Here is a 57,671-nt window from a genome sequence, read left to right on the forward strand (position 1 = left end):
CGGCACGCTCCGTGGTGTGAGAGGGGCTACAAGTTAGCCCCTACTTGATATTGAAAATAAAATATTGAGAATTATCTGTTAAATTTCTTGTTGGTACATATTGTGGATAGTATAATTGAAATATAAATAAAAAATATAATTTTTATGAGGAGATAAATTATATGAAAAAAATAAAATTACTTCTGATATTTTTGGTTGCATGTTTTTCTTTAGTAGGCTGTGCTTCTAATAATTCTCAAACAGAAGAAAATACGGGAGAAAAAGTTATATTTAAATCTACAATTTCTCCAAATGAGGAGTATGTCTCATCTAAAGATGAAATAGTAACTCAAACAATTAAGGTGAGTCAAAATGAAGAAGGGGAGATTTTTGTAGAAGCCAGTTCGAATTCAGCATTTTTTGAAAAGATGAGTTATTCGGTGGAATATTATAAAGAGATAGATGAAAAAGATGTGGAAGTAAAATGGCTTACTCTTATGGGAAGTGACAAGCCAAGTAAAGAAAATCAGCTCTGTGTTGCTGATATTATTATAAAAGATGGAGCAGAGGTGGTTAGCGAAAGAAAGGTGAATTTCGCTAAAAATGCAATTGAAACAATAGTTGAAGATGTTACAACTGAACAATAAGTAATAAAAATATAATAAAGGTATTTTTTAATAAATACATAGGCTAAAATTTAAAATTATTTGAAAGGAAGAAATCACAATGGCATCAAGTAAAGAATACTTAGATTTTATTTTAGAAAAATTATCTGATTTGGAAGAAATTACATATAGATCTATGATGGGTGAGTTTATCATTTATTATAGAGGAAAAATTGTAGGTGGAATTTACGACGATAGATTTCTTGTAAAGCCAGTGAAATCAGCAATTAATTATATGCCGTCAGCTAGATATGAATTGCCTTATGAAGGGGCAAAGGAGATGTTGTTGGTAGATGAGGTTGATGATAAGGAGTTTTTAACAGGATTATTAAATGCAATGTATGATGAATTGCCAGCTCCAAGGAAAAAGAAGAAAAAATAGGAATTTGTATTTTTAAGAACAACGAATAAATATAAATTTATGGAGGAATATGTATGTTTTGGTCTAAGAAAAAAGAGAAGAAAACACTTGATATAAAGTTAAAGGACGTATTTTCGATTATAAAATCAGATTATGAAGATGGAATTGCATTTTGCTTGATAGAGTTTATGCTAGATGACGAGATGTACACTATGGGATCTGTATTAACTCCTAATAGCGAGGAAATACAAGAAAATATATATTTTGTTTTTAATGATGATAGATATGATACTTATGATGAGTTTGCAGAAAATGTTGAAATCAATGGAGTTAAGCTATCTAATTCTGATGAGGTGGTTACAATTGTTAGAGCGGGAATTATTGATGGAGATGCGATGATAAATACTCCTTGGGGAGATACTAGATTGGCGAAGATGGCAATTGAAAAATAATATATTCGAATACATACAAAATAAATTAATTATGGAGTAAAAATGATTAAAAAAATATGGACTTGGAAAAAAATAATTTTAATTATAATACTTTTAATGATAATAATAGTATTGTTAAAATCTCTAAATTTAGCATTTGTTGCTAATGAGTTAGATGTGGCATTAATTTTTTTAGTAACATCTATATTTTTTGTATACTTTCTTTTAAAAACTGCGTACCCTCCAAAGTTTGAATGTATGAGGGTTGTTAAGAGATATTTATCATTTAAAGAATTGAAAAATTTTATAGAACAAGAAAAATTTGAAATATTTAGAGTGGAAAATATATCAGATCCATTTGAATTATATTATTCAGACAATTGGCTTTTTATAAATGATGTATATATTCCAAGGAAACTTATTTTGGATGGAGTTGCTATTAAAGAGTCATTTTACTCTTCATTTGGGAATATAATAATAATGACTAAAAATGGTGAAAGAATATTTTTAGCTAAGGTAAAAAGTGAAGAAATGAATAAAGCCATTCTTCAATTAAAAAAATCATTTGTTGAGATTAAAGAAGATATCAACAATATTAAAGTCTGTAGAAATAGATTATTTTATAAGCAGCTCAAGAAAGAGTTTAGAGAAAATATTAGTAGCAAGGAAGAATTTATTAGATATTTCTGTATCTAAAAAATATTATAAATAGGTGGTGATATGTATGATTTTGATAAATCAGTTAATAAGTGCAATCCTTCAAGTAGTTATATTGATAGCTATTCCGTTTATATTTTATCTTGTTAAAGAAAAGAGAGTAAAGGGATTTTTTAATTGGATTGGATTTAAGACTACTGAAAATAATGTGTTTAAATACATGGCGATAATATTTATCTCTTTTTTAGTTATAATAATATTGCCATATCTGTATCTTTACAATACAAATAGTTTGACATATACAGGGTTTACAGTTGATGCATACAAACAATATGGTTGGAGTATGCAGACAATATTAGTTATATTAATTTGGGCAGTTGTACAAACATCACTATCTGAGGAAATATTTTTTAGAGGATTTTTAGGTAATAGATTATTTGAAAAACTGGGAAATGGTGGAAATGTTATTCAAGCGATAATTTTTGGTGGTATACATATAGTTTCTGTTGTAGGAAAGGGAATTTTGCCAATGGTGATAATTTTTCTTCTTACAGGTGGAATTGGGTACGCACTTGGATGGCTTTCTAGAAATAAAGCAGATGGAAGTATAATCTATGGCTGGATGATTCACGCAGCTGTAAATATAATTTCTCCAATAGTTGTGTTTATGTTTTTGATTTGATAAGATTGAAAAAAGAATCACTCTTTATATTATAAGGAGTGATTCTTTAATATATTTTAATATTCTTTTTTACTATATATACTAACTGCAATTTTGTAAGAAGTTAATAATATAATAAAAGTTAATATTAAAATAACAAATAAACTAGTGTAATATTGTATGTCAGACACATTTCCACCACCGAAAAAGATATTTATCAAAATACTAATTCCTATAATAAAAACCAAGGATATTACCGTACTAATAATAGCTATTGCTTCAGTTTTTTCATAATCTAACACATAATATAAAGGATAGGAGATTGAACCAATTAATAGTGATATTATACCACCACCTAAAATTAATGTTATAGCATCTCTAAATCCGTAGTAGAAATATTTATTTCCATGAATTGCTATTGTTATAGCTAGAAAAATAGAAACCGTAATTACACCTATGCAAGACCATAAAATATGACTAAAATATTGACTTTTTACAATATCAGATTTTTTTACAGGCATACAAAGTTTATATTTATTCCACTTTGAAGAACATTCTTTTCGTAAACATAAGAATGTTAATATTGAAATAGTTGGTGTAGAAAATAATGAAAAAATATTTATTAGATTTGCATTTCCTGTAATGAAAGTTATTACACCTAAAAGTAATACAAGCATAAAAATAAGCTTAATATTTTCTATAACAGCATATAAGTTGTTTTTTAAAAGTCCTATCATATATGTTCACCTCTTACTAGCAAAAGCATTATTTCATCAATTGTTGGATTATCTATAATTATATTAGGATATTTTATCTTTTGTTTTCTTTTATTGTTTACTAATACATTAATCTGATAGTCTTTCTTTTGGTAAGAAATTATATCATCTTTATCAATTTCATTGAATTGTTTTTCTGAACATCTAAGTATTGCATAATCATAAATCAAGTTATCTTTTTTATCACTCAAGATGATTTTACCATCGTGTATAAAGGTAATATAGTCAGCTATTTTTTCTAAATCACTTGTTATATGGGAAGATAATAAAATAGAATGTTCTTCAGAACTAACAAAATCTAAAAATATATCTAGGATTTCATCTCTCATAATAGGATCTAGTCCACTTGTGGCTTCATCTAATATTAATAATTTGGGATGATGAGATAATGCAACGGCTATTGCTAACTTCATAGTCATACCTTTAGAATATTTTTCTATCTTTTGATTTTTATCTAATTTAAATTTATTTAAAAAACTTTTAAATAAATCATTATCCCATTTTGTATATATTCCACTCATTATATTGGATATTTGAGCTGCAGAGAGATAGCTAGGGAAATTATCTCCATCATATACAACACCAATTTCTTCTTTGAGTTTTGTATTAGTGTTATTCATTTCTTTTCCAAGTATTTTTATACTGCCAGAATCAATAGATAAAGTATTTAAAATACAGCCAATAGTTGTTGTTTTTCCAGCTCCATTTTCCCCAATAAATCCCATAATAGATCCAGAAGGTAGAGAAAAAGATATATTATCAAGGTAGAAGTTGGAATTTTTATATTTCTTAGATACATTATTTAAATTTAAAGCATAAGTCATATTATTTATCCTCCATATAAAATATTGAAAGTAATTCTATTAATTTTGAAAGAGGAATATTGTTTAGTCTACCTATTTCAGCAGCTATTTCTAAATGTTCTTCCGCTATACGTTGCTGTTCTTCTTTATAGAACTCATTATTTCTAGCAGAAACAAAGCTTCCTCGCCCAACTGTAGTTTCAATAAAACCATCTCTTTGTAAATCTTCGTAAGCTCTTTGTACAGTAATAACACTTATATGAATTGATTTAGCTAGAGATCTCATTGAAGGAAGAGCCTCTCCAGCCTTTAGTTCACCACTCATTATCATAGCTTTAATTTGAGAAGTAATTTGCTCATATATGGGTTTAGTAGAATTATTACTGATAATTATATCCATAAATAAAAAACCTCCTTCAAAGTGTACTTATTGTATAAGTACATTATAAACACGGTTTTTATTAATGTCAATAAAATTAAGTATTAGAATAGATTATTTTATTATTAATTGTTATATTTATATTAGATTTATATAATTTTTTAGATATTAAAATACTACAGGGGGTGTTACTTTGAAAAAAGCAATTATATACATACATGGAAAAGGAGGAAATCATCTTGAAGCCGAAAGCTATAAGAAAAATTGTCCAGGATTTGATATTATAGGTTTAGACTATGAAGTAGATTTTCCTTGGATTGTAATTGATAAAATAAAAAATATATACGAAGATGTAAAGAAAGAGTATGAAAAAATATATATTATTGCTAATAGTATAGGAGCATATTTTACAATGTTATCCTTGCAAGATTATAAAATAGAAAAGGCTCTGTTTATATCTCCTATTCTTGATATGGAAAGATTAATCTTAGATATGATGATGTGGGCAAATGTATCTGAACAAGAGCTACTAGAAAAAGGGGAAATAAGTACTGATTTTGGCGAAGTATTATCTTGGGAATATTTATGTTTTGCTAGAAAAAATAAAATAAATTGGGAAGTTCCAACAGAGATATTGTATGCAGAAAATGATAATTTAACATCTTTAGAAACAGTAAATAAATTTGTTAAAAATCATAATGCAAATCTGACAATAATGGAAAATGGAGAGCATTGGTTCCATACAGAAGAGCAAATTTCTTTCTTAGATAATTGGATGAAAAAATCAATTAATATAGATAATCCCACTCAATTAGCTGTACAATTAAATAGGTTCTTAAAAAATATTTAAAAAAATAGGGGGAATAGATATGAATAATTTTAATATTTTTGATATAACTGGCAAAAAAATACTTGTCACTGGTGGAAGTAGAGGTCTTGGATATGGTATGGCAGAAGGATTTCTAAAAGCTGGAGCAGAGGTAGTGATAACTGGAACATCAGAAAAAGTATTCGAATCTGTTGAAAAGCTTAAAAATAATACTGGTGGAGTAGTTCATGGTGTTGTACTTAACCTAGATAATGCAGCAAACATAGCATCTGTTTTTGATGAAGTCATGGAACTTTTAGATAATAGACTAGACGTACTTGTAAACTGTGCAGGAATGCAACATCGTTGCAAGGCTGAGGAGTTTCCAGTTGAAATATGGGATAAGATTATAAATGTAAATCTAAGTTCTTTATTCAAAATTTCTCAGCTTGCAGGAAGAGTGATGCTAGAGCAAGGAAATGGAAAGATAATAAATATAGCTTCGTTGACATCATTTATCGGAAGTGAATCTATACCTGCATACACAGCAACAAAAGGTGCTGTTATGCAGCTTACAAAGGCTCTTTCAAATGAATGGTCATCTCGTGGAGTACAGGTAAATGCAATAGCTCCAGGATATATGGAAACAGGCTTAACTGCAAACATGAAGAGCTATAATCCAAAACAATATGAAGAAGTAACTAATAGAATTCCTATGCATCGTTGGGGTAAACCTGAGGATCTACAGGGAGTGGCAATTTTCTTAGCAAGTAGTGCTTCTGATTATGTAAGTGGGGCGATAATTCCTGTTGTTGGAGGATTTTTAGGAAAATAGATAATAAAAAAGCTATCGCAGAAACTTACGATAGCTTTTTTATACTATTTCTAATTTATTATCCATAAATTTCTCATAGACTTTCTTACAAAACTGGACACTCAAGAGCTCAGTAGTATCTCTTCCAAAAGTTTCAAAATCCTCTAAAACATCTATTTCTAAAGCCTTAAAATTTTCCAATTCAGACTTTTCTATAGGTTGATGAAATGTATATACACCAATCTCATAATATAGATAATATAAAGAATCATCTAATTTATACCTAACCAGCTTATACATAACTTTTTCGCCAGTTGATCTATCTGTTTTAATTTCTTTTCTAAAAATATCACTATCATCTAATTGATTATATTCTAAATCTTTTTCAGAAACTTTTCGTTGAAAATTTCTAAATCTCAATTCCTTGTGAATTTTAACAGGCTCAAATTTTTCTAACATATCAGATTTCATTTTATAGTATTTTTTCTCGTTATCTACAGCGTTATCATAGCTATCATATTGATCTAAAAGATAGTTTTTATATTTTCTCTTTTGATTTCGCCAATTCTTTGCCCTTTTATTTATGGAATAAATAACCTCGCCGAGTATTTCTTCTGTTATTTTGTTTTGATTTACTAAATCAGAATATTTTTTAGGTGTTTTCATCTCAAAATCTCCAATATATATTTATTAATTTGAAAGATATTTATAAATCTAAAAGTATATGAATACATTATACTACAACAATTAAATGAAAAGTAAAAATGTAAATATATTTTAAAATATTCTATAAAATAAATAAAATAATTGCAAAAATAATTGTAAATTTAGTAATTAATAATTTTTTAAAAGAAATATGTTTAATTATGTTTAATAAGGGTATTTTCAAAAACTGTTGGGAAGGTTAAATTTTAATTAAAATTAAATTCAAAAGCTTAGCAGTTTAAAATTCAATAAATCATTTTAAGGGGGTAGATATTTTGAATTTAAACAAAGGTATAGCTGCAGTTGCAATAGCAGCGATTCTATTATCAATAAGTAACTTTTCTTCAGGAGCCGAATCTTTTAAATATAAGGCTAAAAAGAAATCTAATGGCACAGAGGTAGTAAAAATAGCATCTAAACGTCATCATTCTCACACCAAATTTATTGGTATGAATAGATACGAAACGAGCTCGAAAATTTTAGAAAGCAGTGGAAATAAGGATACATTAATTCTTGTTAATGCTTCAAAAGAAATGTCTGATGGTTTATCAGCTGCAGCACTTTCGGGGAAATTAAAGGCTGATATAGTTCCGATAAATCCAGATAATATTGATAATACTACTGAAAAAACCATAAAAAAAGCTAAAAATATAATTTTAATAGGTGGAGATAGCGCCATACCAAAAAATTTTGAAAAGAGACTTTCGGGAAAAAAAATTACAAGAATTGGTGGAAGAGATAGAGTAGAAACTTCAAACGAAATTGCTAAGTATATTGGAAATTATAAGAAAGCATACATAGTAAATGGCTATACTGGGCAAGCTGATGCAATGAGTATTGCTCCTGTTTCAGCTAGAGATGTAAGTCCTATAATTTTAACTAAACCCAACAGTGAAAATATTGATAGTGTAAAAAATGTAGATTACAGTATAATAGGTGGCAAAGATGCTGTTTCAAATAGTATCCAACAGAGCACAAATTCAAATCGTATAGGTGGTAAAAACAGATACGAAACCAATAGAATGGTTTTAGATAAGTTTTACAAAGACAGAAATTCTATATCATTCTGTAATGGTGAAACACTTGTAGATGCACTTTCAGGATCATATTTTGCAAAAGATGAAGGAATTCTTCTTGTCAACAGAACAGAAAATTTGAATCTTTTAGAGAATATAAATACAACTCAGCTAGGTGGACTTCCTATGGATATAAGATTTGTTGTAGCAAATTCTTCTGGTGTAAAAATAAGTGAAGTTAATACATCTAAAGATAATAAAACACCTACAAAGAAAGAAGACACTAAACCGAATAAAAAAGACGATAAAGACAAGAATATAGAAAAAAATGAACAGAGGGAAGAAGAGAAAAAAGAAAATCCTGACAAAAATAAAGGTCAAAATATAAGTAATACTTTAATGATTGGTGAAGACTTCAACTCTGAATTAAGAATGTTAAAGGGATTCCCAAAAGCTAATAAAGTTGTATTTAATAAAGGAATACCAAAAGATATAGATAAAATAAACCATGTTAAATTAGACGAAAATAAAAGTGGTGAAGTTGTTGCATATATAAAAGACAACACAGTATATATATCATCAAACAAAACAATATACGCAAATCCAGAAAGTGATTACTTTATGAATAATTTTGAAAATATAAAAGAAGTAGATATAAGTAATCTGGATACTTCAAAAGTTGTGAATATGAAATATGCTTTTAATGGATGTAGTAGTTTAAAAAAGATAAATACAGATAAATTAGATACATCAAATGTAGAAAATATGAGCAGTATATTTGCAAACTGTACTAGTTTAGAAAGTGTTGATTTGAGTAAGCTTAATACTAAAAATGTAACTGACATGAGTGATATGTTCTTTAAATGCTCAAATTTAAAAAGTATAGACTTAAGTAATTTTGATACATCAAATGTAGAAAATATGAGTTATATGTTTGGAGACTGTAATGGATTGACTGAAATAAATTTAAATGATTTAAATACTAGAAAAGTAACAAGTATGATGGCTATGTTTACAAACTGTAAAAATTTAAATGAGATAGATTTAATTGATTTGGATACAGACAGTGTAACAAATACAAGTTATATGTTCTCAGGGTGTTTAAATTTAACTAAATTAGATTTAAGTAATTTCAATACATCCAATGTAACTAATATGTCTTATATGTTTGCATCATGTGAAAGTTTAAGAGATATAAATCTAGAAAATTTAGAAACAAAAAATGTAAATGATATGAGTGGAATGTTCTATGTATGTAGAAATTTAAATGCTACTTTAAACATAGATGGAGAGGTATCTAGTTATACTAGTATGCTCGACCACTGTGCGATAGAGGATGGATCTAAGCTAGTTTTAAATTATACAAATAATTCAAAACCTACAGTAGAAAAAATGCTTGAAACAAAATCAGATTCAGCTAATGTTTTCTTAGGAAATTTAATAAAAAGCTCAGAAAATCAACAAACTGAAAAAACTACAGAGAATAATAAAGTAGTAGAATAAAGTTAAAATAAAGTAAACCCCTTAAGAATTTTATCCTAAGGGGTTTATTATTTTGCCCAGTTAGTGCGAATAGGCTATATATAGCATATTTTGGTGGATATATGATATATATTATTTTGTATATTTTAAGTTATTTGTGGCAACCACAACTACAGCAAGAGCCATTTGAGTCTGAATCTGCTGCACCTTTGCAAGAGGAGCAAGTTTTTGCAGATGGACAACCTATACATTTTACACCGCTTTTTTTAGCTTTTCTTATATAAAATGTTGCGCCTCCTATAATAGCTAGAAGTATTAAGATTACTATAATATTAGCCATAAATATCTCCTCCTTTCAAAATTTAAATTCTATATGCTTATAAATTAAGCTATTGATTTATTTCCTAAAGAGTATTCTTCATCGAATCTCTTATTTTCTTTTACAATAAGTCTTATTATAAATGCTGCTATTGCAAGTACTACAACAAGTCCTGGTAAGAATCCCTGTCCAACTGAACCAGTAGTTATAAGTGTTCCTATCTGGTAAACAAGGAATGCAACTGTATAACCTGCTCCGAACTGAAGTCCAACTCCACCAAGTAGCCATTTTTTATCTTTTATTTCTGAGTTCATTGCACCTATTGCGGCAAAGCAAGGTGGTGTATAAAGGTTGAACATTAGATATGCTAGAGCTGCAACTGAAGTAAGTCCCATAGTTGTTGCAACTGTATTAGCTCCACCTGTTAAAACAAGATCATCTACGTTTATGAAGTTAGTTAATCCGTAAACTACAGCTATTGTACCTACGACATTTTCTTTAGCTATAAATCCTGTTATAGCTGCAGCTGCTAACTGCCAAGCTCCAAATCCTAAAGGTATTAATAATACTGCAAATGGAGAAGCTATTGAAGCTAGTATTGAAGTATGTTCCATACCTTCTGGAACTAACTGTAACTGCCAGTTGAATGACTGCATTATCTGAACTGCGGCATTACAAACAAGTATTATTGTACCAGCTTTTATTATGTAAGCTTTTGCTCTTGAGAACATAGATATTACAGCTCTTTTTAAGCTAGGTATTTTATATTCTGGTAATTCCATTATAAAGAATGATTTTCTGTATTTATGTCCAGTTATTTTTAATATAAGTAGAGAACTAAGTACTATTAAAAGTATTCCTACAAAGTACATTAATGTACCTACCCAAGAAGCATCACTGAAGAATGCACCTGCAAATAAAGCTATTACAGGAAGTTTAGCACCACATGGCATAAATGGTGTAAGCATTGCAGTAGTTCTTCTTTCTCTTTCATTTTTTATTGTACGACAAGCCATAACACCAGGTATAGCACAACCAGTACCTATAACCATTGGTATTATAGATTTTCCTGAAAGACCAACTCTTTTAAATATTGGATCCATAACAACGCTGACACGAGCCATATATCCACAATCTTCAAGAAGTGCTATTAAGAAATACATAACCATTACTAGTGGAAGGAATCCAACAACAGCTCCAACACCACCTATGATACCATCTACAAGAAGAGCCTGTAGGAACGGAGATGCTCCAGATACCATTTCAGCTACATATCCCTGGAATGTTTCTATCCAACCAACAAGTATATCTGCTAGGAAAGGTCCAAGTTTTGACTGAGATATATCAAATACTAGCCACATAACAACGGCAAATATTGGTATACCAAGCCATTTGTTAGCTAAAACTGCGTCTATTTTATCCTGAGTATTTCTAGTTTTTGTTAATACTTTACGAGTTTCAACCTGACTAACTATTTTATTTACAAATTCAAATCTTTTTCTATCGGCTTTTTCAACTTCATTTTTATCATGAAGGTTTATTTCTCCCTGATGATAAGGAGCAACCTGTTTTTTTCCTTTTGCTTCGATAGCTTTTGCAGCTACTTCTGCTATTCCTCTTTCATTAGTTGAAACAGTAGCTACTACTGGGCAACCAAGAGCTTCAGATAATTTTGCTACATCTATTTTAGTTTCTTTTTTATCTGTTATATCACTTTTGTTTAGTGCAACTACAACTGGTATTCCAAGTTCAAGAAGCTGAGTAGTAAAGAATAAACTACGGCTAAGATTAGTTGCATCAACTATATTTATGATTGCGTCTGGGTTTTCATGTTTTACATAACCACTTGTTATACTTTCTTCTGATGTGAATGGAGACATTGAATATGCTCCTGGTAAGTCAACTGCGACAACCTCTTCAATTGCCGTAGCACAGTAGTTCTTTTTAAGAGAGCTTTCTCTTTTATCTACCGTAACCCCTGCCCAGTTTCCAACGTGCTCGTTACTACCTGTTAATAAATTGTACATAGTGGTTTTCCCACTATTTGGATTTCCTGCTAAAGCTATCCTCATGTTTTAAATCCTCCTCCTTTTTACTGCGATCAAAACCAATCCTATTAAAAATATATTTTATGATTACATTACTGCCTAAATAATTATTAAAAGCAAATTTATTATATTAAAATTGCTTTTGCTAGATTTGTATCTATGTTATAACGACCGTCCTTTACAGATACTACATAGCTTTTTCCGAATTTAGAAACTACAGTTATTTTTTCTCCACTGTAGCATCCAAGTGAGAATAAAAATGCATTAAGTTCCTCATCATCTGTCTGTATATCTTTTATTGTATATTCTTGCTCTAACTGAGCTTTTGTTAAATCCATAATCGTTTCCTCCTCAAAATCAATTCTACAATAACAAGATAACAAAAAGTAATAATCATTGTCAATAGAAAAGAAAAATCAAATAGTGATAAAAATGACAATTTTTATCAAATAAGAAAATAATGGCGGTAAATGAGAAAATATGACGATCAAGATAGCTTAATATATAAATAAGAAGCAACTTGACTATTTTTTGTAAAAAATAATATAATAAAAGGATGAATTTTCAATAAGAACGGAGTGAGAGATAATGAAAGAACATATAAAACATGTTTTAAAGTTAGCCTTTAGTATACATGGTGATACAGCTTCTTATGATGAAATACATGAAAGAATAGTAAGCGGTGGAGAAGTCAGAGGAACAAATCTTTGTATAATGATTTTTGCAATATTTATAGCATCAATCGGGCTTAATATGAACTCAACTGCAGTTATAATTGGTGCGATGCTTATATCGCCACTTATGGGTACTATAATGGCTATAGGATATGGAATAGCAACTGGTGATATAGATGAAACAGAGGACTCTATTTTAGGACTTTTATTCCAGGTAATTACGTGCCTTATAACTTCTGCAATATATTTTACAATAACTCCAATAACAACAGCTTCACCAGAACTTTTAGCTAGAACTACACCTACAATATGGGATGTTTTAATAGCTGTTTTTGGTGGATTTGCAGGAATAATAGGATTTACTAGAAAAGAAAAATCAAATGTAATACCAGGTGTTGCAATAGCTACAGCACTTATGCCGCCTCTTTGTACAGCGGGATACGGTATAGCTATAAAGTCGTTTAAGTATTTTGCAGGTGCGCTTTATCTATTTATAATAAATACATATTTTATTTGTTTAGCGACAATAATAGGTCTTTTAATTATGAAGGTACCTCAAAAGACTGAAAGAGATGATGAGCGGAAAAAGAAATTTAGAGCAGTCCTTATCAGAAATACTGCTATAATAATAATTCCTAGTTTGATTTTTGCCATGAAGATGGTTGAAAAGGAAAAAGAAGATACAACAGAGCTAATAGGAATAAGTGGAATTTCATTAGATGTAGGAAAGCTTAGTGAACAGTTGGGCGTTATATATCCTGAAGTTTCAGAAGTTAGTGCTGGATATTTGAAGGAATGGGATTCTAGTGAAGAAAAGCAGCATGAAAATCTGAATGTAATTGTATATTTAAGCAAGGATATTTCAGCAGATAAAAAGAACAAAATAAAAGAATTTATAGATGTAGAAACAAAATTTGATAAAATTCAATTTATTGTGAGAGAATAAAATTTAAAAATTTAATAGAATAATAAAACGGGATATTGCAGATTATTGCAGTATCCCGTTTTTTATATCTATATTATATAAAAAGTAATAAACTTACAGCCATAAGCATCATACCAGAAATCAAGCCATATATTGAAAGATGGTGCTCTCCATATTCTCTAGCAGCTGGAAGTAATTCATCAAATGATATAAATACCATTATTCCGGCTACAGATGCAAATATAATTCCAAATACTGTATCGTTCATAAAAGGCATAAGTATTAGCCAACCAACTAATGCGCCTATTGGTTCAGCAAGTCCTGAAATAAAAGAATATAGGAATGCTTTTTTCTTTGAACCTGTTGCGTGATAGATTGGTATTGAAACAGAAATTCCTTCTGGAATATTGTGTATTGCTATTGCAAAAACTATTGGAAGTGCAAGTGCAGGATCATCTAATGCTGATACAAATGTAGCTAGCCCTTCAGGAAAGTTATGTAGAGCAATAGCTAGGGCTGTAAACATACCTGTTCTTAAAAGTTTTGCATTATTATCTGATTTATTTTCTAGGTCTTCAACCAACTTTAATTCGTGTGGATTTTCTTCTGAAGGAATTAATTTATCTATAATAGCTATTACAAACATTCCTGCAAAGAAAGCTACAACGGTAAGAATTGAGCCCATTCGTTCTCCTAAAGCAGATGCAATTGAGTTTTGAGCTTCTGGAAAAATTTCTATCATAGATACATAAACCATTACACCTGCTGAAAAACCTAAGCTTACAGAAAGGAATTTTTTATTTGTACTCTTTGTAAGAAAGGCTATCAGACTCCCTATAGAAGTACTGAGTCCAGCTACAAGTGTAAAACAAAATGCTATCAATACATTATTCATAATCAACCTCCTAAAATATAAATAGTGTTTAATAAATGAAAGTGAATATTAATTATAAAATAATATGCTTGACTTTTTTTGTCAAGGTGATAGGAGAAAATGAAAAAATTAAAAAAATAAGAGATTGTTATAGAGAAGTTGATAAAAAATATCGATTAGGCTCAAAGTATTGAAATTTCAATAAAAATGAGAGTATAATGTTATGTTATAAAAAACATTGTATTTGCAAATTTAATCTATTTATAAATACATATGTAAGAGGAGGGATGAAAATGTATCGGAAGAGAATAATGAGGTTGGCATTGCTTACATTAGCAGGAAAGGTCATAGGTGATGCTAGTGGAAAGAAAAAAAATAATATAAATGTTCCTGATTTTATTGGGGTGGTAGAGGTTAAGCATAGTATAAAAGGTAGAATAAGATATAGAGTACCTAGATTAAAGGGAGATAATACATTAGCTGATTATATAACAAGTCAGTTGTCAAAAGTGAAATTTATCAGCCATGTAGAAGCAAGTGCTGTAACAGGAAGTCTTTTAATAAACTACGACTATAATCAGATAGATCCGAATATGCTTACTGCAGCTATTGTAAAGCTTTTGAGCTTAGAAGAGGAAATTAATAAGAAAAAAGATGCTTTAGTTACTAGAGAGCTATCAAATATGAAAGAAGTGTTAAATCTAGCTGTTTACAACAAGACTAAGGGAATATTGGATATAAAATCAATCTATTTGATAGCAGTTATGATATTTGCAATTAGAGGAATAAGAACTGCTCCTAGAATGCTTCCAAATGGATACACAATGGCTAGATGGGCATATAAAGAAATATAGTTTGTTGAGGTGTAGAATGTTAAAGAAAATTGTTATATCAAAATTAATGAAAATAAAGGTAGCTCACAGTATTCCTGGAAGAATTAGATTTAAAGTATCTTCTTTAAAGGATATTCCAGAAGAGTATATGATTTATGAAAAATATTTACATCAGGCATTGAAAAAATTGAACGGAATAGAAAGTATAGATGTGAATAGAGTAACTGGAAGCATATTAATTACCTATGATATGAAAAAAGTATACGAAGAAAAAATATTAAATTGGATTGAAGTAATAAAAGAAATAGGATTAAGAAATTTAGATTTAATAGAGAAATATGGAGAAAGTAATACAGAATATGTCGTAGATACTATTGAGCAACAACTTGATGAAGCAATAAAAAAATTAGCTTAAATCTCATGAAGGGAGGACTGAAAATGGGTAGAAACAACCTATTACTAAAAAGTACTATAAAGCATAGAATAAATGGAAGAATTAGACTTAGATGTGAAGCTTTAAAGTACCTTTCAAATTATAAAGATGAGATAGAAGAAAAGATGAAATCATCATCATTTGTGGATACAGTAGCTGTTAATACGATTATTGGTTCTGTTCTTATAAATTATAAAGAAGATGTAGATGAAAATAGAGTAATAAACTTTATAGATGGAATAATAGCAGAATACGATATAAAGGTATTTGCAGCTATGAGAGAACAGCAAAATACAAATATGGAGATTTCAGAAAAGAATGATGAAACATCTGCAGATATATTAAAAAGATTAGGATTAAATGCGGCTGTACTTGGATATTCAATGGCAAAAGGTAGATTTGGATGGGGAGATATTTATAATGTTGATAGATACGGAAGATATGGTAGATTTTTAACTTTACCTGCACTTGCATCTATATACCTAAACAAGGGGCTAATTGAAAATGGTGTATTTGGAGCTATAAAAAATAAAAGATTAAATGCGGATACTCTTACACTTACATCTATAGCAGCCAGTTTAATGCTTGGGAATGATAAGTCTGCACTTATGATAACTCTTTTATCAGATATTGCAGAACTTATGACAATATACACAATGGAAAAAACAAGAAATTCTATAAAAGAAATGTTCTCAGTAAATGAGGAAGAAGTATGGACAATAGATGAAAATGGAATTCTTAAAAAAGTATCTATAGATGATATTGAAAAAGATGACAAAGTAGTTATACATACTGGTGAAAAAATCTGTGTAGATGGTGAAGTGCTAGAAGGTGAAGCAGTTGTAGATCAGGCATCTGTTACAGGGGAGTTTGTTCCAGCTGTTAAAAAGCCTGGAGAAAAGGTGTTTGCAGGAACAGTTGTTAAGACTGGAAATATAACTGTTAAAACAGAAAAAGCTGGAGATGATACAGTAGTTTCTAGAATAATACATTTAGTAGAGGATGCAGCATCTAAAAAAGCGCCAATACAAGATTACGCAGATAAGTTTTCAAACTATCTAGTACCGTTTAACTTTTTATTTGCTGGAATAATTTACATGGTTACAAAGAGTCCAGCCAGGGCTTTAAATATGATGATAATAGATTATTCTTGTGGTATAAAGCTTTCTACAGCAACAGCATTTTCTGCTGCGATAAACAATGCGGTTAAGAATGGTGTCCTTATAAAAGGTGGTAACTATTTAGAAGCTATGTCAAATTCAGATACTTTAATACTTGATAAAACAGGAACATTAACAGAAGGAAAACCAGCTGTTACAGATATAGAGGTATTAGATTCTGAGTTAAGCGAAAATGATGTTTTAAAAATAGCAGGTGCTGCTGAAGAAACATCTTCTCATCCTATGTCTACAGCCATAATAACAGAGGTAGAAAAAAGAGGAATTGAAATACCAGTACATGGGCCAGTTATAACGCATATAGCTAGAGGTATGGAAACTGATATAGATGGTGAAATAGTATATGTAGGAAGCAAAATATTCCTAAAAGAAAAAGGAATAGATATTAAAAATGTAAAAGAAGCTGAAAAGAAATTATCTACAGCAGGATCAAATTTGATTTATGTTGCTTATAGTGGAAAGGTTTCTGCAATAATCGCAATAAAAGACAAGATGAGAGATAATATGAGAAAAGCTATAAATAATATTAGATATCAAGGTGTAGACGATATTCTTTTATTAACAGGAGATTTAGAAAATCAGGCAAAAGAAGTTGCTACACTTATGGGAGTAGATAGGTACAAGGCTGAGCTACTACCAAAAGATAAGGCAGACGAGGTCTTAAAATATCAGGCTAATGGCTCTAGAGTTATGATGGTTGGAGATGGAATAAATGATGCTCCAGCGCTTGCATACTCAGATGTTGGTATAGCACTTGGTGGTGGAAGTACAGACGTTGCAATGGAAGCAGCAGATATTACAATACAGGGAGATAACCCTATGATGCTACCTACAATAATAGATTTATCTAAAAAGACTATGAAAGTGGTAAAAGAAAACTTTGGAATGGTAATAGGAATAAATAGTGTAGGGCTTATACTTAGTGCAGCTGGAGTACTTCCTGTATTTTTCGGAGCTGTACTTCACAATTCAAGTACAATACTAGTAGTTGCCAATTCTCTTAGATTGTTATTTTTCAATATGGAGAGAGGGGTGTAAAATATGAACAATCCCACTATAGTTATCGCACATAAGATAAAAGGAAGAATAAGAATAAAACTTTCTCATCCTCTTAGAAATGGAGAGGAATTGATGAAAAATCTTGTAAAAAAGGATGAAATATATAAAGCAAATTATACAGATATAACAAAATCAATTCTTATAGAATATAATCCATATCGTATATCTGAAGATGAAGTGATAATCAGAGTGATAGCACTTTATTCAAAGAGTTATGATATGATTCCGATAAGATTGATATATGAATCAAAAAAGAAAAATTTACCTCCAATGGCGTGTTATTCACTTGTAATGCTCGGAATAGGGGGAATATCTAAGTACATAACAATGAACCAACAAATATCAGATTTTATTAATTGGGCAGTTGTAGGTACAACTATTGGAGCTATTGGTGAGCATGCATACAATGAAGTAAATGAAAGAGGTTATTTTGATCCAGAAGTCGTTTCTGTTATGTATTTAATAAATTCTGTTACAAAGGGTGAATTTTTACTTCCGTCGGCTGTTACATGGCTGACTACATTTGGAAGGCATTTGATTGAACTATCTTATGGTGGACTTATGATATCTGTAAGAGAGTTAAAAAATAGAGACGGAAATAAATACTTTGATGTATCAGTAAAGACAGATAATGAGTTGTCAAAAGGTGCAGGTATGATTAGGGTATTTTTAGAAAGATTTATAGAATTGGAAAGAAATTCTATGGGAAAATCATTTATGGTTTCTGATAGAGGGATGACTGGCTATAGTGGAAGATTATATTCTGATGGAATAGAAGATAATTCTTATATTGGAATGGATACTAGAAGCTTAAAATTATACAAAGATGCTATAAAATAGTGAAAAATATGGCAATAAATTAAAATTTATTGATAAATTAAATAATAGAAGGAGTGGTAAATATGCTAAATGGAATAAATAAAGACCATTTAACTGGTGCATTAGTAGGTGTAGGTGTATGTGCTGTTGGGTATTATGCATACAAAAAAAATCAGGAGAAAGTAGATAATTTTTTAAGAAATCAGGGAATAAATGTAGCGAGTGATAATCACAAGGAATTTGAAGCTATGAGTCTTGAAGAGCTTATGGAAACAAAAGAAACAATAGAAGATATTATAGCTGAAAAAGAAATGTTAGTTCATGAATTACCAAAAGAAGCTTGTGTTGAGTAGAAGATAGTTTAAATTATTAATCAAAAAATTATATAGCTGAATAGGAATAATAAATCGATGATACATTATAAGCTAATCTATCATCGATTTATTTTTTGATTGTGCTAAAAAATATTTTTTTTGAGAAAAAAATGAAGCATAGGATAAAATTAATGAAACAACTGAAAACACTGATATGAAGTTGTAGGTTGCTAGAAAATAATTAGTATATAAATAAAAATGTATAAAAAATTATAAATATATGGGAAAATTATGAAAAATAAATTTGTTTAGCAAGATTGATATAATTTTTATATTGATAATAGATAAACAATAATAAACTTATATCCTAGAAATGTTAAATAATATAGACAAGTATATTGGATAAGTGGTAGCATTTAAACTATCAGGGAGAAAACATAATATTGCAAAAAGTTTCATAAAAGGAATTTTACTTAAAGTTTCATAAAAGGAATTTTACTTTAAATTAAGATTATTGATACGGAATTTATAAGTTTTGTGAAAACGATATTTTGTGTTAACTTCTTGACATCACAAATTGAGGGATTTGTGTATAGAAAAGTAGGGTGATTTTATAATATTTATATTGTATGGTTGGGACTTAAATAAGGGAGATTTGAGTCCCAATTAAACGGATAGCATAAAATCAAATTGGAATAAAGAACTAGATTTGTTTATAATCACTTATGTGATTGGAAATATATAATATAAATGGAGGATTTTTATGTCAACAGAAAAAGTAAAACATCCAAAGGGACTGTGGCTTGCTAATATAGCAACAGGTGTACAGTGCCACTGTGGATATGCGTTCTCATCTATATTCATACTTTTTATGACTGCAGATGTTGCGCAGAATGGTTTAGGTCTTAGTGTAGCTAAGGCATCATCAATAATAGGTCTTTATACAGCAATAAACTACATGGGATCAATATTTGGAGGATGGATAACAGATAACTATCTAGGAATTCAGAAATCATTAATTTTAGGTTCATTCTTAAATGGTTTAGCATTTATCGTTATGTTCTTCGCTCCAGCAACAGTAGCTGGTATATGGTCAGGTCTTATAATTCTTATAGTGGCCGGTATGTTCTTTAAAGGTCAGATAGGTGCTCTTATAGGTTCTCTTTACGGTCCTACAGAGTTTACTAGAAAAGATGCGGCTTTCGCATTATACTACATGGCTATAAATATAGGTGCATTCTTTGGTCCAATAATATCTGGTCTTATAGCAGATCAGTGGTTCGCTGAAATAGCAGCTACAGGTGAAATAGTTTCATTTGGATATAAATATGTATTCTTAATGAACGGTATATTAATGATAGGTGTATCTATATTCATATACTTAACAGCTCCAAAACTATTAGGAGATGTAGCTAAATACCCAGTTAATGGTAAAGGTGCAGCTAAAGCAGCTAAAGAAGCTGGTAAAAAAGAAGTTGTTGAACATCAGCCTTTAACTCAGACTGAAAAGAAAAGAATATTATCAATGGTTATATTATTCGTATTCGTTGTATTATTCTGGTCAGCATGGTTCCAGACTCAGTCTTCATTCTCAATATTAATGAATGACTTAGTTCAGAGACAGTACGGAAGCTTTACTATACCTGTTCCATGGTTAGTTGCTTACAACTCTATACTTTGTGTTATATTTGCTCCTTTAATGGCTAAATTATGGTTAAAATTAGGACAGAGTAAAAGAGGAGATTTATCTATACCAACTAAAATGGCTTTAGGTATGTTATTCACAGCAGGAGCATTCGTAGTACTTATAATAGGTATAAATACTCTTGGTGGAGTAGTTGATGGTTCTAAAAAAATGAGCTTAATATTCGTATTAATAGCTTACTTAGCATTAACAATAGGTGAACTTTGCATATCTCCAATAGGACTAGCAATGTTCAACAAACTAGCTCCAGTAAGATATGGATCATTAGCGATGGGTGCTTGGTACTTAAGTAACTGTTTCGCAAACTTAATATCTGGTAAACTAGGTGGACTTACTTCAACTATGGGATACGTTCAGATATTCGGTTCTATATCAGCAGTTCTTATAGTATTTGCATTAATGTTATTAGTACTTAGAAAAGGTATAGTTAAATTAATGGCTCTTGATGAATTTGAAGAGGCTTAAGATTTAAATATTTTTAATATAAACAAACTGAAAAGAAAACATATATAATAAAATATACTACACTTAGCGAGTATATATTAATTTAAGCAAGATAAAAGGTGTAGCATTAGTGTTACACCTTTATATATATATATATCTTGAAATAAATAATATAGAGGAAAGAGGGAGATTTAAAATGGCAAAAAATCTTTGGACAAAATATACTGCTTGCCAGCTTGAAGAATTAGAAGCAGTAAATGAAAAATACAAAAAATGCTTAGATGAAGGTAAAACAGAAAGAGAATGTGTTACTTTATCAGTTAGAATGGCTGAAGAAGCAGGGTACAGAAACATCAAAGATGTAATAGCTGAAGGAAAAGAATTAAAAGCAGGAGATAAAGTTTATGCAGTTTGTATGAACAAATCATTAGCTCTATTCCAGATAGGTAAAGAACCTATATCTCATGGTATGAATATACTAGGAGCACATATAGATTCTCCACGTATAGATGTAAAACGGAATCCTTTATATGAAACAGATGGATTAGGATACTTAGATACTCACTACTACGGTGGTATAAAAAAATATCAGTGGGTAACAACTCCACTATCACTTCACGGTGTAGTAGCTAAAAAAGATGGTTCAGTAGTTAATGTAAACATAGGTGAAGACCCAACAGATCCTATATTCTTAGTAACTGATTTATTAGTTCACTTAGGTGCAGCTCAGTTAGAAAAGAAAGCATCTGTGGTTATAGAAGGAGAAAACTTAGACCTTCTAATAGCTAGTAAACCATTAGCTGAAACTGAATTAAAAGAAGATCAGAAAGATGCTGTAAAAGCAAATGTATTAAAAATATTAGCTGAAAAATACGGAATGGAAGAAGATGACTTCAAATCAGCAGAATTAGAAATAGTACCAGCAGGAAAAGCTAGAGACTGTGGTATAGATAGAAGTATGATAATGGCATACGGACATGACGACAGAATATGCTCATTCCCATCATTATTCGCTATGTTAGAAGTTGAAAATCCAGAAAGAACTACTTGCTGCTTATTAGTAGACAAAGAAGAAATAGGAAGCATGGGTGCTACAGGAATGCAGTCAAGATACTTCGAAAATATGGTAGCTGAATTAGTATTATTAACTGAAGGAGATTCTAATGTTAAAGTAAGAAGAGCTCTTCAGAACTCTAAAATGTTATCATCTGACGTAAGTGCTTGCTACGATCCAATGTTCGCAGAAGTATTCGAAAAAAGAAGTTCAGCATTCTTCGGACATGGTATAACATTCAACAAACACACTGGTTCAAGAGGTAAAAATGGATCAAATGATGCAAATGCTGAATATGTAGCAGAATTAAGAAGAATAATGGACGAAGCTGACGTAGAATACCAGATGGTTGAAATGGGTAAAGTAGACGCTGGTGGCGGTGGAACAATCGCTTACATAATGGCTAACTACGGAATGCAGGTAATAGACTGTGGTGTTGCAGTACTTAACATGCATGCTCCATATGAAGTAGGAAGCAAAGCTGATATATACGAAGCTGTTAGAGCTTACAAAGCTTTCCTTTTAAATGCATAATAAAAGCTTAGACTTTGCACATAAATAAATATATATAAAATACTGTTGAATATATTTCAGCAGTATTTTTTTTATAAAAATGTAAATTATAATTGGGAAAATTATATACTTAATAAAAATTTATAAAATAAATTATAAAAATATGAATTATTTATAAAAATAAGTTATAGAAAAATTTGTACTTTAAAATAAAAAATATATTTCGCGAAAATTGTAAATAAACTTATAATTTAATGCAAGACTGGGTGAAAAATTAAAAAACAAAAGATAGCATAATTATAATATGCTAAAAAAATAAATATAATACTACAAATATCCAAAAAAAATAAAACTAATAATAAAAAAGTATTAAAAAAGAAATAGATAATATAGACATATAATTCACAAAATGATATTATTATAAACAAAGTGGGGGAAACGATTGCTTAAAATAGCAATTATATAATATAAGGTTAAATATTGGAGGAAATAAAAATGGATATGAAAAAAAATCTTTGGAACAAATACACTGATGAACAGCTAAAAGAGTTATCAGATGTTACAGAACAGTATAAAAACTGCTTAAACGAGTGTAAAACAGAAAGAGAAGCAATAGACTTTACAATTGAAAAAGCAAAAGAAGCTGGATTTAAAGATTTAAAAGAAGTTATATCAGAAGGAAAAAAATTAAATACAGGTGACAGAGTATATGCTTGTTGTATGAATAAATCAATAGCATTATTCCAGATAGGTAAAGAACCTATATCTCATGGTATGAATATATTAGCTGCACATGTAGATTCTCCAAGACTAGATGTAAAACGGAATCCTTTATATGAAACTGATGGATTAGCTTATCTAGATACTCACTACTATGGTGGAATAAAAAAATATCAGTGGGTAGCTGAACCATTGGCACTTCATGGGGTAATAGCTAAAAAAGATGGAAGTGTAGTAAAAGTTAATATAGGTGAAGATGAAAATGACCCTGTATTTTTAGTAACTGACCTACTTGTACACTTAGGTGCAGCTCAGTTAGAAAAAACAGCTGCTACAGTTATAGAGGGTGAAAAACTAGATATATTAATAGCTAGTAAGCCATTAGATGAATCAGAATTAAAAGATGAAAAAGATGCTATAAAAGCAAATGTATTAAAGTTATTAAAAGAAAAATATGATATGGAAGAATCAGATTTCCAGTCAGCAGAACTTGAAATAGTACCAGCGGGAAAAGCTAGAGATTGTGGATTAGATAGAAGTATGATAGCTTCATATGGACATGATGATAAAATATGTGCATTCCCATCTTTACTTGCAATGCTTGAAGTTAAAGATACAAAAAGAACTTCTTGCTGTTTCTTAGTAGATAAGGAAGAAATAGGAAGCATGGGTGCAACAGGAATGCAGTCAAAATTCTTTGAAAATATGGTTGCTGAAATAGTTGCATTAACTGAAGGGGATTCAAATGTAAAAGTAAGAAGAGCTCTTCAGAACTCTAAGATGTTATCATCAGATGTAAGTTCTTGTTATGATCCACTATACGCAGAATACTTCACAAGAAGAAGTACAGCAACTATTGGATTTGGTATAACATTCAACAAACACACTGGTTCAAGAGGTAAAAATGGATCAAATGATGCAAATGCTGAATATATTGCAAATCTAAGAAAAATAATGGATGATGCAGGAGTTGGATATCAGCTAGTTGAATACGGAAAAGTTGATGTAGGTGGAAGTGGAACAATAGCTTACATATCAGCAAACTATGGAATGGAAGTAATAGACTGTGGAATATCTGTTCTTAATATGCATGCTCCATATGAAGTTGGAAGTAAAGCAGACGTATACGAAGCATACAGAGCATATAAAGCATTCCTTATAAATGCATAATATAAAATTTAATAAGAAAACAGAGATTATTTTGAAATCCTATCTATAAATAAGAGAGATTGTTACATATTTTGTAGCAGTCTCTTTTTTTATGAATTTATATATGATTAGTATTCTATTATCGCTAAAAAATTAATACAAAAATATTATAGATTAAAATAAAAATGTATAACTTTTGACAAAGTATATAAAATACAAAAAGTTAATAAAATTAAGTTCTAGAAAGATTATAAATGATTAATAAGCATAAAAATATATGAAAATATAGATACTCTAATTTAAAAAAATAAGAAAGTAAATAAAATATATTCTGAAAATATTAAATTAAATAAGTAAAACTAGAATGAAATAAACCTATATATAAATAAGTATATAATGTAAACTATGGATAAAAAATAGGGTATAGACAAAGAATATTCTTGATGTTAATATAATAACTATAAAGATGAGAAAACGTTTTTGATTATAAAAATAACTAAAAATTATTATAAAACTTAATAAAATAATAATAAAGTGTTTTTAGGTTGAAAAATGATAAACTTAATAAATTATAATAATATGTAAAACTACAAATAATATAGATTCTTTATATTGATAAAAAAATATTTAAAGTAAGTGTTCAAATGCTCCAAAAGTAAAAGGGATATAAATTAAAAATTTATATATATATTTAAAGGAGGAAAATCTTATGTCAGAAAAAACTAAGCATCCAATAGGGCTTTGGCTAGTAAATATTTCTATAGCACTTCAGAGCTACTGTGGATATGCATTTTCATCTGTATTTATATTATTCTTAACAGCAGATGTTAGTGCTAATGGTCTAGGTCTTAGCGTTGCTAAGGCATCATCAATAATAGGTCTTTATACAGCGGTAAACTATATGGGTTCTATTCTTGGTGGATGGATAACAGATAATTATTTAGGAATTCAGAAATCATTAGTATTAGGATCAATACTAACAGGATTAGGTTATTTAACTCTATTCTTTGCAAAACCATCAATAAGCGGTATATGGATGGGGCTACTAGTCCTTATATTAGCAGGTATGTTCTTTAAAGGACAGATAAGTAACCTTGTTGGTTCTCTTTACGATCAAGATGATTTAAGTAGAAAAGATGCAGCTTATGCGTTATTCTACATGGCTATAAACATAGGTTCATTCTTTGGTCCAATATTCTCTGGTCTTATAGCAGATAAATGGTTTGCCGAAATATCAGCAAGTGGAGAAATATTATCTTATGGATATAGATATATATTCTTAATGTCATCAATAGTAATGTTCTTTGTAGCTGTTTTCATAGCTGTTATGTCTCCAAAATGGTTAGGAGAAGTTGGTAAATATCCAGCAAATAAAAAAGCTAACAAAAAAGCAAAAGCAGCAACAGAAGAACATCATCACGAACATCAGCCTTTAACAACAACAGAAAAAAGAAGAATCATTGCTATGGCTGTATTATTCGTATTTGTCGTATTATTCTGGGCTGCTTGGTTCCAGACACAGACTTCATTCTCAATATTAATGAATGACTTAGTTAACAGAAATATAGGTGGATTTACAGTACCAGTTCCTTGGTTAGTATCATTTAATGCTATATTATGTGTAACATTCTCTCCAATACTTGCAAATTTATGGTTAAAACTAGAAAAAACTGAAAAAGGTGATTTACCAATACCAACAAAAATGGCTTTAGGTATGTTATTAACTGCATCAGCATTTGTAGTTTTAATATTAGGAATAAGAACTCTTGGTGGTGTATTAGATGGAAGTGCAAAAATGAGTATATTATTCGTTTTATTAGCATATTTCTTATTAACAATAGGGGAACTTTGCATATCTCCAATAGGTATGGCTATGTTCAACAAACTAGCTCCAGTAAGATATGGATCACTTGCAATGGGTGCTTGGTATCTAAGTAACTTCTTTGCTAACCTATTATCAGGTAAATTAGCAGGACTTACTTCAACAATGGGATATGTTCAGATATTCGGAACAATATCAGGAGTGCTTATAGTATTCGCAATAATGCTATTCATATTAAGAAAGAAACTTGTTAAGTTAATGGCATTAGATGAATTTAAAAATAAATAATATTGATAAAAAGTGTAGCGGTTATCCGCTACACTTTAAATATACACTTTACTAAAATACTTTTAGTGATAGAATATAAAATAAATATATTTAATAAAGAAAGAGGGCTTTTGAAATGTCAAAAAATCTTTGGACAAAATATAATGATTGTCAGCTTAAAGAATTAGAAGAAGTAAATGAAAAATACAAAAAATGCTTAGATGAAGGTAAAACAGAAAGAGAATGTGTTACTTTATCAATAAAAATGGCAGAAGAAGCAGGATATAAAAACATCAAAGATGTAATAGATGAAGGTAAAGAATTAAAAGCAGGGGATAAAGTTTACGCTGCTTGTATGAAAAAATCACTAGCATTATTCCAGATAGGTAAAGAACCTATATCTCATGGTATGAACATATTAGGAGCGCATATAGATTCTCCACGTATAGATGTAAAACGGAATCCTCTATATGAAACAGATGGATTTGCATATTTAGACACTCATTACTACGGTGGTATAAAAAAATATCAATGGGTAACAACTCCACTATCACTTCATGGTGTAGTAGCTAAAAAAGATGGCTCTGTTGTAGAAGTTAATATAGGTGAAGACCCAACAGACCCAGTATTTGTAATAACTGACTTATTAATACATTTAGGAGCAGCTCAGTTAGAAAAGAAAGCAGCTACAGTTATAGAAGGGGAAAACCTAGACTTATTAATAGGAAACAAACCTCTTTCAGAAACAGAATTAAAAGAAGATGAAAAAGATGCAGTAAAAGCAAATATACTAAAAATATTATGTGAAAAATATGGAATGGAAGAATTAGATTTCCAGTCAGCAGAACTTGAAATAGTACCAGCAGGAAAAGCTAGAGACTGTGGTATAGATAGAAGTATGATACTTGCATATGGACACGATGATAGAATATGTTCATTCCCATCATTATTTGCTATGTTAGAAGTTGAAAATCCAGAAAGAACTTCTTGCTGTTTACTAGTAGATAAAGAAGAAATAGGAAGCATGGGTGCAACAGGAATGCAGTCAAAATACTTCGAAAATATGGTAGCAGAACTTGTTGCATTAACTGAGGGAGATTCAAATGTAAAAGTAAGAAGAGCTCTTCAGAATTCAAAAATGTTATCATCTGATGTAAGTGCTTGCTATGACCCGTTATTTGCAGAAGTATTTGAAAAGAGAAGCTCAGCATTTTTAGGAAAAGGTATAACATTCAATAAACACACAGGTGCTAGAGGTAAAAATGGATCAAATGATGCAAATGCTGAATATATAGCAGAATTAAGAAAAATAATGGATGAAGCAGATGTAGAATACCAGATGGTTGAAATGGGTAAAGTAGACGCTGGTGGCGGTGGAACAATCGCCTACATAATGGCTAATTATGGAATGCAGGTAATAGACTGTGGTGTAGCAGTGCTTAATATGCATGCCCCATATGAAGTAGGAAGCAAAGCAGACATATATGAAGCAGTAAGAGGTTACAAAGCTTTCTTAAAAAATGCATAAAAATAAATAACTGAAAAATATTAAAACTGTCTCTGAAATTAAATTCGAGTTTGAATTTATGAGGAGGCAGTTTTTTATTGTAATAAATAAAATTAGTAAAATATAAGCATATATATTTTTAGAGTATTTAATTTTGATATATTTATGATAAAATAAAATTAATAATTTTAAAAATATAAAAGGTGATTATATGGGAAAAAAAGGAAAATTTATTTTAATATTTGGATTGATTTTTGTCTTATTTATTTCTGGAATTATAGTTTTTAAGAATAGAGAGGATAGAATAAATCAGGCAAATAAAGAAATTGAACAACTTGTAGAAATGAAAGAATACGATAAGCTTAGGACTCTGTTTATGGATTATGAAAAAATGAACAAAAATTTTGTATTAACAGAAGAAGAATGTGTAGAAATAAAGAGTTATTTTTATATGTTACAAATGTACAAAGAAAAAGATTATGATATGGTATATTCTATTTCAACAAATTTAAAAGCTGAAAAATGTTGGATTTTTAAAAATGATGCAGAAATATTTGTTAAAGAATTTTTAGAGAGTAAAGAAGGTATAGAGGCAAGGAAAAAAATTGAAGATAGGGAAAAGTTAGCTCAAGAAATAAAAAATCTTAGAAAAGAGATGGGAAATTGGGGAAGAGAGCATATTTCAGAAATTGGACCGTATATAGGTATGCCAGAGAGTTTAATAAGTAAAACGATGCTTGGATATCAAGATAAAACTGAAAATATAAGTTTTGAATACAGAGAAGATATATATATTTATGAAAAGCACTACATGTGGAAAGATGACAAAGAAAATGAAATATGTAAGGTTATAGTAGGTCAAGAGGAATATGAGTATGAGCCAGTAGTAAAAGAAGTAGAATTTTTAGGAAGTAATTGGGAGAAAAAATTATTGTACAATGGAGAAGATGAAAATCTTAAAAAAGAATTTACAATAGGAATATATACTGGAAAATTGTACGAAGAAAGTAATCATGGTGGATACGATAATATAAAAACTGATGTGGAATTAATAGAAGAGTATATTGATGAATATGATGTATATGAATATTCTGATGCAGATGAGTTCTACTATGATCATAAAGATGATTTTGAGGGTTACGAAGATGCAGAAGGATATTATGAAGATGCTTGGTCTTTGATAGATGAAAATACAGAATATCTTATAAGATAAAATTTGTAAAAATTTACAATTTTATGTAGTATTGCAAAAATAACATTAAAAAATAAAAGTAAATTTATTAAAAAATAAAAAATTCTTTACTTTGGAAAATGTTTTGCCATTAAAAAATTAAAGGTAAAAAGTTAAAAATATTGAAATTGTGAATAAACTATGTTAATATAAATATACTGTTGTTTTTTTCATAGAAACAACTCCTTTTTTTAGTTTTTTAACTTTATTAAAATCGAAAAAGACTTTCGACAATAGTAAGCGTATAAAGAAATTTGTGCGTCTGAGGTAGCTAGTCTATCGAATATACCACTTGAATTGCTGGAAAGTCCTAAAGCCAATTAAACTACAGCATAATGATGAAATAAGCATAGGTGTGAATGTTGTGAAAACAGAAAAAATTAATTGGATGGTATATGGTTAAATCCTAAGTACTCGGTAATGGATGATCAGCAGCTAAGATTCGAATAGAATAAAGTTCAACGACTATCCCTCTTGAGGGGAGTAAGCTCAAGCGAGCTGAAGTGGGTGGCTCTTAACACATAATGGTGAAGAAGAAGATATAGTCTGTGCTTATGTGAAAACATAAGAAGTTCAAGATGAATAATCTAGGAACTGCATAAGAAGTAGCGAACTTATGTGAACAAAATCTTAAAATAAAAATAATATATGACTATTCTCTACTGCATTACTTTTTGCTAATATAGTATATATTTTGGTAAAAAGTAGTGTAGTACAGTGGAGATAATTCGGAAATAGTCGGTTAAGTATTATTTTTAAATTAAGAGTCAGGGTTTGAGTCTGGTAAACTTGAATTACGAAAAGAGCGTGAGAAATCACGCTCTTTTCATTTTTTGTAAAAATATGTTTGTAGAATAATTATTTTATTTTACAGCTTTTTAAATTCACATTAAAGTAAAATAATGTGATATTATAATAAATGGAGAAAAAAAGAGGAGGGAATTTCTTGAAGAAAAAGGACAACACACAACTATTATTATACGAACCAAATGTCTACAAATCATTCATAATACTTGCCTTACCAGTATTTGGTGCTAACTTTATGAAAGCTTTCAATGACCTTGTAGATACATTCTTTATAGGTCAAATGCAAAACTCTGTTGCAGCACAGGCGAGTATTGCGCTTACTTGGCCGATAATAAATATATTTGTATCGTTTCAAATAGGGCTTTCGATAGCGGGGGTAGCTGTCATAAGTCAGTTCTTAGGAGCAGAAAAAGACGATGAAGCTAGAGAATATGCAGGAATACTATTTGTACTTTCTGTTGTGTTGGGTATAGCTATAAATATAATCTTATTCTTAATATGTCCATCCGTTATCAGAGGGATGGGTGCTACTGATATGGTATATGAATACTCAGTTCAGTATGTAAGAATAAGATCTATGGAAATGCTATTTGCATTTATATTTGCTTGTTTCCAGGCTGTTAGACAATCCCAGGGAGATACTGTGACACCGGTTATTCTACAGGTAACTGCGGTTATGATAAATATAGTTCTTACAGGTATATTTGTAAAAATACTAGGACTTGGTGTATTTGGAGCAGGTCTTGCAACTGTTATAGGTCAGATTGTAATTTGCCCAGCTTGTTTATACTACTTATTTATTAGAAAAGAAAATTTAAAACTTAGAAGAAAAAATCTAAAATTAAAAAATTGGGACAAAGTGAGAAAACTTACATTTATAGCAACTCCATCAGCAGCAAGCCAGGCTCTTAGCTCATTTGGATTTTTAATATTAAACACACTAATACTAGACTATGGTGCAGTTGTAACAGCGGCATTCAGTGTAGGAAATAAGATATCTAATATGCTTCTTATGCCAGTACTTGCAATAGGTTCAGTACTTGCAGCGTATGTTGGTCAAAATATAGGGGCAGGAAATATAAAAAGAGCTAAACAAGCATATAAGGTAAGTAGAAACCTAAGCTTGTGGATAGCGATAATAGGAAGTTTAATAATATTCCCACTTAGACAAGAAGTAATTGCACTTCTTACAAATGATGCAAACACACAAAGAGAAGCTATAAATTATATGATTTGGGTACTTGTAACAATGCCACTTATGGCTATGTTCCAGAATTATGTAGGAGTATTTAATGGTTCTGGTAATACTAAGTATTCATTTATAATGGAAACTGCAAGACTTTGGGTTGTGCGTTTACCAATGATTTTATTATTGAAAAACTTCACAAACTTTGGAAGTGATGGTATATGGTTTGCAATGAATGCAAGTAATTTAATAATCATAATACTTGGAGCGATACTTTTAAGAAGAGTAGATTTCTCAGCAAGTATATCATCGGGTAAAGAAGAAATAACTTTATAAAAAGATAAGTATTAGGCTATCATATTAAATATTATTTAATGTGGTAGCCTATTTTTATTTTGATAAAAAATTATTAATAAAGTAGAACAAATCTAAGAAAAATTATATAATAGAGATAGATTGAATATTAAAATATTCAATTCACAAATAAAAATAGGGTTAATTTAGGAGGGAAATGTTATGATAATTACTGCTAATAAAATTATTACAGGTGATGGGAAAACGGTTTTAAATAATTCTGCTGTATGCATAAATGAAAGAGGAATCATTGAATCAGTTGGAACAGTAGATGAAGTAAAAGCAAAATATCCAAATGAAGAAATAAGAGATTTTGGAGATGCTACAATAATGCCAGGAATGTTTGATATGCATGCACATCTAGGATACTGGTATAGCCAGCCAGATAGCTTTAATTACAACGATTAGATGATAATGATGTACGCACTTCAGCATGCACAGGCTGCATTTACAAAAGGTATCACTAGTGTAAGAGATTGTTATTCTCCACATGGAGTATGTAAAACTTTAAAACTAGCTGAATCAAAAGGATTTATAACTATACCAAGAATAACACATGTTGACGCAGGAATGTGTATGACTGGTGGACATTGTTGGGATGAAGTTGTACAGGTTGACGGTCCTTGGGAAATCAGAAAAGAAATAAGAAAACAGATGAGAGATGGTGCGGAATGGATAAAACTTCTAACTAGCCACCGTTCACATATACCTGAATTTACGCAGGAAGAATTAGATGCAGCTGTTGATGAATGCCACAGAAGAGGAATAAAATGTGTTGTTCACGCAGGAACACATCCATCAATACAGATGTGCATAGATGCAGGATTTGACACAATAGAACATGGAACATTCTTAACTGTTGAACAGGCAGAACAGATGAGAGATAAAGGAATAGCTTGGACTCCAACAATATTTGCATACACTTACTTATATGAAGTATGTAAAAAGAATATAGAAGAAGGAAATGCAGATGTATTCAATGATCCTGTTGCAGCTAAAGAACAGAGAGATTACGCATACTATGAACCAGCTTATGAATCATACAGAGATAACTTCAAAAAATTATACGATACAGGTGTAACTGTATGTATAGGTAGTGATATGGTAATGTATGGAGCACCAGTATTACCAATAGCTGAAGAAATGAGTTACATGGTAAAATACGGAATAACTCCAGTTCAGGCTGTGCAGACTTCAACTTCAAATCCAGCAAAAGTTCTTGGAAAAGGCGATGAACTTGGATTAATAGAAGAAGGATATATAGCAGATATAACAGTAGTAGATGGAGATTTAAGCCAGAATATAGATTGCATAAAAAACATAAACACAGTTTACCTAAATGGAAAAGCTGTATACTCTGATGGAGTAAGATTTATATAATAATTAAAAATTAAATTTTGTGAAATATAAAAATCATTTATAAAATATAAAGACTCTAAGAGCAGTTTGTAATTGCTTTTGGAGTCTTTTTTTAGAAATAAATTGCGAGTAGTTCATATTGACATATATCGATATATTAAATATAATATAAACTATCAGGAGGGATAGAAATGAACTCACTACATACAAAAGAAATAAAAATATTTAAAGCATTAGGCGATGAAAATAGAATAAAAATATTAGAAATACTTAAAGATGGAGAAAAATGTGCTTGTAAACTACTTGAAGAATTACAGATAAGTCAATCTACGCTTTCTCACCATATGAAAATACTTTGTGACTCAGGAATAGTATTTGGTAGAAAAGAAGGAAAGTGGATGCACTATAGTATAATAGAATCTTCATTTGATTCAGTGTTTGATCTTTTAAGTGATTTTGCTGCATCGGCTAAGCTAAATGCAGATAACAGCTGTGATTGTGAGAAATAATCATAGTATGTGAAAAATAGTCATATATATATAATAGAAGAAATTAAAGTCATCTATATTTAGGATGGCTTTTAAAAATATTTATATATCGATATATATAAATATATAGATTTAAAATTCAAATATAAAAAAGAAAGAAGGGAAATTATGTTTATACAAAATCAAATCTTGGGAATGAAATGGATAAGTACCCTAGTAGGAATGGGACTAGATAAATTGGGGCTTGATAGTAATTCTACAGTATATGGAATACTTCAATTCTTTATATACGATGTGATTAAAATATTTATATTGCTATCTGTGTTGATATTTGTAATATCATACATTCAAAGTTATTTTCCACCAGAAAAAACGAAAAAGATATTAGAAAAATTCAAAGGAATAAAAATTAATATACTTGCAGCACTTTTGGGAACAGTTACGCCATTTTGCTCGTGTTCATCAATTCCGTTATTTATAGGATTTACGAGTGCAGGGCTTCCTTTGGGAGCGACATTTTCATTTTTAATATCATCTCCACTTGTAGACTTGGGATCACTTGTACTTTTAATGAGTATATTTGGAACTAAAATAGCTGTTGCGTATGTAATAGTAGGGTTAATTCTTGCTGTAGTAGGTGGATTGATTATAGAAAAATCTAATATGGAAGATGAGATAGAAGAATTTATCCGAAAGGCTCCAAATGTTGATTTAGATATAGAAGAGCCTACAACAAAGGAAAGAATATCTTTTGCAAAAGAAAAAGTATTAGAAACAGTTAAAAAAGTTGCTCCATATATATTTGTAGGTGTTGGAATTGGAGCGATTATACACAATGTAATTCCAGCAGAGTTTGTGGAAAAAGTGCTTGGAGCTGAAAGATGGTACTCTGTACCTATAGCAACTGCAGTTGGAGTTCCGATGTATGCGGATATATTTGGAACAGTTCCAATAGCAGAGAGTCTATTTGCTAAGGGAGCGGGACTTGGAACAGTTCTTTCATTTATGATGGGAGTTACAGCGTTATCTCTACCATCTATGATAATGCTTAGAAAAGCGGTAAAACCTAAATTACTTGGGCTATTCTTTGCTATTGTAACTATTGGTATAATATTAATAGGATATTTATTCAACGTATTTGGATATATGTTGATATAGTGTTGAATATGTTGATAAAATTAGCTAAAAATAATAAAATTTTGAGGTGAAGATATGGGACTTTTCGGATTTGGAAAGAATAAGAAAAAAGATGAGATAGAAAAAGAAGTTATAAAAGGAGAAAATACTAACCTAAGCGATAAAAAAGTTAGCATAAAAGTGCTTGGTGAGGGATGTGAAAAGTGCAATAAAGTAAATGATAATGTAAAAGAAGCTGTTGAAATATTAAATCTTGATGCAGATATTGAAAAAATAGAAGATTTAATAGAAATTGTTACCTATGGAGTTATGTCTACACCAGGTATTGTAATAAATGAAAAAGTAGTATCTGTTGGAAAAATACTGAAAACCGATGAAATAGTTGAACTGCTTAAAAAGAATATATAGATAAGAGGTGAAAATATGCTAAAAATAGCTTTTATCTGTGTTCATAATTCTTGTAGAAGTCAGATTGCAGAGGCTCTTTGTAGAAAATACGCATCAGATATATTTGAGCCATACTCAGCAGGAACAGAGCTTAGAGAAATAAATAAAGATGCTATAAGATTAATAAAAGAAATATACGATATAGATATGGAAGAAAATCAACACTCTAAACTGATGCAAGATATACCAGAGGTAGATTTAATGGTTTCAATGGGATGTGGAGTATCTTGTCCAATAATAGGAAGAAAGTTTGATGAGGATTTAAAACTTGAGGATCCAACAGGAAAAGGTGACGATAAATTTAAAGAAATTATCTCAGAAATAGAAAAAGATATAATTGAATTAAGAGAGAAATATAAAAAATATCAAAAGGTAGAGCACACTTTTGAGCCTGTATACGATGAAAATTCAAAAGTATTAATACTTGGAAGTTTTCCATCGGTAAAATCAAGAGAGCAGAATTTCTACTATGGACATCCTAGAAATAGATTTTGGCAGGTGATTTCAAATATTACAGAAACAGAACTTCCAACTACTATAGAAGAAAAAAAGGAAATGCTATTAAAAAATAACATAGCAATTTGGGACGTTATAAAATCTTGTGTTATCAAAGGTTCTAGTGATAGCAGTATAAAAAATGTAGTTGTAAATGATATAACTGAAGTTGTAAAGAACAGTAAAATAGATAGGATATTTGCAAATGGAGATAAATCATTTAAGTTATATAAGAAATATTGCTCAGATGTGGGAATAGAAATAGAAAAACTACCTTCTACAAGTCCAGCAAATGCAGCTTTTTCTATAGAGAAATTGGTAGAAGATTGGAAAGTAATTAAATAAAATTAAATTTAATAGAATATAAATAATATGCTGTTACAAGTATTTTGTAGCAGCTTTTTTATTGAAAGGACTATATGTGCCAAGAGTGAAAAAATTATAAAAAAGTTGTAAAATAATACTGTAAATAAAAAACTAAAAAGGGAAGTGTAAAAAATGTTAAGAATTGATGAAAAGCTAAAAAATCTAGTACCAGATTGTATGGTTGGAGTAGTTGAAGCGGAGGTAAAAGTAAAAGAAAGTTCAGAAGAGCTAGTAAATTTATTAAATGAAGAATGCGAACTACTTACAAATAACATAAAACTAGAAGATTTATCTTCAGAAGAAACAATAGATGCAAACAGAAAAGCATACAAAGCTTGTGGTAAAAACCCTTCAAGATACAGAACATCTTCAGAAGCGCTTATAAGAAGAGTACTTCAGGGGAAGGGAATATATTTTGTAAACAATATTGTAGATATAAACAACCTAATATCTATGAAAACGCAGTTCTCAATAGGATCTTACAATACAGAAAATTTAGGAGAAAATGTAGTGTTCACTGTTGGAGAAGATGGAGATGAGTACAAAGGAATTGGAAAAGATATGGTTAATGTAGCTAATATGCCAGTTCTAGCTGATGAAGAAGGAAAATTTGGTAGCCCAACAAGTGATTCAAGAAGAGCTGCTATAGATGAAAATGCGGAAAAAATAATGATGTGCTTATTCTCATTCTCAGGAAAAGATAAATTAGAAAGTGGAATGAATGAAATAAAAGGACTTCTTGAAAAATATGCCGATGGAAAAAATATAAAAACTAATATAGTAGAATAATAGAATAGGATTTAGAATTATGATTAATTACTTTTGCTATGATACAGAAATAGGAAGAATAAAAATATCTGAAAAAGACGAGAAGATAATCGGACTTGTATTTTCTGATTATAAAAAAGAAAATGAAAGAGAAAAAGAAACTGAATTGATAAAAAAAGCATACACACAATTAGAAGAGTACCTATCTGGAAAAAGGACAGAATTTGATATTGAAATAGAGATGATAGGAACTGAGTTTCAAAAGAAGGTATGGAAAGAACTTTTAAATATTCCATATGGTGAAACTAGAAGTTATAAAGATATAGCTATTGCAATAGGAAACGGAAAAGCTTGTAGGGCTGTTGGTAATGCAAACAACAAAAATCCAATTGCGATAATAGTTCCATGTCATAGGGTTGTTGGCAGTAATGGAAGTATGACTGGATATGCAGGAGGACTTGATATAAAAGAAAAACTACTAAAAATAGAAAAATGTAGTGTGTAGTCCTCACTTAACTCAAATTTAACTTAAATATTATATTATAAGATAATAGCAAAAGGTTGAAAATAGTAGCCTTTCAAAATATAAATTTGAGTAAAAAATGTAGTCAAACTACATTGAATGGAGGAATGGATATGGAAAGAAAAGAACTTCTTTTTCGTATAGCGACAAAATATATGGCACTTAGCAAATCTGAGAAAAAGGTTGCTGATTTTATAAAGAATTTCAATGGAAAAGCAGAAAAACTTACAATGAAAAAAGTAGCTAAAGAAGCAGGTGTAAGTGAGCCATCTATAATGAGATTTTCAAAATCAATAGGTTTAGATGGATTTAATGAATTAAAATATTGCCTTATGAAAACTAAAAAAGACGATGAGGGTACTATGAAGCCACTGCATGGCTTCGATATAAATAGAGAAGATACAATTGATATGATTCCAGGAAAAATTGTAATGACTGTAGAAAATCAAATTAATAGTATGCTCGAGTCGATATCATTAAAAAGCTATTCGGATATGATAAATTGCATAATAAACGCTAAAAATGTCGATATATATAGTGTTGAGAACTCTGTATCATCTGCAAATGATTTAGCTACAAAGCTGCTTTATCTTGGAATAAATGTAAAAATGTACACAGACTCATACTTACAGAAGATAAGTGCATATAATCTAAGCAGTGATGATGTTGCTATAGGGATATCTTATTCTGGAAATTCTAAGGATACTGTTGAAATGATAAAAACAGCTAAAAAAAGAGGTTCGACAACTGTTGTAATAACAAATTACAAAGATAGCAAAATAGTTAAGTATGCAGATATATTGATATGCACTAGTAGTGATCAGATGCTTTACGGAGATGCTATATTCTCTAGGGCAATACAGCTAGTGATAAACGATATGATTTACATGGGAATAATACACAGTGATTACGATAAATATATAGAAATCCTAAATAAAAACGAAAAAGCAATAAGAAATAGAGGATACTAAAACTGATAAAAAGAAAAGTAGATGAGAAAAAATGTAGTGAAAATGTAGTTTTACTACATTTTTTTTATTGCTCAAAATGAGTATTTCACTACTTTTTTTTAACATAGATTTTATTGAATGGCTTGTTTTTCTAGTCTATACTGAGTTTGTGAGCGAGGCAAATAAAGTTAGGCTTTAAGATAGAAAACAAAAGTTAAAAAACTAAAAGGAGAGAATAATATGTTAAAACTACAAAATATAAAGAAAAGTTTCGACGGAAAAGAAGTTTTAAAAGATATAAGCATAGAAGTTGGTGATGGAGAAATAGTTTCTATATTAGGACCATCAGGATGCGGTAAGACAACATTATTAAATATAATATTAGGACTTACAAATCCAGACTCAGGAGAAATCAACTTCAATGGAGAGGATATAACAAAAGTTTCTATGGAAAAAAGAGGGTTCAATATAGTGTTCCAGGATTACGCATTATTCCCAAATTTAAATGCTTATCAGAACATAACATACGGACTAAAAAATAAACCAGGTATATCTACTCAGGAAGAGATAGATGACTTTATAAATCTACTTGGATTAAAAGAACATTTAAATAAAAAAATAGAGCAGCTATCAGGTGGTCAGAAACAGAGGGTTGCACTTGCGAGAACTCTTGTAATGAAGCCAAAAATACTTTTACTAGATGAACCACTTAGCGCACTTGACGGTGTAATAAAAGAGTCTATAAAAGAACGTATAAAAACAATAGCTAAAGAATTTAACCTAACAATAATAATAGTAACACACGATCCAGAAGAGGCATTAACTCTATCAGACAAAGTTCTTATAATAAATCAGGGAAAAATATCTCAGTATGGAAACCCAGAAAATATAATAAACGAACCAGGCAACAATTTTGTAAAAGAATTCATACTTAATCAGCTTGAAATAAAGAGAAACAACATATTAAATCTATTTAATATGGCAAATCAAATATCTGCCGTAGAAGGAGCGATGTAGTATGAAGTTAAAAACACAGAAAGAGATAAAATCAATATTCGCAGTATTATGCGTAGTATTTGGATTTTTTCTAATAATTCCGCTTTTGTTTATCTTTAAATACGCTTTTGTCGGGGATTCTGGACTAACAATCCAGTTTTTCTCCGATGTATTTAAAGAGAAAGGATTTACAACGGCGATATTTAACAGTTTAAAAGTATCTGCAATAAGTGCGTGTATATCTACAGTTCTTGCATTTATATTATCTTATACAGTTCAGTATACAAATGTAAAAACTCCGATTAAAAAGCTGATAAAATCAGCTGCTGTATTTCCAATGTTGCTTCCAACAATAACTTATGGATTTGCAATAATATATTCATTTGGAAAACAGGGATTAGTAACGACTTTATTAGGTAAGCAGTTCTTTGAAATATACGGATTAAATGGACTAGTACTTGGATTTGTAATATACACGCTTCCAATATCATATATGCTAACGTCAAATACTATGAGGTATGTAGATAAGAAATTCTCAATAGTATCAAGAGTAATGGGTGACAAACCTTTAAAAACATTCTTAACTACAGTATTAAGACCATTAGCAGGAACACTTGCAGCAGCATTTGTTCAGACATTCTTCTTATCATTCACAGATTTTGGGATACCAGCATCGATAGGTGGAAAATACGACACAATAGCATCAGTACTTTATTCAGAAATGCTAGGATCTATACCTAACTTCAACAACGGAGCAGTTGTAGCATTAGTAATGTTAATTCCTACAGTAGTTGGTATAGCGGTACTAACATATCTTGAAAAATACAATATAAGATATCAGAAAATTTCTGAAATTGAAATAAGAAAAGGCATAGTTAGAGATACAGTGTGTGGAATTCTTTCGGGATTAGTATGTGCAGTGATAATAATACCATTTGTGGTTATATTTATAGCTCCATTTGTAAAAATGTGGCCTTATGATATGACTCCAACAATAGATAATTTTACAAAAATAATAAAAACAGCAAATCTAGGAGAAGTTTATCTTCATTCAATAGGAATAGCTGCTGCTGTTGCAGGAATAGGTATGATACTTACATACGCTGCAGCACTTGTAACAGCTAGAAGTCAGATAAATAAAAAAGCAAAATCAGTAATAGAAACAATATCATTAATAACAAATACAGTTCCAGGGATGGTAATAGGTATCGCATATTTATTAATGTTCACAGGAACGAGCTTACAAAATACATTTACGATAATAATAGTTTGTACAATAGTACATTACTTCTCAACACCGTACTTAATGTTTAAAAATTCATTATCTAAAATGAATTCATCTTGGGAAACAACAGCAATGCTTATGGGAGATAGCTGGATTAAAACAATAATAAGAATAGTAACTCCAAACTCATTCTCTACAATATGTGAGGTAATATCTTATTACTTTGTAAATGCGATGGTTACAATAAGTGCAGTTGTATTCTTAGTTGGGGCAAAGACAGCTACAATAACTACTAAAATAAAAGAACTTCAATACTTTGCAAAATTCGATGAGATATTTATCTTATCGATAATGATACTAGCGACAAACATAGTTGTTAAAGTGCTATTCCAGGCACTTGCAAATAGAAAATCAATAAAAGAAAAAAGAGAAAGCGAAGAAAACAACAAAGGAGAAAAAAGAAAAATGAGTTTAAAGAAAAAATTAGCACTTCCACTATTATGTTTAACACTTGCAGTTGCACCACTAGCAGGATGTAGTAAATCAGCAGATGATCAGGTTGTAATATATTCAAATGCAGACGAAGAAGCAGTTGAAGCTATGTCAAAAGCACTTGATGAAAACGGATACGATGGTAAATATACATTCCAGACATTTGGTACTTCAGAACTAGGAGGAAAACTTCTTGCTGAGGGAACAAATATAGAGGCTGATATGGTAACAATGAGTTCATTCTACTTAGATAGTGCTCAGGAAAAAAATAATATGTTCGAAAAAAGAAACTACGATGTAAAAACATTAGATGGAATAGAAGCAGCAGATTTCTACGCACCTATAACTTCTCAGGAAGGGGCGATAATAGTAAATACAGAAATGCTAAAAGAAAACGGATTAAAAGCTCCAACAAGTATAAAAGACTTAGCTAAACCAGAATACAAAGGATTTATATCTGTAACAGACGTTGCTAGTTCATCTACAGCATGGCTTTTAGTACAGGCTATAATAAGCGAATACGGTGAAGTTGAAGGAAAAGAAATACTATCAGCAATATATGAAAATGCTGGAGATCATATAGAAGAATCTGGTTCTGCACCACTTAAAAAAGTTAGAGCAGGAGAGGTAGCAATAGGATTTGGATTAAGACATCAGGCAGTTGCTGATAAAGAAGAAGGTCTACCAATAGATTTCATAGATCCAACAGAAGGAAACTTCTCATTAACAGAATCAGTTGCAGTTGTTAAAAAAGACAATGCTGAAAAAGCTGAATTATCTCAGGAAATGGCTAAATGTATAATTGAAAACGGAAGACAGTATTTAATAGAAACTTATCCAAATGCAATATACGAAGGCGAAAAAACAGATAACAAAAACCATTCTAAATATCCTAAGACATTCTCTGAACCATTAACAGCAGAATTATTAGAAAAACATATAGCATTTTCTGACTCATGTAAATAGTATTAGAGATTAAAAATTAATAACTGATATAAAATTTTAAAATTATAAATAAATTTAAAGAAAGATTGGAAAGAGGGAAAGATTATGAATTACAAATTATTAACACCAGGACCACTTACAACAAGTGAAACAGTAAAGAAAGTTATGATGGTAGACCATTGTACATGGGATAATGATTATAAAGTTATAACACAGAAAATAAGAAAAGACTTACTTGAACTTGCAAATGCACCAGAAGAAGATTACACAGTTATATTAATGCAGGGAAGTGGAACTTTTGGAGTTGAATCAGTAATAACAAGCTCAGTTGGAACAGATGAAAAACTTTTAATATGTGAAAATGGAGCTTACGGAAAAAGAATGAAAGATATAGCGAATCACGCTGGAATAGATGCGGTTGTCTACAGCGAGCCATTCAATAAAATACCTTGTGCTAAAAAAGTAGACGAAATACTTAATGAAGATAAAGAAATAACTCATGTATCTATGGTACATTGCGAAACAACTTCAGGAATATTAAATGATATAGAATCTGTTGCAAAAGTTGTAAAAGAACATGGAAAAACACTTATAGTAGATGCAATGAGCAGCTTCGGTGGAGTTGTAATAGATATGGAAAAATTAGTAGCAGATTTTATGATAAGTAGCTCAAATAAATGTATACAGGGTGTTCCAGGATTCTCATTCATAATAGCTAAAAAAGAAGCACTTAAAAAATGTGAAGGTAAAGCAAGAAGTTTAGCACTAGATCTTTATGACCAGTTTAAGACTATGGATATAGATGGAAAATGGAGATTTACATCACCAACACATGTAGTATTAGCATTTGCTCAGGCAATAAAAGAATTACAGGAAGAAGGCGGAATAGCTAAAAGATATGAAAGATATCTAAACAACAATAGAACTTTAATAGCAAAAATGGAAGAATTAGGAATAAAAACTTATATAGACTTAGAACATCAGTCTCCAATAATAACTACATTCCTTTATCCAGAAATACACAACTATTCATTTAATGAAATGTACGAATATATAAAAGAAAGAGGATACGCAATATATCCAGGAAAAGTTACAGAAGCTGATACATTTAGAATAGGTAACATAGGTGAAATATACGAAGAAGATATGATTAAACTAGCTGAGATAATAAAAGGATTCATGGAGGAAAAAGCAAATGAAATGTAATAAAACAGAAGCAGTAATATTCGATTGGGCAGGAACTACAGTAGACTACGGATGCTTTGCACCAGTTCAGGCATTTGTTGAAGTATTCAAAGAATACGGAGTAGAACCTACTATGGAAGAAACTAGAAAACCAATGGGAATGCTTAAATTAGACCATATAAAAACAATGTTAAAAATGGAAAGAATAAACTCTGAATTTGAAAAAGTTCATGGAAGAAAACCTACAGATAAAGATGCAGAAGAAATGCACGAAATATTTGAAAAAAAATTATTATCAATACTTCACAACTTTGCAGAACCAAAACCATACGTTGTTGAAACTATAGCAGAACTTAGAAAAATGGGTGTAAAAATAGGATCTACAACAGGTTATACTGATAAAATGATGGAAATAGTTACAAGAGAAGCAAAAGCAGCAGGATATGAACCTGATTGCTGGTTCAGCCCAGACTCTACAAATGGAGTAGGTAGACCAAAACCATACATGGTATTTAGAAACCTTGAAACACTAGGCGTAACATTTACGGAAAATGCCATAAAAGTAGGTGATACAGTATCTGACATAAAAGAAGGAAAAAATGCTGGACTACTTACAATAGGAATAATTGAAGGTAGCTCAGAAATGGGACTTACAGAAGAAGAATATAACGCACTAAACGAAGAAGAAAAACAAACAAACTGCGAAAGAGTAAGAAAAATATACTTAGATGCAGGTGCTGACTTTGTAATACAGGATATAAGAGAAATCCTATCTTTTATAAAATAAATAATTATATTCTCAACAGAAAAAAGAGATTGTTGTATAAAATACAGCAATCTCTTTTTTCGTTATAAGATAAAAATTTTTCGATATGAGATGATAAAATTGTGTTATATAGGTTTATATACCAGAAACTAAAGTTCTTATTTAACAAAAGAGCTTAGGAATAGGATTAGATCAAAAACTTAATAATTCTGGAGATATTGATTTAACACCATATGAACAAGCAAAAAGATATAATGACAATTTACCATATGACGAAAAAGCAAGATGGATAGTTACATCTAATTTCAGCGAAATATGGGTTTATGAAATGAATTAAAGAGTTCCGAAAGTTCTAAAAATAGAATTAACATAAATATCCTATGAAAAATAAATTAATAGAAAATATGGGGACTGTGAGCAAAATTTTGCAAGCAATCTTTTTTATTAAAATTTTAAGATTTTACTAGCTAATAAAGAGTGAAATAAATCAAAATTTGTAAGACGATTGATAGTATGTAGCATATGAGTTATATAGACAAACTCTCTCGACAATCTGCAGACGTGAGTTTTAATTACAACAAAAAAGTTTTACCTACACACACGTCGAAGCCTGGAGAGGAGTTTGTCTATATCTCATATGCTCCTATAAAACAAAAGATTAGCAAATTTTGATTTATTCACTCTTAACAACTAGTAAACTCATAACAGATTATAAAAAAAAGACTGTTGCAAAAATTGCAACAGTCTTATATTTCTATTAATTAAGCTAATATCATTTTAGTTAAGTCCATTGGATCAACTATTTCTCCGTCTTTGTAAACTCTCATGTTTCCTGAAGCTATTTCGTCTATTAATATAACTTCGTCATTGTAGAATCCGAATTCGAATTTTATGTCGTATAATTCTAATCCTTTTTCTTCTAAGTCTTTAGCAACAACTGCAGTTATTTTTCTAGTTCTTTCTTTCATCTGATCGAACTGTTCCTGAGTCATTATTCCTAAAGCTTCTAATCCTTCAGAAGTAACTAATGGGTCACATCTTTCATCGTCTTTTAAAGTAACTTCAACGTAAGCATCTAATTTAGCTCCGTTTTCTATGTATTCTCCGTATCTTCTTATGAAGCTTCCTACTGCTCTGTAACGGCATATAACTTCTACACCTTTACCGAAAACTTTAGCTGGTAATACTTCCATAGTTGATTTTTCTATGTCAGCGCTAACGTAGTGAGTTTTTATTCCTGCTTCTTTTAATAATTCAAAGTAGTGAACAGAAGTTTTTAAGTTTTCTCTACCTATACCTTCTATTGTTAAACCTATTGAGTTTTCACCTGGATCGAATACTCCATCTTTACCAGTACAATCATCTTTGAATAATAATTCAAAATTACCGTTGTCTAATTCAAAAACGTCTTTAGTTTTACCTGTGTATACTTTTTTCATGCCTTTTCCTCCAATGAATATATAAAAATTAATTATAGTCTTTTTTATTAAATCCGAAAAGCGTTCGGATTTTGAGGGTGTTTTTCCCTTTTGCAAAATCTATTATAACACAAAATAGTCAAAAAGTTGAACTTTTTTTGAAAAAAATTAAAAAAAGTTCACTGAATATAAATCTGTTCTTCTATGTTTTAATAGTGGAAGTTCACTTCTTACTTTTTTAGTGTACTCTTCATCTATATCCGCATATAATATGCATTCGTTTTCATCTGCAGCAGCTATTATATTACCCCAAGGGTCTGAAACCCTAGAGTTTCCAAAAGCTACATAAGATGCAGATTCATCTCTAGCAGGTGCAGCGCCTACAAAATAAACCTGATTATCAAGTGCTCTCATTCTTATAGAAAGTTCCCAATGTGCAGGTCCAGTAGTCATATTAAATGCTGCAGGAAGGATAATAAGTTCGGCACCTTCCAAAGCCATTAAGCGAGAAAGTTCGGGAAATCTTATATCATAGCAAATAGCTACACCTATTTTTCCGAACTCTGTATCGACAATAGTTACTTTATGTCCGGAAGAAAGTGTATCAGATTCTTTAAAAGATACTCCTCCTTCTACATCAATATCAAAAAGATGCATCTTTTGATGTTTTCCAATAAGCTCTCCATTACGATCAAATACGAATGAAGTATTGTAGATATTTCCATCTTCTAGCTCTGGAATACTTCCACCTACTAAATAAACTGAGTTTTTCTTTGCTGCATTGCTTAATGATTCAGTAGTTTTTCCTGGATATTCCTCAGCAAAAATAGGGAAGTAACTATTTTCATAAGGGCAGTTAAACATCTCTGGTAAGACTATAATTTCAGCACCATTATTAGCGGCTTCATCTATCATTTCTAATGCGTGTGATATGTTCTTATCTTTATCATCGCAAACTTTCATTTGACAAACTGCTATTTTCATTTTTACCTCCTTTAAAAGAGTAAAATATTTTTGAATTTTTGAAATTTATATATTATCTGTATTATATCATAGAAAAAGTCTTGTAACTGTTGATTTTACACAAAAATAAAATTTTTGAGTGAATAATTTTCTGAAACTATAACCAAAAACTATAGCTAAATATGTAATCTATAGAAATGTATAATTTATGCCGAATTGTAGTTATAAATGTTGTATAATTGTCTAGAGTTGTTAAAAGAAATTATTCAATAAAGATAAATTTATTGTTTAAAGTTGTGTAAAAAAAGTAAATAAAGGAGGGAAAAAAATGGAGAGAGATTTTGAGGATATAGACAGAATCCTCAACTTTGCTGCTGAGGCTGGGAGAAATATGCTGAAATGTGGCGGTGAAATATATAGAGTAGAGGATACAATACAAAGGCTTTGTATGGCGTTTGGTATAGATAATGCTGAAGTATTTGCAACGCCTACCACATTACTATTATCGGTGTATAAGAATAAAAAAGTGTATTCAGTGGTAAAGAGAATAAATGAGAGATCTACAGACTTGAATATGATGAAAAAAATAAATGCTTTGTCTAGAAATATAGCTTATGAAAAGCTAAGCATAGATGAATGCGAAGAAAGATTAGAAGATATTTGTAAGAAAGAGAGTTACTCATATACCGTTACTATACTTGGAGCAGGACTTGTGACATCTTGTTTCTCTATCTTATTTGGTGGAGGAGAAATAGATTTTATAATGTCTTTTCTTGTTGGAATGGTTACAAAGATGTTACAGGAGTATTTATCTGAAAAGAGCCTTAACGAATTTTTTGTTAATATAATATGTGCTGCATTTATAGCTATGTCATCTGTTGTGTGCGTAGAAGGTGGAGTATTGAAAACTATGGACTACATAATAGCAGGGGTTATAATGCTTCTAGTTCCTGGTTTTGCACTAACAAATGCTATAAGGGATATACTAGATGGTCAGCTTGTTGCTGGTACAGCTAAATTATCAGAAGTAATATTTAGTGGAACTGCAACAGCCGTTGGAATGGCATTAGTTTTAAACTGGTACTTGAGAGGAGGATTCTTTTAGATGATAAGAATATTAATTGAAACTGTAGCAGCATATGGTGTAGCTGTAGGGTTTGGAATACTATTCAATATAAAAGGTAAAAGCCTTAGAGTAGCTGGTGTAGGAGGGTCTATTGGTTGGTTTGTATATAAAATAACTTCTATATATATGGGATTTGCACCTGGAGCTGCATTTTTTGCTGCTGGTGTATCATTTAGTGTATATTGTGAAATATGTGCGAGAGTATATATGATTCCAGCTACTATACTTAGTGCATGTGCATTAATCGTACTTGTGCCAGGGTTTGGTGTGTATCGTTCAATATATGAATTTATTCTTGAACACTATGTTACAGCAGGAAATGTTATGACGGAAACACTAGCATCTGCTGGGGCATTAGCACTTTCATTGGTACTTGTAACATCAATATTTAAGAATTTCCACTTGGCAAAATTCTTGAAAAAATTCAATATAACATTAAAGAAGAAAAATATATAACGAAATATAAAATTTATACGTCAAATATACTAAATTAACCTAAAAATAACTAGATTAATGTATGCAGAGGGTATATAATATAATTCTGATATTAGAAAATGAGAAGGGAGGATAAACAGTGATAGAAAGAAATTTTTACAAAGATAGAAAAGCTAAATTATACCATCATAATGAAGAAGAAATACATCTGAAATCATACCTATTTGGCAATGGGATAAGATTAGTATCAGTATTGGCTGGTATAACGTGTCTAGCATTATTCTTTGAAAATAGTAGAATGGACAATACAAGTATAGTTGTACTTTATGTACTTGCTGCTGTATTAACTGCTAGATTTACAGAGGGATATATTTTTGGAACAATAGCTTCGGTATCATCAATGTTTATATATAACTTTTTCTTTATAAACCCTCGCTATACATTTGCTGTAGAACAAAAGATGTATACACTTTCTTTTGCCGTTATGGTTGGAGTATCTCTATTGGCAGCAGGTATAACATCTAAGCTTAAAAAGAAGGTCGAGGCTGAAAAAATACAAGCTAAGAAAATGGAGATGCTGTATCGTACAGATGGATCGTTCTTAAAAGCTAGAGATAGAGAACAGGTTGTTGAAAACTGTGGAGAAAACCTTGTAAACATACTTGGAAAGACAATATTAATAACAATAGCAGATGAGAGAAGAAACCTTATGGAGCCTCATGTGTATATATGCAATAATAATGGAAGTGAAAATTTATTCAAATTAGTAAAAGAAAGAGAAATTATAAAAGAATGTTTTAGAACTGGTAAAACTAAAGGAGTAGGTGTAAAGGTAGATCCTTCTACATACAAAAAAACAGGTATAAAGGAAGAAGGAAGCAATGCATATTATGTTCCTATTAAAGGAAACTACTTAACCCTTGGTGTTATCGGTGTTGCATGCTATAAGAGAGAAATTCTTTCTGATGAGGAAAAGAAAATTATTAAGATTGTAGCAGAGCAGACTGCAATCGCTCTTGAGAGAGAAAATATTTATGCGAGAAGACATCGTGCTATTATCGAAGGAGAAGGAGAAAAACTTGTTCAGAAGATTAATAGAATTACAGGTAGTGATTATGCTACTCTTGATGATTTCTTGTATGATAATAGTACTGTAAATAAAGTAAATGATGAGAATTAGATATAAAGCAGAGAGAAAATTTTTCTCTCTGTTTTTTTATTCACGAAACAAGTATAATAGACTTAACAAAGAAAATAAAATTTCTAAAATTAAAAGTTGGGGGATATTTAAAATGCTACTACTTAACAAATCAGACATAAAAAAAGTATTTACAATGAAAGATGCAATAGAAGCCGATAAAAAAGCGTATCAGGCATTCAGTGAAAAAGATGCTATAGTTCCAATAAGAACAAACTTAGGAACAATAAGAGAAGGCGAAAGTATGTTATTCATGCCAGGATATGTAAAATCATTAGATTGTGCAGGGATAAAAATAGTATCAGTATTCCCAGGAAATGCTGAAAAAGGAAAACCAGTTGTTCCAGCTACAGTTATATTAATGGATGCAACTACAGGTGAAGTTATATCTGTGATGGATGGAACATATATCACTCGGGTTAGAACAGGTGCGGCTTCAGGTGCAGCAGTTGATCTTCTTGCTAGAAAAGACGCAAAAGTTGGTGCATTAATAGGTACTGGTGGACAGGCTCCAGCACAGTTAGAGGCTATGCTTGCAGCTAGAGAACTTGAAGAAGTTAGAGTGTTTAGCAGAAATAAAGAAAAAAGAGAAAGATTTGCTGAAGATATATCAAAAGAATTAGCTTCTTATGGAGCAAAAATAGTTGCTTCAGATTCTTCAGATGATGCTATAAAAGATGCAGATATTATAGTATTAGCAACTACATCAGAAGTTCCAGTTATAGATGGTAATCTTGTAAAAGAAGGAGCATTAATAAGTGGCGTTGGTTCATATATGCCTAACATGCACGAAATAGATGAAGTTAGTATAAAAAGAGCATCTAAAATATTCTGTGATTCAATAGATGCTGTACTAGAAGAAGCAGGATGTATAATAACTCCTCTTAAAAAAGGAATAATATCAAAAGAAAATGACTTAAATAAAGAACTAGGCGATGTTGTAAGTGGAAAAATACCTGGAAGAGAATCAGATGATGAAATAATAATATTCAAGAGTGTAGGAATTGGAGTACAGGATGTTGTAACAGCTCAGATGATTTACGATAGAGCTATAGAAAAAAATATAGGAACAAATTGGGAATAAACTATACAAAATAAAATATATTTAGTTTTTTTATAGATAAAATTTATTATTTAATATAAAAAATAGAACTATAAAAAGTTAAATGTTTTGTTTTTGTTAAAAAATGAAAAATAAATGAAAACACCTTGAAATTACTCTGAACTTTAGTATAATATTAAAGTATATATAATATTTGTAATAAATTAGAAAAGGTGAAAGGTGTTGACATAATGTTAAAAGTTTACGAAAATCTACAGACAGACAGACAGACAGACAGACAGACAGACAGACAGACAGACAGACAGACACTATAACTATACCGTTTTTAATGAAAAATTTAATAAATTTGAGAATAAAGACACAGAAGTATCTAGAATTATAATAATGGATAACTCTGTGTCTTTTTATATTATTTATTAGATATTAGAATTATTATATATAAATTATATAACTTTGGAGGGAAAAATGAAAAAGAAATTAGCTACAGTAATGGCTGCAACTATGGCAGTTAGTGGTTCTGTTGTTTCAGTAAGTGCTGCTACAACAGAAGATAAAATAGTAGGTTCTAACAGAACTGATACAGCAGTAAGAATAAGTAAAGAAGGATGGAAAAGTGCAGAAACTGCAATACTTGTTAATGATTCTGCAATACCAGATGCATTAACAGCAACTCCTCTTGCACATGCTAAAAACGCTCCAATACTTTTAACAGGTAAAGATGGACTAAATAAAGCAACAGCTGATGAAATAAAAAGATTAGGAGCAAAAGATGTAATAATGATAGGTGGAGATGCAGTTCTTCCAGCTAAAGTTGAAAAAGATCTTAAAGCTTTAAACGTAAAAGTTGACAGAATAAAAGGTGAAACAAGAGAAGAAACTGCTCTTGCAATAGCTAAAAGATTAGATGGAATAAAAGATGTATCTGAAATAGCAGTAGTAAATGGTACAACAGGACTTGCAGATGCAGTATCTGTTGCAGCTGCAGCAGCTGAAAAAGGTATGCCAATACTTCTTGCAAATCCTAAAAAAGGATTGTCAGCAGCTGAAAAATTCATAAAAGATGAAGCCATAAAAGCATCATTTGTAATAGGTGGTAAAACAGCTCTACCAGAAAAATTAGTATCTAGTTTACCAGGAAAACAGAGAATAGAAGGATCAAACAGAAATGATACTAATGCAAAAGTTATAGAAAAATTCTATGGAGATAAAGAATTAGACAACCTATACTTAGCAAAAGACGGTAGAGATGGAGATACTCAGTTAATAGATGCATTAGCAGTTGGAGCGCTTGCAGCTAAAAATGGAGCTCCAGTATTAATAGCTTCTAAAAAATTAAGTTCTGCTCAGGTAGATGTAATAAATACTAAGAAAATAGATACAATAACTCAGGTTGGTGGAAAAGGTAACGAAGGTGCATTCAACCAGTTAAAAGATATAGAAAAAGAAGATGTTTACGAAGTAGGAACTGTTGAAGAATTAAAAGAAGCTTTAGCAAATGCAAATGCTAATGACAAGATAGTATTAAAACCAAATGCAACAATAACAGAAGATATAATAATAAGCACTGATAAAAACGTAGATATAAAAGTAGAAGGAACAATTACAGGTAAAGTAGATATAGATGTTCCAAACGGAAGTGTTGCAAACAACTCAACAAGTAAACCAAGTACTGGTGGTGGATCTTCATCAGGTGGCTCTACTGGAGGAAATACAGGTGGTTCAACAGAAGAAAATAAATTTGAACTAACATATGATGGAGAATATGATTTAACACCACTTCATATAGAAGTAGGAGCAGCAGACGGAGTAAAATTAAAAATAGTAGAAAAAGAAGGCAATAAAGATGTAACAAATGACTTTATAAAAGAAATAAAAAATGATTCAGATAATGATTTATATAAAATGACTCTAAAAAAACCTTTAGCAAAAGATGTAGTATATCAGATTGTTGCTGAAAAAGGTAGCAATACAGCAAAAGTTGAAATATCAACTAAAAAAGACTTTATATATGTTCCAGTTTCAGAAAAAGATAAACTATATGATGTAGACCAATTTGAAGGGAAAACAGTAGTTTTAGATGGTACAGATTATGAATTAGCAAAACAGATTAAAATAACTAAACCACTAGAAATAATGGGAGATTTTGATTATGATGTTGAGAAACCAGTACTAAAAGCATCAGGAACATGGACAGCTACAGGTAAAGGAGATGCTTCTATAATACTTGTTTCAGGTGCAAAAGGTGTAAAACTAACAAATATAGATGTTACAGGTGCAAAGGATGTAAATTATACAGATAATAGTAAAGCTAAGACTGCTTATGGTATAGGTATAAATCTATTTAAGTCTGAAGTATATTTAGATAATGTTTTTTCTTATAATAATGCAGGAGCAGGATTTGTTGTAAATGGTTCTACTCTAAAAGGAGAAGGTGTAATAACTAATGAAAATGGTTGGGGTGGAATAAATGTAGATAAAGGCTCAGGTGTAACAGAAAAATGTATAATTGATTTAAATATAGCTGTATTAAATGAAAAATTCCCTGTATATTCTGATTCTGTATCTGAAGATTATTTAAAAGATATAGAAGTTAACGTAATAGGAGAAGAGTCAAAAGAAGTATATAATAAACAAACAGTAAATGGAAAAACTGTTTGGAGTCCTTATACTATTTCTGCTCAAGAAAAAAATAATATAACTAAAATCGATGAAGAATTAAATGGAGATGTAAATGGAACTCTTTCAGCATCATTTGAATGGGGTTCTTCAGAACAAATAGGAACAAATAAAGTAGAAGATAATAATGGATTATCATACTATAGTAATGGAGCTTATTTAAGATTACAGGTTAAAAAGGGTAATGAAGTAAAAAAATTTGATGAAGTATTCAAAACTGGTGAAAAGGATCATTCTGTAGGAGATGGATGTGGATTGACATTAAAAACAACAATAATTGGAAATAATTCTCATACTCCAAAGGAAGATGATATGGATGGTAGTGCAAGAGAAAAAGCTGACTGGACAAATAATTTAGCAGCATTTAATTCTACTAAACTAGATAATTCTACTAAAGATAAATATATTTTCTATGGTGTAAGATATGATATGAAAACAGGAACAAGAACAGTAGGATTTAATAAAGGTGATATGAGAACTATAGATATGAAACTAAGACCAAAATCAGGTTTAGAAAAAGGAATTTATACTGTTACAATTCAGTCAATGGAACAAGTTGATTCAAATCAAAATACAGTAACAGATAAAACAGGAAATACTATAACATATACTTTTGAAGTGAAATAATTAAAAATAAAATATTCTTCCACACAAAAAGGGACTCGTAAGAGTCCCTTTTACTATTCTACAATATCACTAGCCAACCTAACAAACTCCTTCACATCATCAGGAGCATCCTTACTATACAAAATGCCATAAGGAATACTATAATCCCAATTCACAGGAATAGAAACAAGCCCAGGATGAACATCCTTCCAACATTCAATAGTCAACAACACATTTCCAGAATCTGCACAAGAATTAAAAACAGACCAATCATAGAACTGTGGAGTATCTACAATATTAATCTCAGGATGATTCTTTTCTAAATCATTCCTGATAAAATCATTTATCCCAGAATCTCCACGAGCGACCATCATCAAATTCTCTCCGTACAAATCTTCAAGTTCAATACAATCCTTAGAAGCTAATCTGTGATCTCTAGAAACTGCTATCATCTTTTTATACCTACCAAGAGGAAGAAAATTACAAATTGAGAGCCATATTTTTGAATCACAAACACCAACCAAGAAATCAAACTTTTCACCAAGATTCTTAATCTCAGAAACAATTCCCTCGTGATTATCCTCAAAAGGAACTAAATGCAACCTATAATCTGGAAAATATTGGTTTAAACGATACCACAAATCCATAAATGGTTTTGCAGGATTTAACATAGAAGTACCTACACAGAATGTAGTGTCATAGGAAAGAGTCTTAGCCTTTGCACTAGAGATTGATTTTTTTGAGTAGTCAATCATAAACTTTGCATCTTTATATATTACCTCTCCAGCAGGTGTTAACTTTACGCCATTGGGATTTCTATCTATTAACTTCAAATCTAAATTCTTTTCTAACGTATTCATCTGTTTCATAACTGCTGTTGGAGATATATACAAACTTTCTGCAGCCTTTGTAAAACTACCACAATCAACAACAGCAATAAATGTATCTAATAAATGGTTATACATAATATCAACTCCTCAATAGTATTAACTTTAAGTTTATACAATAGTAACATATCAGAGATTCTATGTCAAAATACATAAGATTATAATAAAGATATAAATAAAAAATAATACAAATTAAATGTTTGGAGTGATTGAAATGTCAAAGAAACTAGTAGCATTTTATTCTAGAGCAGATGAGAATTATGTAAGTGGAATGTTAAAAAATTTGGATATAGGAAATACAGAAGTACTTGCATGTATGATAAAAGAGTTGACAGGTGCTGATGTTTTCAAAATTGAGCAAGAGATTCCTTATTCTAAGGGATACAATGAATGTGTTGAGGAAGCTAGAGAAGATCAAAGAAAAGATGCAAGACCTAAGTTAAAGAAAAACCTTGAAAGTATAGACAAATATGATGTTATATATGTTGGATATCCAAATTACTGGAACACAATGCCGATGGCAGTATTTACTTTTCTAGAATCATTTGATTTTAGTGGAAAGATAATAAAACCATTCTGCACGCATGAAGGAAGTGGAATGGGAAGTAGTGCAAAAGACATCAAAAAATTATGCCCTAATGCAAAAGTTGAAAGTGGATTTAATGTATATGGAAGTAGAGTTAATAGTGCCAAAAAAGACCTAGAAAAATGGGTTTAATATAATACAAAAAATAGAATTTATGGGAGTGATATAGATGAAAATAAAAGAAATGAGCGTATTTCCTGTAGGAGAAAAAAATGATGCATTTGCACAGTATTTTGTGGGACAGAGTTATTTAAATATGTTATCAACAGAACAAGTAGGAGTAGGCAATGTAACATTTGAGCCTGGTTGCAGAAATAATTGGCATATACATCACGCAGAAAAAGGTGGCGGACAGATGTTACTAGTTACAGCTGGAGAAGGATGGTACCAAGAATTTGGAAAAGAAGCTAAAAAACTAGAGCCCGGCGATGTTGTTCATATACCAGCAGGTGTAAAGCATTGGCATGGTGCTACTAAGGATTCTTGGTTCCAACATTTAGCAATAGAAGTTCCAGGAGAAAATTGTAAAACAGAATGGTGTGAACCAGTAGATAATGAAGAATACGAAAATTTATAGAAAAAAGATTTTATAAAAGGATAAAATTAAAGTTATTAAAATAAAAATGGGAGTGATTAAAATGGCAAAAGTTACAGCAGGAAGAGATAAATTAGGAGAATTTGCTCCAAAATTTGCAGAATTAAATGATGATGTTTTATTTGGTCAGGTTTGGTCAAGAGAGGATAAATTATCTACAAGAGATAGATGTATAGTAACTGTTACAGCTCTTATGTCTAGTGGAATACTAGATGATTCTTTAAAATTCCATTTAGAAAATGCTAAAAATAATGGTGTTACTAAAGAAGAAATAGCAGAAATAGTAACACATGTAGCTTTTTATGTTGGTTGGCCAAAAGCGTGGGTAGTGTTTAATATGGCGAAAGAAATATGGCAATAAATTAAAAATACGATAATAGATGTATATTAAATTATAAAATCAAAGGAGAGATAATATGAAAAATGTATTAATAATATCAGCAAGTCCAAGAAAAGGTGGAAATTCAGATGTATTATGTGATAGATTTGCTGAAGGAGCTAAAGAAAGTGGAAATAACGTAGAAAAAATATTCTTAGCAAATAAAAATATAGGCTTCTGTAGAGGGTGTGGTGTATGTAATGATACTCACAAATGTGTTCAGAAAGACGATATGAAAGAAATATTAGACAAAATGGTAGAAGCAGATGTAATAGTTTTAGCAACTCCAGTGTATTTCTACAGTATGGATGGGCAGATGAAAACATTTATAGACCGTACAGTTCCTAGATATACAGAAATAACTAACAAAGAATTTTATTTCATAATGACAGCTGCTGACACAGACGAAAAAATGCTTCATAGAACAATAGAAACATTTAGAGGATTTACTGAAGATTGCCTAGATGGAGCTAAAGAAGCAGGAATTATATATGGTGTAGGAGCTTGGAAAGTAGGAGAAATAGAGTCAACACCTTAATACAATGAAGCTTATGAAATGGGAAAAAATGTATAAAATAAAGTAAAGTACAAATAAAAAATAGGAGGATTTAAAATGGCAGAATTAAAATTGACAAATGAATGGGATAAAACTTTTGAAAAAAGCGAAAAAATAAATCATAGAAAAATAACTTTCCACAATAGATATGGAATAACTTTGGCAGCAGATTTGTATGAACCAAAAGAATACGAAGGAAAATTTCCTGCAATAGCTGTAAGTGGACCATTTGGTGCAGTTAAAGAACAATCATCAGGATTATATGCACAGACTATGGCAGAAAGAGGATTCCTTACAATAGCATTTGATCCATCATTTACAGGAGAAAGCGGCGGAGAACCTAGACATATGGCATCTCCAGATATAAATACAGAAGATTTTCAGGCAGCTGTAGACTTCTTATCAGTTCAGGAAAATGTAGACTCAGAAAAAATAGGTATAATAGGAATCTGTGGATGGGGAGGAATGGCTTTAAATGCAGCTGCTCTAGATACTAGAATAAAAGCTACTGTAGTATCTACTATGTACGATATGACTAGAGTAAATGCCAATGGATATTTTGATGAGGAAGATAGCGAAGAGCAGAGATATGAAAAGAAAAAAGCTTTAAATGAACAGAGAACAAAAGAATACCTTGCAGGAAAATATGAAAGAGGTGGTGGTGTAGTTGATCCATTACCAGATGATGCACCATTCTTTGTAAAAGACTACTATGACTACTACAAAACTGACAGAGGATATCATAAACGCTCTCCAAACTCAAATGATGGTTGGAATGTGACAGGATGTATGTCATTTATTAATATGCCTATCTTAAAATACAGCAATGAAATAAGAAGTGCAGTTATGATAATGCATGGAGAAAATGCTCATTCTTGCTACTTTGGTAAAGACGCATTTGCCAATATGATAGAAAATAACAAATACACAGAGAACAAAGAATTACTAATAATTCCAGATACTGTTCATACTGATTTATACGATGGTGGAGGAAAAGATGCTATACCATTTGACAAAATGGTGGAATTTTTCAATAAAAATCTAAAATAAATAAAAAATCAAAATAAAAAAGTATAACAAAAAACAAAAGGAGGATATTACAAAAAAATTGTAATATCCCCTTTTTGTTTTTAAAATCCTATCTATCTTATAAATCGAAGTCATATATAAAGAACTTCATATCTGCCATCTGTCCATCAACTTCTACTTTTTCTCTTTTTTCTCCTCTTCTAGTCATACCATTGTGTTCATAGAACCCGAAGTTACAAG

56 protein-coding genes (1 of these 56 running past the window's edge) are annotated in these 57,671 nt (G+C 30.3%); 44 read left to right on the top strand and 12 right to left on the bottom strand.

The window, feature by feature from the left end; all coding sequences use genetic code 11:
- Positions 1–161: 161 nt before the first annotated feature.
- The 5 genes from DWX74_RS02310 (at position 162) to DWX74_RS02330 (ending at position 2,775) form a co-directional block, all read left to right on the top strand.
- Positions 162–626, top strand: a complete 465-nt coding sequence (locus DWX74_RS02310) for a hypothetical protein (protein WP_118548532.1) — start codon at positions 162–164, stop codon at positions 624–626.
- Positions 627–705: 79 nt separating this feature from the next.
- A complete protein-coding gene (locus DWX74_RS02315) occupies positions 706–1,026 on the top strand; it encodes a TfoX/Sxy family protein (protein ID WP_118548533.1) in 321 nt (106 codons plus the stop codon).
- A 53-nt stretch (positions 1,027–1,079) separates the two neighbouring features.
- Positions 1,080–1,457: a hypothetical protein gene (locus DWX74_RS02320; RefSeq protein ID WP_118548534.1), complete on the top strand. Its 378-nt coding sequence runs from the start codon at positions 1,080–1,082 to the stop codon at positions 1,455–1,457.
- A gap of 42 nt (positions 1,458–1,499) precedes the next feature.
- The gene (locus DWX74_RS02325; RefSeq protein WP_118548535.1) at positions 1,500–2,132 is read left to right on the top strand and encodes a hypothetical protein; all 633 of its coding nucleotides are present in this window, start codon (positions 1,500–1,502) and stop codon (positions 2,130–2,132) included.
- Positions 2,133–2,160: 28 nt separating this feature from the next.
- Positions 2,161–2,775, top strand: a complete 615-nt coding sequence (locus DWX74_RS02330) for a CPBP family intramembrane glutamic endopeptidase (protein WP_118548536.1) — start codon at positions 2,161–2,163, stop codon at positions 2,773–2,775.
- A gap of 56 nt (positions 2,776–2,831) precedes the next feature.
- On the opposite strand, the gene DWX74_RS02335 is transcribed toward DWX74_RS02330, so the two are convergent.
- Genes DWX74_RS02335 through DWX74_RS02345 form a run of 3 tightly spaced genes read right to left on the bottom strand, consistent with a single transcriptional unit; the run spans position 2,832 to position 4,733 of the window.
- Positions 2,832–3,491, bottom strand: a complete 660-nt coding sequence (locus DWX74_RS02335) for an ABC-2 transporter permease (protein WP_118548537.1) — start codon at positions 3,489–3,491, stop codon at positions 2,832–2,834.
- On the bottom strand, positions 3,488–4,354 hold the full coding sequence (locus tag DWX74_RS02340; protein ID WP_118548538.1) for an ABC transporter ATP-binding protein: 867 nt from the start codon (positions 4,352–4,354) through the stop codon (positions 3,488–3,490). Before DWX74_RS02340 ends, DWX74_RS02335 begins: the two co-directional genes overlap by 4 nt.
- A gap of 1 nt (position 4,355) precedes the next feature.
- Entirely contained in the window at positions 4,356–4,733 is a 378-nt protein-coding gene (locus DWX74_RS02345; RefSeq protein ID WP_118548539.1) for a GntR family transcriptional regulator, read from the bottom strand.
- A 172-nt stretch (positions 4,734–4,905) separates the two neighbouring features.
- Between DWX74_RS02345 and DWX74_RS02350 the strand changes: the two genes are divergently transcribed.
- Together DWX74_RS02350 and DWX74_RS02355 are read left to right on the top strand one after the other, a co-directional pair.
- Positions 4,906–5,562, top strand: coding sequence for an alpha/beta hydrolase (locus DWX74_RS02350; RefSeq protein ID WP_118548540.1), 657 nt, complete (start codon positions 4,906–4,908; stop codon positions 5,560–5,562).
- Positions 5,563–5,581: 19 nt separating this feature from the next.
- The gene (locus DWX74_RS02355) at positions 5,582–6,355 is read left to right on the top strand and encodes an SDR family oxidoreductase (protein WP_118548541.1); all 774 of its coding nucleotides are present in this window, start codon (positions 5,582–5,584) and stop codon (positions 6,353–6,355) included.
- Positions 6,356–6,394: 39 nt separating this feature from the next.
- Here the strand turns inward: DWX74_RS02355 and DWX74_RS02360 are convergent, their stop codons facing one another.
- Entirely contained in the window at positions 6,395–7,000 is a 606-nt protein-coding gene (locus DWX74_RS02360; protein WP_118548542.1) for a hypothetical protein, read from the bottom strand.
- A gap of 314 nt (positions 7,001–7,314) precedes the next feature.
- On the opposite strand from DWX74_RS02360, the gene DWX74_RS02365 reads away from it, so the two are divergent.
- Positions 7,315–9,558 carry a BspA family leucine-rich repeat surface protein gene (locus DWX74_RS02365; RefSeq protein ID WP_118548543.1) on the top strand — a complete coding sequence of 748 codons (2,244 nt, stop codon included), beginning with the start codon at positions 7,315–7,317 and terminating at the stop codon, positions 9,556–9,558.
- 130 nt (positions 9,559–9,688) lie between these two features.
- Here the strand turns inward: DWX74_RS02365 and DWX74_RS02370 are convergent, their stop codons facing one another.
- The 3 genes from DWX74_RS02370 to DWX74_RS02380 all read right to left on the bottom strand — a co-directional run bounded on the left by DWX74_RS02370 (position 9,689) and on the right by DWX74_RS02380 (position 12,242).
- Positions 9,689–9,877 carry a FeoB-associated Cys-rich membrane protein gene (locus tag DWX74_RS02370; protein WP_118548544.1) on the bottom strand — a complete coding sequence of 63 codons (189 nt, stop codon included), beginning with the start codon at positions 9,875–9,877 and terminating at the stop codon, positions 9,689–9,691.
- Positions 9,878–9,921: 44 nt separating this feature from the next.
- Positions 9,922–11,928, bottom strand: a complete 2,007-nt coding sequence (feoB, locus tag DWX74_RS02375) for a ferrous iron transporter B (protein WP_118548545.1) — start codon at positions 11,926–11,928, stop codon at positions 9,922–9,924.
- Between the two features lie 101 nt (positions 11,929–12,029).
- The gene (locus DWX74_RS02380; RefSeq protein WP_118548546.1) at positions 12,030–12,242 is read right to left on the bottom strand and encodes a FeoA family protein; all 213 of its coding nucleotides are present in this window, start codon (positions 12,240–12,242) and stop codon (positions 12,030–12,032) included.
- Between the two features lie 250 nt (positions 12,243–12,492).
- On the opposite strand from DWX74_RS02380, the gene DWX74_RS02385 reads away from it, so the two are divergent.
- Complete coding sequence (locus tag DWX74_RS02385; RefSeq protein ID WP_118548547.1) at positions 12,493–13,524, top strand: TIGR00341 family protein; 1,032 nt, start codon at positions 12,493–12,495, stop codon at positions 13,522–13,524.
- A 73-nt stretch (positions 13,525–13,597) separates the two neighbouring features.
- On the opposite strand, the gene zupT is transcribed toward DWX74_RS02385, so the two are convergent.
- A complete protein-coding gene (gene zupT / locus DWX74_RS02390; RefSeq protein ID WP_118548548.1) occupies positions 13,598–14,398 on the bottom strand; it encodes a zinc transporter ZupT in 801 nt (266 codons plus the stop codon).
- A gap of 272 nt (positions 14,399–14,670) precedes the next feature.
- On the opposite strand from zupT, the gene DWX74_RS02395 reads away from it, so the two are divergent.
- The 25 genes from DWX74_RS02395 (at position 14,671) to phnX (ending at position 43,935) form a co-directional block, all read left to right on the top strand.
- A complete protein-coding gene (locus DWX74_RS02395) occupies positions 14,671–15,231 on the top strand; it encodes an HMA2 domain-containing protein (protein WP_118548549.1) in 561 nt (186 codons plus the stop codon).
- Between the two features lie 16 nt (positions 15,232–15,247).
- Positions 15,248–15,625 carry an HMA2 domain-containing protein gene (locus DWX74_RS02400; protein ID WP_118548550.1) on the top strand — a complete coding sequence of 126 codons (378 nt, stop codon included), beginning with the start codon at positions 15,248–15,250 and terminating at the stop codon, positions 15,623–15,625.
- 23 nt (positions 15,626–15,648) lie between these two features.
- Entirely contained in the window at positions 15,649–17,859 is a 2,211-nt protein-coding gene (locus tag DWX74_RS02405; RefSeq protein ID WP_286164152.1) for a heavy metal translocating P-type ATPase, read from the top strand.
- 3 nt (positions 17,860–17,862) lie between these two features.
- The gene (locus DWX74_RS02410) at positions 17,863–18,720 is read left to right on the top strand and encodes a hypothetical protein (RefSeq protein WP_118548552.1); all 858 of its coding nucleotides are present in this window, start codon (positions 17,863–17,865) and stop codon (positions 18,718–18,720) included.
- Between the two features lie 62 nt (positions 18,721–18,782).
- Positions 18,783–19,052, top strand: a complete 270-nt coding sequence (locus tag DWX74_RS02415) for a hypothetical protein (protein WP_040410614.1) — start codon at positions 18,783–18,785, stop codon at positions 19,050–19,052.
- A 724-nt stretch (positions 19,053–19,776) separates the two neighbouring features.
- Complete coding sequence (locus DWX74_RS02420) at positions 19,777–21,183, top strand: peptide MFS transporter (RefSeq protein WP_118548553.1); 1,407 nt, start codon at positions 19,777–19,779, stop codon at positions 21,181–21,183.
- A gap of 175 nt (positions 21,184–21,358) precedes the next feature.
- Entirely contained in the window at positions 21,359–22,750 is a 1,392-nt protein-coding gene (locus DWX74_RS02425; RefSeq protein WP_118548666.1) for an aminopeptidase, read from the top strand.
- Positions 22,751–23,230: 480 nt separating this feature from the next.
- Positions 23,231–24,619 (top strand): aminopeptidase, encoded by a 1,389-nt coding sequence (locus DWX74_RS02430; RefSeq protein ID WP_416389957.1) that lies wholly within the window; start codon positions 23,231–23,233, stop codon positions 24,617–24,619.
- A 688-nt stretch (positions 24,620–25,307) separates the two neighbouring features.
- Positions 25,308–26,708: a peptide MFS transporter gene (locus tag DWX74_RS02435; protein WP_118548555.1), complete on the top strand. Its 1,401-nt coding sequence runs from the start codon at positions 25,308–25,310 to the stop codon at positions 26,706–26,708.
- Positions 26,709–26,823: 115 nt separating this feature from the next.
- A complete protein-coding gene (locus DWX74_RS02440; protein ID WP_006440624.1) occupies positions 26,824–28,215 on the top strand; it encodes an aminopeptidase in 1,392 nt (463 codons plus the stop codon).
- Positions 28,216–28,405: 190 nt separating this feature from the next.
- Entirely contained in the window at positions 28,406–29,407 is a 1,002-nt protein-coding gene (locus DWX74_RS02445; protein WP_118548556.1) for a hypothetical protein, read from the top strand.
- Positions 29,408–30,371: 964 nt separating this feature from the next.
- Entirely contained in the window at positions 30,372–31,754 is a 1,383-nt protein-coding gene (locus DWX74_RS02450; RefSeq protein WP_118548557.1) for an MATE family efflux transporter, read from the top strand.
- Between the two features lie 180 nt (positions 31,755–31,934).
- Entirely contained in the window at positions 31,935–32,180 is a 246-nt protein-coding gene (locus DWX74_RS11230) for a hypothetical protein (protein ID WP_286164156.1), read from the top strand.
- Positions 32,181–33,152, top strand: coding sequence for a metal-dependent hydrolase family protein (locus tag DWX74_RS02455; RefSeq protein ID WP_286164157.1), 972 nt, complete (start codon positions 32,181–32,183; stop codon positions 33,150–33,152).
- Positions 33,153–33,322: 170 nt separating this feature from the next.
- A complete protein-coding gene (locus DWX74_RS02460; protein ID WP_006440629.1) occupies positions 33,323–33,640 on the top strand; it encodes an ArsR/SmtB family transcription factor in 318 nt (105 codons plus the stop codon).
- 147 nt (positions 33,641–33,787) lie between these two features.
- Positions 33,788–34,777, top strand: coding sequence for a permease (locus tag DWX74_RS02465; RefSeq protein ID WP_118548558.1), 990 nt, complete (start codon positions 33,788–33,790; stop codon positions 34,775–34,777).
- A gap of 54 nt (positions 34,778–34,831) precedes the next feature.
- On the top strand, positions 34,832–35,164 hold the full coding sequence (locus tag DWX74_RS02470; RefSeq protein WP_118548559.1) for a thioredoxin family protein: 333 nt from the start codon (positions 34,832–34,834) through the stop codon (positions 35,162–35,164).
- Between the two features lie 15 nt (positions 35,165–35,179).
- Positions 35,180–36,043, top strand: coding sequence for a DNA-deoxyinosine glycosylase (locus tag DWX74_RS11360; protein ID WP_118548560.1), 864 nt, complete (start codon positions 35,180–35,182; stop codon positions 36,041–36,043).
- Between the two features lie 153 nt (positions 36,044–36,196).
- Positions 36,197–36,853, top strand: a complete 657-nt coding sequence (locus DWX74_RS02480) for a B3/B4 domain-containing protein (RefSeq protein ID WP_118548561.1) — start codon at positions 36,197–36,199, stop codon at positions 36,851–36,853.
- A 19-nt stretch (positions 36,854–36,872) separates the two neighbouring features.
- A complete protein-coding gene (locus DWX74_RS02485; RefSeq protein ID WP_118548562.1) occupies positions 36,873–37,337 on the top strand; it encodes a methylated-DNA--[protein]-cysteine S-methyltransferase in 465 nt (154 codons plus the stop codon).
- Between the two features lie 131 nt (positions 37,338–37,468).
- A complete protein-coding gene (locus DWX74_RS02490; RefSeq protein ID WP_158573223.1) occupies positions 37,469–38,326 on the top strand; it encodes a MurR/RpiR family transcriptional regulator in 858 nt (285 codons plus the stop codon).
- Between the two features lie 219 nt (positions 38,327–38,545).
- Positions 38,546–39,322, top strand: a complete 777-nt coding sequence (locus DWX74_RS02495) for an ABC transporter ATP-binding protein (protein ID WP_118548564.1) — start codon at positions 38,546–38,548, stop codon at positions 39,320–39,322.
- Between the two features lies 1 nt (position 39,323).
- Positions 39,324–41,984 carry an extracellular solute-binding protein gene (locus DWX74_RS02500; RefSeq protein WP_118548565.1) on the top strand — a complete coding sequence of 887 codons (2,661 nt, stop codon included), beginning with the start codon at positions 39,324–39,326 and terminating at the stop codon, positions 41,982–41,984.
- 84 nt (positions 41,985–42,068) lie between these two features.
- On the top strand, positions 42,069–43,169 hold the full coding sequence (phnW, locus tag DWX74_RS02505) for a 2-aminoethylphosphonate--pyruvate transaminase (RefSeq protein WP_330415596.1): 1,101 nt from the start codon (positions 42,069–42,071) through the stop codon (positions 43,167–43,169).
- Positions 43,159–43,935: a phosphonoacetaldehyde hydrolase gene (phnX, locus tag DWX74_RS02510; RefSeq protein WP_118548567.1), complete on the top strand. Its 777-nt coding sequence runs from the start codon at positions 43,159–43,161 to the stop codon at positions 43,933–43,935. Before phnW ends, phnX begins: the two co-directional genes overlap by 11 nt.
- Before the next feature lie 740 nt (positions 43,936–44,675).
- Here phnX and DWX74_RS02520 read toward each other — a convergent pair.
- Together DWX74_RS02520 and DWX74_RS02525 are read right to left on the bottom strand one after the other, a co-directional pair.
- Positions 44,676–45,353 carry a phosphoribosylaminoimidazolesuccinocarboxamide synthase gene (locus tag DWX74_RS02520; protein WP_040410617.1) on the bottom strand — a complete coding sequence of 226 codons (678 nt, stop codon included), beginning with the start codon at positions 45,351–45,353 and terminating at the stop codon, positions 44,676–44,678.
- Between the two features lie 147 nt (positions 45,354–45,500).
- Positions 45,501–46,316 carry a carbon-nitrogen hydrolase family protein gene (locus tag DWX74_RS02525; RefSeq protein ID WP_118548568.1) on the bottom strand — a complete coding sequence of 272 codons (816 nt, stop codon included), beginning with the start codon at positions 46,314–46,316 and terminating at the stop codon, positions 45,501–45,503.
- Between the two features lie 307 nt (positions 46,317–46,623).
- On the opposite strand from DWX74_RS02525, the gene DWX74_RS02530 reads away from it, so the two are divergent.
- From DWX74_RS02530 to DWX74_RS02555, 5 genes are all read left to right on the top strand, one after another.
- Positions 46,624–47,400, top strand: a complete 777-nt coding sequence (locus DWX74_RS02530) for a threonine/serine ThrE exporter family protein (RefSeq protein ID WP_118548569.1) — start codon at positions 46,624–46,626, stop codon at positions 47,398–47,400.
- A complete protein-coding gene (locus DWX74_RS02535) occupies positions 47,401–47,877 on the top strand; it encodes a threonine/serine exporter family protein (protein WP_006440645.1) in 477 nt (158 codons plus the stop codon).
- 118 nt (positions 47,878–47,995) lie between these two features.
- Complete coding sequence (locus DWX74_RS02540; protein WP_118548570.1) at positions 47,996–49,036, top strand: DUF4118 domain-containing protein; 1,041 nt, start codon at positions 47,996–47,998, stop codon at positions 49,034–49,036.
- Between the two features lie 112 nt (positions 49,037–49,148).
- Positions 49,149–50,138 (top strand): ornithine cyclodeaminase family protein, encoded by a 990-nt coding sequence (locus DWX74_RS02545; protein ID WP_118548571.1) that lies wholly within the window; start codon positions 49,149–49,151, stop codon positions 50,136–50,138.
- A 444-nt stretch (positions 50,139–50,582) separates the two neighbouring features.
- On the top strand, positions 50,583–53,420 hold the full coding sequence (locus DWX74_RS02555; RefSeq protein WP_118548572.1) for a cell wall-binding repeat-containing protein: 2,838 nt from the start codon (positions 50,583–50,585) through the stop codon (positions 53,418–53,420).
- 53 nt (positions 53,421–53,473) lie between these two features.
- Here DWX74_RS02555 and DWX74_RS02560 read toward each other — a convergent pair whose 3' ends face one another.
- The gene (locus DWX74_RS02560; protein WP_118548573.1) at positions 53,474–54,364 is read right to left on the bottom strand and encodes a LysR family transcriptional regulator; all 891 of its coding nucleotides are present in this window, start codon (positions 54,362–54,364) and stop codon (positions 53,474–53,476) included.
- A 136-nt stretch (positions 54,365–54,500) separates the two neighbouring features.
- Between DWX74_RS02560 and DWX74_RS02565 the strand changes: the two genes are divergently transcribed.
- The 5 genes from DWX74_RS02565 (at position 54,501) to DWX74_RS02585 (ending at position 57,452) form a co-directional block, all read left to right on the top strand.
- On the top strand, positions 54,501–55,004 hold the full coding sequence (locus DWX74_RS02565) for a flavodoxin (RefSeq protein ID WP_118548574.1): 504 nt from the start codon (positions 54,501–54,503) through the stop codon (positions 55,002–55,004).
- 37 nt (positions 55,005–55,041) lie between these two features.
- Positions 55,042–55,449 carry a cupin domain-containing protein gene (locus DWX74_RS02570; protein WP_118548575.1) on the top strand — a complete coding sequence of 136 codons (408 nt, stop codon included), beginning with the start codon at positions 55,042–55,044 and terminating at the stop codon, positions 55,447–55,449.
- Positions 55,450–55,510: 61 nt separating this feature from the next.
- On the top strand, positions 55,511–55,828 hold the full coding sequence (locus DWX74_RS02575) for a carboxymuconolactone decarboxylase family protein (RefSeq protein WP_118548576.1): 318 nt from the start codon (positions 55,511–55,513) through the stop codon (positions 55,826–55,828).
- A 55-nt stretch (positions 55,829–55,883) separates the two neighbouring features.
- Complete coding sequence (locus DWX74_RS02580) at positions 55,884–56,384, top strand: flavodoxin family protein (RefSeq protein WP_118548577.1); 501 nt, start codon at positions 55,884–55,886, stop codon at positions 56,382–56,384.
- A gap of 75 nt (positions 56,385–56,459) precedes the next feature.
- On the top strand, positions 56,460–57,452 hold the full coding sequence (locus tag DWX74_RS02585; RefSeq protein WP_118548578.1) for an alpha/beta hydrolase: 993 nt from the start codon (positions 56,460–56,462) through the stop codon (positions 57,450–57,452).
- A 97-nt stretch (positions 57,453–57,549) separates the two neighbouring features.
- Here DWX74_RS02585 and DWX74_RS02590 read toward each other — a convergent pair whose 3' ends face one another.
- On the bottom strand, positions 57,550–57,671 hold the final stretch of the coding sequence (locus tag DWX74_RS02590; protein WP_118548579.1) for a GNAT family N-acetyltransferase. The gene runs 523 nt beyond the window's last position; only the last 122 of its 645 coding nucleotides appear in the window; its start codon lies off the right edge, out of view — the gene reads right to left on this strand; it ends in the stop codon at positions 57,550–57,552.

It is taken from the genome of Peptoclostridium sp. AF21-18, assembly GCF_003478825.1.
In the GTDB taxonomy this organism is placed as follows: domain Bacteria; phylum Bacillota; class Clostridia; order Peptostreptococcales; family Peptostreptococcaceae; genus Peptacetobacter.

What these genes read in the sequence shown, in the direction of transcription:
- DWX74_RS02310 (WP_118548532.1), top strand. Translation starts at nt 162, where the DNA reads ATGAAAAAAATAAAATTACTTCTGATATTTTTGGTTGCATGTTTTTCT.
- DWX74_RS02315 (WP_118548533.1), top strand. Translation starts at nt 706, where the DNA reads ATGGCATCAAGTAAAGAATACTTAGATTTTATTTTAGAAAAATTATCT.
- DWX74_RS02320 (WP_118548534.1), top strand. Translation starts at nt 1,080, where the DNA reads ATGTTTTGGTCTAAGAAAAAAGAGAAGAAAACACTTGATATAAAGTTA.
- DWX74_RS02325 (WP_118548535.1), top strand. Translation starts at nt 1,500, where the DNA reads ATGATTAAAAAAATATGGACTTGGAAAAAAATAATTTTAATTATAATA.
- DWX74_RS02330 (WP_118548536.1), top strand. Translation starts at nt 2,161, where the DNA reads ATGATTTTGATAAATCAGTTAATAAGTGCAATCCTTCAAGTAGTTATA.
- DWX74_RS02335 (WP_118548537.1), bottom strand. Translation starts at nt 3,491, where the DNA reads ATGATAGGACTTTTAAAAAACAACTTATATGCTGTTATAGAAAATATT.
- DWX74_RS02340 (WP_118548538.1), bottom strand. Translation starts at nt 4,354, where the DNA reads ATGACTTATGCTTTAAATTTAAATAATGTATCTAAGAAATATAAAAAT.
- DWX74_RS02345 (WP_118548539.1), bottom strand. Translation starts at nt 4,733, where the DNA reads ATGGATATAATTATCAGTAATAATTCTACTAAACCCATATATGAGCAA.
- DWX74_RS02355 (WP_118548541.1), top strand. Translation starts at nt 5,582, where the DNA reads ATGAATAATTTTAATATTTTTGATATAACTGGCAAAAAAATACTTGTC.
- DWX74_RS02360 (WP_118548542.1), bottom strand. Translation starts at nt 7,000, where the DNA reads ATGAAAACACCTAAAAAATATTCTGATTTAGTAAATCAAAACAAAATA.
- DWX74_RS02370 (WP_118548544.1), bottom strand. Translation starts at nt 9,877, where the DNA reads ATGGCTAATATTATAGTAATCTTAATACTTCTAGCTATTATAGGAGGC.
- feoB (WP_118548545.1), bottom strand. Translation starts at nt 11,928, where the DNA reads ATGAGGATAGCTTTAGCAGGAAATCCAAATAGTGGGAAAACCACTATG.
- DWX74_RS02380 (WP_118548546.1), bottom strand. Translation starts at nt 12,242, where the DNA reads ATGGATTTAACAAAAGCTCAGTTAGAGCAAGAATATACAATAAAAGAT.
- DWX74_RS02385 (WP_118548547.1), top strand. Translation starts at nt 12,493, where the DNA reads ATGAAAGAACATATAAAACATGTTTTAAAGTTAGCCTTTAGTATACAT.
- zupT (WP_118548548.1), bottom strand. Translation starts at nt 14,398, where the DNA reads ATGAATAATGTATTGATAGCATTTTGTTTTACACTTGTAGCTGGACTC.
- DWX74_RS02395 (WP_118548549.1), top strand. Translation starts at nt 14,671, where the DNA reads ATGTATCGGAAGAGAATAATGAGGTTGGCATTGCTTACATTAGCAGGA.
- DWX74_RS02400 (WP_118548550.1), top strand. Translation starts at nt 15,248, where the DNA reads ATGTTAAAGAAAATTGTTATATCAAAATTAATGAAAATAAAGGTAGCT.
- DWX74_RS02405 (WP_286164152.1), top strand. Translation starts at nt 15,649, where the DNA reads ATGGGTAGAAACAACCTATTACTAAAAAGTACTATAAAGCATAGAATA.
- DWX74_RS02410 (WP_118548552.1), top strand. Translation starts at nt 17,863, where the DNA reads ATGAACAATCCCACTATAGTTATCGCACATAAGATAAAAGGAAGAATA.
- DWX74_RS02415 (WP_040410614.1), top strand. Translation starts at nt 18,783, where the DNA reads ATGCTAAATGGAATAAATAAAGACCATTTAACTGGTGCATTAGTAGGT.
- DWX74_RS02420 (WP_118548553.1), top strand. Translation starts at nt 19,777, where the DNA reads ATGTCAACAGAAAAAGTAAAACATCCAAAGGGACTGTGGCTTGCTAAT.
- DWX74_RS02425 (WP_118548666.1), top strand. Translation starts at nt 21,359, where the DNA reads ATGGCAAAAAATCTTTGGACAAAATATACTGCTTGCCAGCTTGAAGAA.
- DWX74_RS02430 (WP_416389957.1), top strand. Translation starts at nt 23,231, where the DNA reads ATGAAAAAAAATCTTTGGAACAAATACACTGATGAACAGCTAAAAGAG.
- DWX74_RS02435 (WP_118548555.1), top strand. Translation starts at nt 25,308, where the DNA reads ATGTCAGAAAAAACTAAGCATCCAATAGGGCTTTGGCTAGTAAATATT.
- DWX74_RS02440 (WP_006440624.1), top strand. Translation starts at nt 26,824, where the DNA reads ATGTCAAAAAATCTTTGGACAAAATATAATGATTGTCAGCTTAAAGAA.
- DWX74_RS02445 (WP_118548556.1), top strand. Translation starts at nt 28,406, where the DNA reads ATGGGAAAAAAAGGAAAATTTATTTTAATATTTGGATTGATTTTTGTC.
- DWX74_RS11230 (WP_286164156.1), top strand. Translation starts at nt 31,935, where the DNA reads ATGATAATTACTGCTAATAAAATTATTACAGGTGATGGGAAAACGGTT.
- DWX74_RS02455 (WP_286164157.1), top strand. Translation starts at nt 32,181, where the DNA reads ATGATAATGATGTACGCACTTCAGCATGCACAGGCTGCATTTACAAAA.
- DWX74_RS02460 (WP_006440629.1), top strand. Translation starts at nt 33,323, where the DNA reads ATGAACTCACTACATACAAAAGAAATAAAAATATTTAAAGCATTAGGC.
- DWX74_RS02465 (WP_118548558.1), top strand. Translation starts at nt 33,788, where the DNA reads ATGTTTATACAAAATCAAATCTTGGGAATGAAATGGATAAGTACCCTA.
- DWX74_RS02470 (WP_118548559.1), top strand. Translation starts at nt 34,832, where the DNA reads ATGGGACTTTTCGGATTTGGAAAGAATAAGAAAAAAGATGAGATAGAA.
- DWX74_RS11360 (WP_118548560.1), top strand. Translation starts at nt 35,180, where the DNA reads ATGCTAAAAATAGCTTTTATCTGTGTTCATAATTCTTGTAGAAGTCAG.
- DWX74_RS02480 (WP_118548561.1), top strand. Translation starts at nt 36,197, where the DNA reads ATGTTAAGAATTGATGAAAAGCTAAAAAATCTAGTACCAGATTGTATG.
- DWX74_RS02485 (WP_118548562.1), top strand. Translation starts at nt 36,873, where the DNA reads ATGATTAATTACTTTTGCTATGATACAGAAATAGGAAGAATAAAAATA.
- DWX74_RS02490 (WP_158573223.1), top strand. Translation starts at nt 37,469, where the DNA reads ATGGAAAGAAAAGAACTTCTTTTTCGTATAGCGACAAAATATATGGCA.
- DWX74_RS02495 (WP_118548564.1), top strand. Translation starts at nt 38,546, where the DNA reads ATGTTAAAACTACAAAATATAAAGAAAAGTTTCGACGGAAAAGAAGTT.
- DWX74_RS02500 (WP_118548565.1), top strand. Translation starts at nt 39,324, where the DNA reads ATGAAGTTAAAAACACAGAAAGAGATAAAATCAATATTCGCAGTATTA.
- phnW (WP_330415596.1), top strand. Translation starts at nt 42,069, where the DNA reads ATGAATTACAAATTATTAACACCAGGACCACTTACAACAAGTGAAACA.
- phnX (WP_118548567.1), top strand. Translation starts at nt 43,159, where the DNA reads ATGAAATGTAATAAAACAGAAGCAGTAATATTCGATTGGGCAGGAACT.
- DWX74_RS02520 (WP_040410617.1), bottom strand. Translation starts at nt 45,353, where the DNA reads ATGAAAAAAGTATACACAGGTAAAACTAAAGACGTTTTTGAATTAGAC.
- DWX74_RS02525 (WP_118548568.1), bottom strand. Translation starts at nt 46,316, where the DNA reads ATGAAAATAGCAGTTTGTCAAATGAAAGTTTGCGATGATAAAGATAAG.
- DWX74_RS02530 (WP_118548569.1), top strand. Translation starts at nt 46,624, where the DNA reads ATGGAGAGAGATTTTGAGGATATAGACAGAATCCTCAACTTTGCTGCT.
- DWX74_RS02535 (WP_006440645.1), top strand. Translation starts at nt 47,401, where the DNA reads ATGATAAGAATATTAATTGAAACTGTAGCAGCATATGGTGTAGCTGTA.
- DWX74_RS02545 (WP_118548571.1), top strand. Translation starts at nt 49,149, where the DNA reads ATGCTACTACTTAACAAATCAGACATAAAAAAAGTATTTACAATGAAA.
- DWX74_RS02555 (WP_118548572.1), top strand. Translation starts at nt 50,583, where the DNA reads ATGAAAAAGAAATTAGCTACAGTAATGGCTGCAACTATGGCAGTTAGT.
- DWX74_RS02560 (WP_118548573.1), bottom strand. Translation starts at nt 54,364, where the DNA reads ATGTATAACCATTTATTAGATACATTTATTGCTGTTGTTGATTGTGGT.
- DWX74_RS02565 (WP_118548574.1), top strand. Translation starts at nt 54,501, where the DNA reads ATGTCAAAGAAACTAGTAGCATTTTATTCTAGAGCAGATGAGAATTAT.
- DWX74_RS02570 (WP_118548575.1), top strand. Translation starts at nt 55,042, where the DNA reads ATGAAAATAAAAGAAATGAGCGTATTTCCTGTAGGAGAAAAAAATGAT.
- DWX74_RS02575 (WP_118548576.1), top strand. Translation starts at nt 55,511, where the DNA reads ATGGCAAAAGTTACAGCAGGAAGAGATAAATTAGGAGAATTTGCTCCA.
- DWX74_RS02580 (WP_118548577.1), top strand. Translation starts at nt 55,884, where the DNA reads ATGAAAAATGTATTAATAATATCAGCAAGTCCAAGAAAAGGTGGAAAT.
- DWX74_RS02585 (WP_118548578.1), top strand. Translation starts at nt 56,460, where the DNA reads ATGGCAGAATTAAAATTGACAAATGAATGGGATAAAACTTTTGAAAAA.